The sequence below is a fragment of the Rhodococcus baikonurensis genome, from assembly GCF_040489275.1.
GTDB lineage: Bacteria > Actinomycetota > Actinomycetes > Mycobacteriales > Mycobacteriaceae > Rhodococcus_F > Rhodococcus_F baikonurensis.
Map to the genome: position 1 here is coordinate 458,724 of NZ_JBEUOQ010000004.1, position 57,671 is coordinate 516,394.

The following is a 57,671-nucleotide window of genomic DNA, read 5'->3' on the forward strand; positions in this document are numbered from 1 at the left end:
AATATGACACCTGGCCAAGAGTCAAGGCGCGAAGGAATTTGTCGATGACCACAACATCCCGATCCCGCTCCAACGCGGTTGCTTCTGCAACGCTCGGGGACGACGATCTCAGCTCCAACGCGCAACGTGAACGCCGCAAGCGGATTCTCGACGCAACACTCGCCTTGGCGTCCAAGGGCGGCTACGAGGCTGTCCAGATGCGCGCCGTGGCCGAGCGCGCCGACGTCGCAGTCGGAACGCTCTATCGCTACTTCCCGTCCAAGGTTCACCTTTTGGTGTCCGCTCTGGCACGCGAGTTCGAGAAGATCGACTCCAAGGGCAAGATCCCACCTGGAACCAGCCCGCTCGAGCGGATGCAGCTGATCCTCAGCCTCATCACCCGCGCGATGCAGCGCGATCCGCTCCTCACCGAAGCCATGACTCGCGCGTTCATGTTCGCCGACGCCTCCGCAGCGGCAGAGGTCGATCAGGTGGGCCAGCTGATGGACCGACTCTTCGCACGCGCGATGACCGAAGAGGAGCCGACCGAGGAGCAGTTGGCGATCGCGCGCGTGATCTCCGATGTGTGGCTGTCCAATTTGGTGGCATGGCTCACGCGACGTTCTTCGGCTACCGATGTCGCCAATCGCCTGGAATTGACGGTTGAACTGCTGCTCGGTGACGGAACGCGGAAACCCGAATAGACATCCTTTGTCGCATCTGTCATTTTTGCACTGATCTGGCAGAAACGTATCGAGCCAGGAGTCGCTGCATCACCTAGATTTGAAGAGGTGAGCGCACAAGATCTGTCCATCGAACTCCGCCGAGCGCTGTCGGGCGTGGCACGCACCCCGCGCCTGCTCGTAGCCTCCGACTACGACGGGACGATGGCCCCCATCGTCGCCAACCCGGACAAGGCCTATCCCCGCGCGGAAACGGTGCGTGCGCTCCGCTCCCTCGCCAGCCTGGCGTCGACGACGGCGGCCGTGATCTCGGGCCGCGCCCTCAAGGATCTGGCTGCACTGTCCCGGCTTCCTGCCGAAGTGCAGTTGGTCGGCAGCCACGGCTCCGAGTTCGACATCGGATTCGTTCACGCGATCGACGCCGACGCCAGGAAACTGCTCGACGAGATCGTCACCGAGTTGGGCCGAATCGCCGCCGACACCCCCGGCGCAACTGTGGAGAAGAAGCCCGCCAGCGTCGCCCTACACGTACGCAACACCAGCGCCGACGACGCCGAGAAGGCACTCATCGCCGTTCGCACCGAGTCAGCCCTCTGGCCGGGTGTTCAGGTCACCGAGGGTAAGTCGGTGGTCGAGTTGGCGGTCATCGCCACAGACAAGGGCCACGCACTCGACTTGATTCGCCATCAGGACGGCGCTACCGCTGCCGTCTTCATCGGGGACGACGTCACCGACGAAAAGGCGTTCAGCAGGCTTCAGGGGCCGGACATCGGAATCAAGGTCGGCAGCGGGGACACCGTCGCCGACTATCGCGTCGACAGCACAGAGGATGTCGCTGCCGCTCTGGCGTTCCTGCTCGACGAGCGCCGTACGTGGCTTTCCGGTGCCGACGCTCCGCCCATCGAGCGACTCTCGATGCTCGCGAGTCCGCGCACTGTCGCTCTGGTGACCCCGGATGCGACGCTGACCTGGTTGTGTCACCCGGAACCGGATTCAGCGGCGGTCTTCGCGCACCTTCTCGGCGGAACCGGGGCCGGCCACTTCTCGGTCGGGCCTCGCCGAACAGCCTTGCCGCTGAGCCAGAAGTACATCGACAGCACGATGACCGTTCAGACCCGCTGGGCGAGCCTGTCCGTCACCGACTACCTCCCGCACGACGTCCCACAAGGACGAACCGACCTGACCCGCATCATTTCCGGTCAGGCAGACGCGATCGTCTCGTTTGCACCCCGCCCCGAGTTCGGCCAGGGTCAGGTCACGCTCGAGGTCGTCGACGAGGGCATTCGTGTCCTCGGCACCAACGAGCCGTACGTGCTCCGCTCCCCCGGCGTGCTGTGGAACATCGCCACCGACGGAAATCAGCAGACCGCCCACGCCATCGTCGAACCGTCCAAGGGTGACGTCGTACTCGAATTGCGTTGCGGAACAGAAGAAATCGGCCCCTCGGAAGTTCCGGAGATCGAACGTCGAGGGACTTCTGAAGCCTACTGGTCCGATTGGGCCAAGACGCTCGAACTCCCGAAGCTGAAGCCGGACTTGATGAAACGCTCTGCGCTGACCTTGCGCGGGTTGGTTCATGCCGATTCCGGTTCCATCATGGCCGCCGCGACGACATCCCTGCCGGAAGAGATCGGCGGAGTCCGTAACTGGGACTACCGCTATTGCTGGTTGCGCGACGCAGCCCTCACCGCAACAGCTCTCGTGAGTGTCGGGTCCACCGACGAAGCCGAGAATTACCTCGACTGGGTCCACCGCGTACTCGAAACGCTGCCGGGACCCGAGCGCCTGCACCCCCTCTACACGCTCTACGGAACTTCGCTACCGCCCGAGGCCGTCATCGATTCGCTTCCCGGATACGCCGGCTCGAGGCCGGTCCGCGTCGGAAACGCCGCGAATCAGCAGGTTCAGCTGGACGTGTTCGGCCCGATCGTCGAGTTGATCGTCGAACTGGCGAATGCACGCGAAAAGGCCGGTGCCCCCGATCCTTTGAGCGACCGCGATTGGGAACTGGTGTGCGCCATGGTCGAGGCGGTGCAGCGACGCTGGTTCGAACCTGATCACGGCATCTGGGAGATTCGCGACAACCCGCGTCACCACGTCTATTCCAAGGTGATGGGTTGGGTCACCGTCGACCGCGCTGTCGATCTTGCAACCCGCTTTTCTCGCGAGGCTCTGCCCGAGTGGGCGGAACTGCGTGACCAGATCGCCGACGAAGTGCGCCACAAGGGCTGGAAGGACGACGTCCAGTCGTACACCGCGGCCTACGACGGTACCGATCTCGACGCAGCCACTCTCCACATCGGACTGTCGGGGCTGATCGATCCGACGGATCCACGCTTCGCAGCGACCGTCGTAGCCACCGAGGCTGAACTACGCAGCGGCTCAACGGTATACCGGTACCATCACGACGACGGTCTGCCCGGCATCGAAGGTGGATTCCACCTCTGCGCCGCCTGGCTCGTCGAGGCCTACCTGCTGATCGGGCAGCGATTGCAGGCAGAGGCACTGTTCGATCAGTTGGTCGCGGCGGCAGGTCCCACCGGACTTCTCGCGGAGGAGTACGACCCCATCGCGGAACGCTCGCTGGGCAACCACCCCCAGGCGTACAGCCATCTGGGATTGTTGCGCTGCGCCCAACTCCTGGCGTGAGCGCTACACCCTGACGGCTACACCCGGATCCGACCTGATGTTCGTCCTGTCAGTAGTTCGGTGTCGAGCATCTCGACGATCGGGACGCCGGATCCGGACGGCGACATCAGGAGCGCACCGGCGCGTCGGCCCTTCTCTTCCTGGGGCTGGCGCACCGTTGTCAGCGATTCGCGCAGCGCCTCGTCGACGCCGTCGAATCCGGTGATCGACAGTTGGCCAGGTACATCGATGCCCTGCCAGCGCGCCCAGTCCAAGGCGCCGAGAGCCAGCACGTCGGTGGTGCAGACCAGTGCGGTGATCTCAGGGTTGGTCGCGAGAGCTTCCGCCGCCGCCGAGTGCCCGGACTGCGATGTGTGGACGTACCGCTCGATCACCGTGAGTGAGAGTGGGTCCATGTCGGCCGCCACCATCGCGTCGCGCACGCCTTCGATCCGCTCACGCTGGACGTGGAAGTGCGGGGACTTGAGTCGTTCCTGGCTGACCACGCCGTCCATCCGGTCGCGCCCCAGCCTCATGCAGAGCACGCCGATGTCACGGTGTCCGAGACCGATGAGGTAATCGGCGACCTTGCGCATGGCAGCGCGGTCGTCGATGCCCACGAGAGACGCACCGGGGATCTCACGAGGCTGGTCGCACACGACGATCGGAATGTGACGCTCGAGCACGGCAGCGAGATACGGATCGTCGTCGGCCACGGAGTAGACGACAAAGCCGTCGACACCCGCCTGCTGGACCACGGCTGCAGCATCCACCTCGTCGCGGCCAGGCCCGGCCGGGATGAGCAGCAAGCCCTGGCCGGCGTCCTCACACGATTCCGAGAGACCGGCCAGGAAGCTCATGGCGGCCGGGTCACGGAACGAATAACTGAGTGCTTCGGTGAGCAGAAGACCGACGGCGCCGGCTTTGCGAGTTCGCAAGGAGCGGGCGACCGGATCGGGTCCGGGGTATCCGCGTCGCTTGGCCGCTTGGAGCACTCGATCCCGCAGCTCGACGGAGAGCTGATCGGGTCGGTTGTACGCGTTCGAGACTGTAGTTCTCGACACATTGAGCTCGGCGGCAAGCGACGCCAAAGTGGCTTGACGGCGTGGCTGACGGGACCGGGGCATAAACGGACGTTAGCCGTAGTGCCCGCAGACGGCGCGTTGGGGCTGAACCGAAGGTGAACTACCAGCGACTATGCGCTAATGTGTAACGGTAACGGTTTCCAATAGCATTTAGCCCAGCCTTTGTTCAGGAGAAAAGCACGTGCGTTCGTCGTCGAAATTCCGCACCGCCACCGCCCTCGCGGCCGTCTCGGTCGCCGCAGCATTCGCGCTCACCGCGTGCAGCTCCAACTCGTCGAAAGACGAGGGCATCACCGTCGTCGCATCGACGAACGTGTGGGGCGACGTCGCGCAGGCCGTCGCCGGCGACAAGCTGACCGTGACGTCGATCATCAACGAACCGTCCGCGGACCCGCACTCGTTCGAGGCGACGCCCGCCGATGCCGCCAAGATCACCGACGCATCGCTCGTCGTCTACAACGGTGGCGGCTACGACCAGTTCATCACCGACGTCCTCGACGCGGGCAAGGGCGAGCAGAAGACGGTCAACGCCTACAACCTGCTCGACGGCGGCATCCACGCCGGCGAAACCGCGGGCGAATCGCATGACGGTCACACCCACGGCGCAGTCAACGAACACGTCTGGTTCGACATTCCGACCGTCGACGCCGTCGCACATTCGGTTGCCGATCAGCTGAGCGCTCTCGATCCGGACAACGCGGCGACCTACGAGGACAACGCGAAGGCATACAGCCAGAAGCTCGCCGGCGTCACCGCGATCACCGATTCCATCGCCGCTGCCCACGCGGGCGCACCGGTGGCTCAGACCGAGCCGATCGCGCACTACCTCCTGGTCGCAGCTGAACTGAAGGACGCAACTCCCGAGGAGTTCACCAGCGCCATCGAAGACGGCAACGATCCGTCACCGGCTGCAATCGCCGCAACGCGCCAGCTCCTCTCGGAGAAGCAGGCCCGCGCACTGGTCTACAACATCCAGACGCAGGACAAAGTGACCCAGGACATGCGCACCACAGCCGAAACCGCCGGAGTGCCCGTCGTCGAGGTTACGGAGACTCTGCCCGAGGGCCTGGACTACATTCAGTGGCAGACGCAGACCGCGGAGTCGCTCGCAAACGCCCTCTCTGCCCAGTAATTATTTGCCCCACCATTTCCGAGAAGAACCGATCGGCTTGTGACAGAAACTTCCGCGAATACTCCTGTGCCTCCGGGTAACACCGTGCCTTCAGGAAACACCGTGCCTTCAGGTAACACCGTGCCCGCTGTGACGCTGAAGGGTGCTCGATTGTCTTTCGGCGCCCGCACCCTCTGGGACGGACTCGACCTCGAGGTACAGCCAGGTGAGTTCATCGCCGTACTCGGACCGAACGGGTCGGGCAAGACCTCGCTCCTGAAGATTCTGCTGGGCCAACTGCAACTCAGCGGCGGCAGCGCACAGATCGTCGGCACGCCGGCACGGGCCGGGAATTCACACGTCGGGTACATCCCGCAGCAGAAATCCATCGACGACGGCCTCCCGCTCCGCGGCCGCGACCTGGTCGGCCTCGGCGTCGACGGTCATCAGTGGGGTACGGGGTTACTGCGTCGGGGTCGTCGCCGCAAGATCGTCGACGACGCCATCGCACAGGTCAGTGCCCAGTCGTTTGCCGACGCTCCCATCGGTTCCATGTCCGGCGGCGAGCAGCAGCGACTGCGGATCGCGCAGGCTTTGGTCGGCGACCCGCGGATCCTGCTGTGCGACGAGCCGCTGCTCAGCCTCGACCTCGCCAACCAGCACCTGGTCTCGACGCTGATCGACAAGCGTCGGCGCAGCCATGACACCGCGGTGCTGTTCGTGACGCACGAGATCAATCCGATCCTGCCGTTGGTGGATCGAGTGCTCTATCTGGTGGACGGCAAATTCCGGATCGGGACGCCGGCCGAAGTGATGACGTCCGAGGTTCTCTCGGATCTGTACAACACCGACGTCGAAGTGTTGCAGGTTCGTGGCCGTCTCGTCGTGATCGGCACCGGAGACGCCATCGACGCACTCGGCAGCGCCGGCGGACTACGCCCGGGAGAAGGCGTTCACCATTCTGATGAGGATCACCACCAGTGAGTAACAAGTTCACCGACGCGATGTCGCGGATGTTCGACGTGTCCGCCACCGTCGATCTACTGCAGTACGACTTCGTCCAACAGGCCTTGATCGCCGGTGCCATCCTCGGATTGCTGGCAGGCATCATCGGTCCGCTCATCGTGAGCCGTCAGATGTCGTTCTCGGTGCACGGCACGAGCGAGTTGTCACTGACCGGCGCATCCGCCGCACTTCTCGTCGGTGTGGGCGTCGGCTTCGGTGCCATCGTCGGTTCGGTCGTCGCCGCGGTGCTGTTCGGACTGCTGGGAGCGAAAGCGCGGGACCGGGATTCGGTGATCGGCGTGATCATGGCTTTCGGCCTCGGCCTGTCGGTGTTGTTCCTCTGGGCATACGACGGTCGCACGGGAACCAGCTTCTCACTGCTGGTCGGACAGATCGTGGCGCCGGGAAACAGCGGTCTCGAACTTCTGCTGCTGTGCGCGGTCATCGTGATCGGCACACTCGGATTCATCTACCGCCCTTTGCTGTTCGCGAGCACCGACCCCGAAGTTGCTGCAGCTCGCGGTGTTCCGGTTCGGGCACTGTCGATCGTGTTCGCCGTGTTGGTCGGCATCACCGCAGCACTGGGCGTGCAGATCGTCGGCGCGCTGCTGGTGATGTCGCTGCTGATCACCCCCGCAGCGGCCGCCGCGTACGTCACGGCAAGCCCACTCAAGGCCACGATCCTCTCCGTCGTGTTCGCCGAACTGGCAGCCGTCGGCGGCATCCTTCTCTCGCTGGCACCCGGCGTTCCCGTCTCGAGTTTCGTCACCTCGGTCTCGTTCGTGATCTACCTGATATGCCGACTCTTCGGATCCGCACGTCGCAAGAATGCCGGACGGATTCCGGCCCACGCCTGAACACCGAGAGCCACGCATATCTCGAAGCTCATGTACCTAGAATCGAGGTATGGGCTACAGCGTTGATCTGAACAGCGACCTCGGCGAGGGCTTCGGAGCCTGGACCCTGGGCGACGACGACGCCATGCTCGAACTTGTCACCAGCGCGAACATCGCCTGCGGATTCCATGCCGGGGACCCGACAACGCTGTTGGCGACTTGCGAATCCGCAGCCACCCGCGGCGTGCGGATCGGCGCGCAGGTGGGTTACCGAGACCTCGCCGGTTTCGGGAGACGCTTCATCGACATGTCCCCGAAGGACCTCACCGCCGACGTCATTTATCAAATAGGGGCGCTCGACGGTTTGGCTCGTGTCTCCGGATCGCGGGTCACGTACGTCAAACCCCACGGCGCGCTTTACAACGCAATAGTCCATCACCGTCGGCAAGCACGGGCGGTCGTCGCCGCTGTCGTCGCCTACGACAGTTCGCTACCCGTTCTCGGACTACCGGGTTCGGTGTTTCTGGAAGAGGCTCGAGAGGCCGGCCTCGAGATCGTCGCCGAGGCTTTTGCCGATCGCGCGTACACGGCGGAAGGCACCCTGGTTCCCCGCACCGAGTCCGGCGCCGTTCTGCACGACCCGACGCTGGTTGCAGAACGGGTTCGGCGGATGGTCGTCGACGGCGAGTTGGACGCAGTCGACGGAAGCACGGTGAAAGTCGCCGCAGCATCGGTGTGCGTCCACGGTGACAGCCCGGCAGCTGTCGACATGGCCGCAGCGATCCGCGCTCTCCTCGAATCCTCCGACGTCGAGATTACGCCCTTCGCATGATCACGATCCTGCCAGCCGGTGAATCCGCAGTCCTCGTCGAATACGACGAACTGCCGAGCGTGCTGGGCAACTTCAGGGCTCTCGACGCCAGTCGGATCCCCGGAGTGATCGACCTGATTCCCGCGGCGCGAACCATATTGATCGAGTACGACAACGCGATCACCGGACACAAACTCGTGGAGAAATGGGTCCGTGGGGCAGTACCGATCGAACTCACAGCAGATGAGAGTGGGCCTGCTGTCGAGATTCCGGTCCGCTACGACGGCGCCGATCTCGTAGAGGTGGGCAAGCTGACCGGACTCGGGGTCGACGGTGTGATCGATGCTCACACGGCTGCGTCGTGGACCGTCGCGTTCATCGGTTTCGCCCCCCGGCTTCGCATATCTGACCAGCAACGAGAGAAAGCTCGAGGTTCCACGTCGATCGGACCCGCGCAGGCAGGTCCCGGCTGGTGCAGTCGGGTTGGCCGGACCGTTCTCGGGCGTCTACCCGCGCAGTTCCCCGGGCGGCTGGCAGTTGATCGGAACGACGGAACTGTCGGTGTGGGATGCCGAGCGTCGACCGCCGGCATTGCTTCTACCCGGCACCACAGTCACCTTTGTCCGTGCATGATTTTGGTGCAAGCATGATTTTGGTGTCTTCACCGCGTTGTTGCGGGAGAATGGATTCATGGCCTGGCTCGAGGTAGTGCGTACCGGCCCGCTCGCCACAGTTCAGGACCGCGGGCGGACGGGCTACGGCGCCCTCGGGGTCGGCAGATCCGGCGCCGTCGACATGGTCTCACACGACAGCGCTAACAGACTCGTAGGCAACACTTTTCGAGCAGCAACCATCGAAGTCACCACTGGGGGTTTCGCTATGCGGGCCGTCGGTTCGATGACGGTGGCCGCAACAGGCGCGCGGGTGCCGCTGACCGTCGACGGTCAGCCGGCACCTGACTACGCGAGCATCCACCTTGGCGGTGGCAGCATTCTCGAATTGGGTTACAGCACAACCGGGTTGAGAACCTACATCTCTGCACGCGGTGGCGTCGACGTCCTGCAGGTACTCGGCAGCAGATCCACCGACACACTCTCCGGACTCGGGCCTCCGCCGCTCGCCGCCGGCGATCTACTCCTCCTCGGGGCCGAAGAAGGGACGTGGCCCACCGAAGAATTGATTCCACCGCCGGCACCTGCGCTCGGCCCAGTTCCGATCGAGATCACGCTCGGCCCCCGAAATTCCTGGTTCACCGCCGCATCCGTTCACGCGCTCCTTCACACCACATGGAAAGTCACCGAACACACCAACCGAGTCGGCGTCCGGTTGCAGGGGCAGGGGCCTTTGCATCGCTCTCGCACCGAGGAACTGCCGAGCGAAGGCGTCGTGATGGGATCCATCCAGGTGCCGCCGGGCGGACAGCCCGTCGTGTTTCTGGCCGACCATCCCGTGACCGGCGGATACCCGGTCATCGCCGTGGTGTCCGACGCGGGGATTGCGTCGTTGGCACAGTTGCGGCCCGGCAGCACCATTACCTTGAAGGCCACTACTCGGCCGTCCTAGCGCTGATAGTCTCAGCCGCGCCAGCTATGCGGCCGGCGGCGCTCGGCCGTCGCCAGAACCTGAAGGACTGTCACACTATGAGCCCTAAGAGCAGCACACTTGCTCTCGGAATAGCGTCACTGATCACTGCTGCACTCGTCCTGTCCGGATGCAGCAGTTCGGAAAGCGGAGACGCAGTCTCCAGTGATACCAACACCAGTGAGACCACTGCTTCCGAAAGTTCTGCATCCTCATCGTCTGCCGCTGCCGCGACGCCAACCTTGCGGGACGGGACACCGTTCATCGGTGAACGGACGACGATCGAAACCGGCGACGACCCCGAAGCGCCGAGCATCAGCGTCAGCCTCCCGCCGAGCTGGACTCACGGCGAGAACATCCCTGCCGGCGTTACGGATGCGTTGTCCAGCAACAGCCAGGAACCCAGCGGTTTCATGCCCAACACCACGGTGACGGTCGAAAACCAAGGCACCGCAACAAAAGACGAGGTTCTTGCCGCTGCGCGTGAAACCATAGCCACCCTCGACGGATGGACCGAGGTGAAGTACACCGAGATCGACGTCGACGGACAGCAGGGGTTCCGCCTCTCCGGAACCTGGACAGCGCCAAACCTGGACGTTCCGCTCTACGCCGTCATGACAGTCGTTGCTTACCAAGCCGACGACAACTCGCCGGTCTACCTCGTCAGCTTCGCAAACCAGTTCACCGACACGACGAACATGCAGACCTCCAACCAGGTGGAGGAAATCAATACCTCCATCGAATTCGGCTGAGCGCCTAAAGATTTGAACACCTGATCACCGAACGACCGCGGCGGGCCGAGACTTCGACAGTCTCGGCCCGCCGTTTCACAATTCTCGGCTAACTCGAGCCGAACAGGCCGCTGAGGGAACCCAGGCCACCGCTCAGTGAGCCGAGCGATCCGGTTCCGCCACCGGTTCCGGGGCCAGTGGGATCAACCGGATCAACGGGATCGACCGGGTCAACCGGATCGACCACATCCGCGGCGCGGACAGTGATGGACGGTCCCACGTTGGCGAAATGCGCACTCGACTGGAATCCGTTGCCCATCACCGTGGCACCTACCGCCAATCCACTTCCGTACACGGTTCCCGGCGCACACGAAGCAGTGACCGTGTAACTGGTCTTCATGGTCACCGGCTTGCTGCCGTTGTTGATCCAGCCGGCACTGGTCACCTCGAGCGTCGTGGCCGTCAGTTCCGGCGTTTCAGTGGTTTCGGTCATCGTCCCACCGACGTGAAACTTCGTGACCTTCGCCGAGCCCGGGACAAAGGTCAAGCATGCGGCATGCGTCTCGGTGAACCTGCTGATATATCCGTCGATTCCGCTCTTCTTCGACACTGTCGTGTAGGTGATCGTGTCACCTATCTTCGGGGACGCATTGTCCACGGTGCGAGTAAATGTGTAGGCACCAGAAGTTGCGGTCTCGGCAGTCGCGACTCCCGCGCCCAACGCGCTTGCACCCACGGCCAGAGCGATCACCCCCAAACCAGCTCCGACGGTGGACAGACCACGATTCCTCGATCCAAGCTTTGCCACGAATAATCTCCACTCTTAGAGGTTCCAGGACAACCGAATTCGTTGATTACTGGAACTTGTTGCAACCCGACTCCCGAAGTACGATACAGTCGACCTGGACATTCGCCCAGCTTTTCGCCGAATTGATCGCCAATCAGTTAACAGCAGGCAATCAACATCGAAAAAGTCCTCTCAATTCGGACTTTTCCGCAAATTCTGCCGAACTGACACATAGGCAAGCGTCCGATAGGTTTAAATGGTTACCACGGCGCAACCTTTGAAGAGTCATCCCATCGCCGTCAGCGTGAACCCCTCGAACGGAGAATTTCATGTCACGTTTTTCAATGCGCAAAACACTCACCGGAATCGCAATCGCTGCACTTGCAACCAGCGGACTCGTGATGACCGCAGGCACCGCGAGCGCCGATGCCACCCACCCGTCCGCGGCAACGGTCAACTCCTCCAACGTCCGGATCACCAAGAGCATCGTCGGCGACGGCGAAGTTGCGCCCGGCGGCAAAGTCACCGTGCGCACAGTCATCTCCACCACAGGCCACCCCGAGCGTTACGTCGACCAGTTCGTCGATCGATACCCCGCCACGTTCAAATACATCCAGGGCACGGCGACGGTCAACGCGTGGCATTTGATCGGCGGTCAGAAGACCGAATCCGTCACGCCTTCGGTTGACACTGCCGCCCGAACCGTGAACGTGCCCAGCACCGGCTGGCTGATCTCACCCACCGGAAGCAAGACCGTGACGATCGAGGCGCAGTACCTCGTCGCCGACGATGCACCGATCGGTTCATACCAGGAAATGTCAAGCTCGATCGGTATCTCGACGTTCAATACCGAGCAGAACATCAGCGGCGTCTACGCCAAGATCCGTGCCAAGAACCCCGGCGAGGCGGCCGCATCGGGCTCTGCAGATCTGGGCTTCGGCTCTTCTGACGGCGAGGGCGGAACCGGTTCGGCCGGCTCCTCCATCCTCGACAACCCGGCCGGCTTCATCTCCGACATCATCAGCGGTGTCCTGGCCAACGGCAGCTGATTCACCTGCTCCACCTGTAAACACTCCGTCGGGGAATGTGATCGAGGGTGGCATCGAGTCTTCGGACTCGGTGCCACCCTCGAACTTTTGTCGCGATCACACTCCGTCGTGCCCTGCGTCGAACAACCAGATAGGAAAGCATTACCTAAGTCATTCGCGGTATGATCCATCGATGAGTTCCACAGGATTTCCGTACTGGGCTGTGCCGGCGGGCCGGTACGTACCGCTCCCCTTCGCCATGACCACGTCCACCATCGGGCGCGATCAGAAGCGGGCGTGGCGCGAGATCCGCCATCCCGAACATGAACTCCTGTGGGGCGCTTCCGGAGAGATGAGCGCGTATATCGACGACGTTCGTTGGCAGATCCCACCGACGGTCGGCATGTGGATTCCGGCTGGAACTCCACGTCGCATCACGCTCGGCGCATCCACCGAGGCACGCTTCACCTACTTCCGGCCCGAGTCGTTTCCCCACCCGTGGACCAAACCCGCGATCATCGGCATAGACGACGTGGTCAAGACGATGCTCATCCATCTGCACCAGCGAAACATGCCGACCGAAGCTCGCTTGCGGGCAGAATCAGTAGTCTTCGACACCCTCGCACCCATCGAGGCGGCCGATGTCGCGGTGCCGATGCCCGCCGATCCCCGGGCCCTCGCCGTTGCACGCCGCTTGATCGCCGACCCCGCCGATCAACGCGGGCTTGCCGATTGGGCCTATGTGGTCGGTGGAAGCCCCCGCACCCTGAGCCGCGTGTTCTCTCAGGGCACGGGGATGTCCTTCACCGAGTGGAGAATTCAAGTTCGCGTCCGCGCCGCGATGTCCTATCTCGCTGCGGGCGTTCCCGTTTCGACGGTGAGCCGTCGCGTCGGATACGAAACCCCCAGCGCCTTCACCAGCGTGTTCCGCAAGGTCACCGGACGGACACCGAAGAACTATTACTCGGACGCGTGCGAATTGTCAGCCTAACTGGTCAGAACCCGTTCATCTTCGAGACCAGTTCGGCGAAGGCATATTTGACGCTCAGCGACGTGGGTGAAGCCAAGGCCATGACTCGTGCCAGACCGAGCTGCTGAATCAGCCTGCCGTCCTTGACTGCCGGCAGGTCGGCAAACAACTTGTCCCCCATCAACCCGGGGAGCCCCTGACCACTCGCGTCGTTGAGCACGATCACGTCCGCGTCCAGTTCGTTGTACTGTTCGCGCGAGGCAGTCACCGATCCCTGGGTGTCGCCGCACAGCTCGGCGCTTCCGGTCGACTGCTTCAGTCCGAGCTGGGACATCAGGATGACTCTGCCGTCGTCAGCGCAGTAGTTGGTGAGGCCGTCGATGTTTCCCGACAGGAAGGTCAGGGTTTTCCCGTTCAGATTCGGGGAACCCGCAGCCAGGTCGGCGATGGAATCGTCAGTTTCCTCGATCAGCTCAGCCGCCCGCTTCGGTTGTCCGAGTACTGAACCGATGGTCGACAACTGCTCCTGCCACGTAGTCGCCCATGCGGTCTCCTTGAACGGAATCGTGGGTGCGATCTGAGAAAGACGTGCATAGTCGTCTTCGGTGATTCCCGAGACCACCGCGATGATCACGTCCGGCTCCAACGCCAGGATCTGCTCGAACGGCACACCGGAAGTGCTGTCGAGCAACGTGGGTTCGACATCGCCCAACAATTCTTCGTCCCAGGGCAGGATTCCGTTCTCCAAGCCTGCCCCACTGAACGACTCCATGGCGACGGGCGTCTTGCCCAGTGCGAGGACCGAATCCTGGCTGTTCCAACCGATGGTCACGATCCGCTGAGGTTCGGTCTCGATGGTGGTCGAGCCGTACGCATGATCAACGGTAACGGGCAGCGCGCCGGCCTCGGCCAACTGCGTCGCGTCCTCCGACGCTGTTGACTCGGTGCTGCTCTGGCATCCTGCGAGCAGGGCAATTGCGGCCACCGCAGCCACTATTCGGATAGTGCTTTTCATCTTCTGTCAGCTCTCTTCGCAAACGTACTTTGTTTCGACCAAGCAGGTATATCGAGACCTGATCCCGGTAATGGGGTCTCGATGCTCCATCTGTCCGCTGCCGCGTAGCCCTTGGCATCTGCGAGCACTTTCCGCACTCACACCGGCTCTACCGTAGAACTGCACAACGAGTGTTCAGATCTGGGCGAGGAGTTTCACGAGTGTCAGCGCTGCCCGAAACTCGTACCGGTCCGATCGAGATGATCAAAATCGGATCGTTCTCCTCCGGACGCGGACCGCGGTTGGTCGCAGCCGTCGCAGGGCAGGCGTCGTATCAGGTAGCTCAAGCCCTCATTCCGGTGCTGATCGGCACCGTTGTCGACCGGGCAATCGGAAAGTCCGACAGCACAGCACTTCTCGTGTGGCTTGCGGTGCTGTGTGCTCTGTTCGTCGGACTTGCTCTGTCGTGGCGCATCGCGGTTCGCCTGAACACACAGGTCTTCGTCTACGGCGAACACGACCTACGACTGAATGCAGCCAGACGGGTACTCGACGCCAGAGGCATGAAAGCTCAGCGTTCGACGGGTGAAGTTCTCACCATCTCCACCTCGGATGCCTCACACGTCTCGGGCTTTTCCTGGGTTGTCGCCGAGCAGGGCTCGGCTTTCGCAGGGCTCGCCGCGGCAGTGATTTCGCTTGCCTTCGTCTCCTGGCCGCTCGCGCTGATCGTCGTTCTCATCACGGCTGCGCAACTCGCTTTCATCCACAAGATCAGCGGTCCGCTGGACGAGCGCGTGTATGCAGAGCAGAAGAAGGCAGCCGAGGCAGGAACGCTGGCAACGGATTTCACGCTGGGCCTGCGGGTACTGAAAGGTTTCGGGGCCGAACCCACCGCACTGTCGCGCTACGTGCACGCAAGCCGCGAATCCATGAAGGCAGCGATCCGGACGGTCCGAGCGATGTCCAGCCTGACCGCGCTGAATTCCGGGGTCTCGGCGTTGGTACTGGCGTCGGTCGCCTTGGGGGCGGCGTGGATGGCGCATCAAGGCACGATCACCGTGGGCAACTTCGTCACCGTGGTCGGACTGAGCAGGGTGATTGCCGGGCCGATGGAAACGCTGGGATTCTTCGGTGCCGAACTCGCCGCAAAGCGAGGCTCCGCGCGCAGACTGTCCGAACTGCTGGCCGAGCCACACCTGATCGAATCGCTGCACTCCACGGCCGCGATCGACTCCGACAGAAGTGAAGACGCCCTGCTGATTTCGACCGACAACGGAACGGTCGTCTCGGCTCGCCGCGGAGAAGTGGTGGGCGTGCGCGCTGACGATTCCGCTCACCGACTGGCACTGCAACTCGCCTTTCAGACGCCGCTGGGCCGCAACCGATATTTCGTATTCGGCACCGATGCAACCGAACTCGGTCCGGACGCAGTTCGCGATCAGGTGTTCGTCTCCGCCCATGAAGGAACCGTGTTCACCGGTACCGTCTTCGACAATCTGGCAGCACCGAGCGTCGACTCGTCGGCAATGACGTCATCGGCGCTCGACGACGTGTTGACACATCTGCCCGACGGCCACCACTCCGAGGTCGGTGAGCAGGGAAAGAAGCTCTCCGGAGGTCAGCGTCAACGACTACTTCTCGCCCGCGCTCTCCATCAACCGCAGCCGATCCTGGTCCTTCACGAACCCACCACTTCCGTGGATTCTGTCACCGAGCATCGAATTGCACACTCGCTGAGAAACTTTCCCGACAAGGCCATACTGGTGATCACCTCGAGTCCGACCTTGCTCCATTCGTGTGACCGTGTCGTCACGATCGACGACGACGCTCGGGGAGGAGACTCACTGTGACCAATACCCTTCCGGATGCATCTGTTGTTCCGCCTGCATCTGCCCTGCCGATCGCGTCGACCAAGCAGACCGTCCGCGCATTGATGGCACTGCTTCGGCCACGTAAGCGAGCGCTCGCACTCACGACCGTCGTACTTCTCTCCGCCACAGCCTGCGGATTGTCCACCCCGGCGTTGCTCGGACTCATGGTCGATGCGGTCACAGAGGGCAAACCGTTTGCCGCGCTCCTGCGCATCACCGCGTTCATGCTCGGTGCAGCGGCGGCCGGAGTTGCGCTGACCTGGTGGAGCACACAGCTTCTCGCGAATGTCGCGCAGAACGTGCTGGCCGATCTTCGGGAAGACGTGTTCGCCGCTACGCTCGCGCAACCGTCGTCGCTGGTCGAGGATGCCGGAACCGGTGATCTGATTTCTCGGGTCTCGGGTGATGTCGAAGCGGTCAACACTGTCATCGCCCGGGTGCTGCCCGCAACGGTGTCTGCCCTGTTCATGATTTCATTGACGCTTGTCGGTGTGGGAGTGATCGATTGGCGCTTCACCGCGGCAATCGTTGCCGTTGCGCCGATTCATTACTTCGCTCTCCGACATTTCCTCCGACGCTCCGGACCCGTCTACCGACGCTCTCGCGCCGCGCAGGCCAGGCGAGGGCAGCAGCTCATCGAAACCCTCGGTGGCGCAGGCACTGTCACTGCCCTGCGGAGAACTGACGAGCACATCGGCAGAATCGCCGCGACCTCCGAGCATGCCATCAGCTTCGACATGCAGGCAGTTCGATTGCGTACCAACTTCTTCGCCCAACTCAACGGCGCCGAACTGCTCGGACTCGCCGCGGTCCTGAGCGTCGGCTACTGGCTCGTGACCACGGGATCGGTGTCCATCGGGGCCGCTACCGCCGCTGCCCTCTACTTCCACAGTCTGTTCAGCCCCATCGCGGTATTTCTCTCGAACATCGACGAATTGCAGGATGCGGGCGCCAGCCTGGCTCGCCTGATCGGCGTCACCGCGATGCCGGGGCGTCCCGCGAGCATTCCTGTCTCTGCTCGGTCCGAACCCATCGGCGTCGAGGTGGACCGGGTTTCGTACTCGTACGACAACTCCACCCCGGTGATCGATTCGATCTCGATCTCGATTGCGCCGGGGGAACGAATCGCCGTCGTCGGCAGCAGTGGTGCCGGAAAAACCACACTCGCCAAACTGATTGCCGGAATCATTCCCGTCGGGAACGGGCGAATCACCGTCGACGGCACACCGATTGACGACCTGAGTGACGCCGAACTTCGACACAAAGTCGTCCTGGTCAGCCAGGAAGTTCACGTATTCGTCGGGACGATCGCCGACGATCTCCGGTTGTGTGCACCAGATTCGGACGACGCGAAGATCGTCGAAGCCGTCGAAGGAATGAAAGCTCAATGGATTCACGAGCTTCCGGACGGGCTCGAGACCAGGGTCGGGGCCGGCGGGTACCAGTTGACGGCGGCGCAGGCACAGCACATAGCCCTCGTCCGACTGGCTCTGCTCGATCCGCCAGTCGTGATCCTCGACGAGGCGACCGCCGAAGCCGGAACCACCGCAGCAGGTCTTCTCGATCAGGCAGCCGAGCTTGCGGTCAGCGGCAGGACTGCCGTGGTGATAGCGCACCGCCTGAGCCAAGCAGTCCGCGCCGATCGGATACTCGTCATGAGCGGTGGCCGCGTAGTCGAGAGCGGGACACATGACGAACTGATCGGCGCGGACAGTTCCTACGCTGCGCTCTGGGAAGCCTGGTCGGTACGGAGCTAGATGCCCGCCAGGCTCACCTGAAAGCCGTTACAACTCAGCTGCTACGACGCCTGCGGGCGATGTCCGCCAGGACGACTCCGGCAGCAACCGAGGCGTTGAGCGACTCGACCGGACCTGCCATCGGAATGGACAGGATCGCGTCGCAGTTCTCGCGGACGAGGCGCGAAAGGCCCTTGCCCTCGGAACCGACAACGATCACCACGGGACCGCTGCCGTCGAAATCGTCGAGGGTCGTGTCACCTTCGGCGTCGAGACCGACGACCTGAACACCCTTCGACGCCCAGTCCTTGAGCGTACGAGTGAGGTTGGTGGCCCGAGCGATCGGCAGACGAGCGGCAGCACCGGCGCTGGTACGCCAAGCGACAGCACTCACGCTCGCGCTGCGACGCTCCGGAATCACGACGCCGTGTCCACCGAAAGCTGCGACCGAGCGCACAACGGCACCCAGGTTGCGGGGATCGGTGATGTTGTCCAGCGCGACGAGCAGCGGCGGCTCGGCATGCTTGCGTGCCTCGGACAGAAGATCGTCCGGGTGCGCGTAGCGGTACGGCGGAACCTGCAGGGCGATGCCCTGGTGAAGGCCGTTGGCGCTGAGGCGATCCAGATCGGTGCGGGGCACCTCGAGGATGGAGATTCCGGCGTCCGCAGCGAGCTGAACGGATTCCTTCAGTCGATCGTCGCTCTCGGTGCCGACGGCGACCCACAGTGCCGTCGCCGGAACGCCGGCGCGTAGGCACTCGACCACCGGGTTGCGTCCGAGCACTGTCTCGGGACCGTCGAGAACCTTGCGGCCCGGACCCGGACGGCCACCGCGGCCCTGCTTCTCGTCGGCACGTGCGGCGCGCGCGGCACGCTTTGCCGCGGGATGCTTGGTGCGTGCCTCGGCGGGCGGCGTAGCGCCACGCCCTTCGAGACCGCGACGGTGCTTACCGCCGGAACCGGCAACCTGGCCCTTCTTGGTGCCGCCCTTACGGACTGCGCCGCGCCTGCTCGAGTTTCCAGCCATTGTTACTGCCCTGCCTTAAGGGACCATTCGGGTCCGTCGGGAGTATCGGTTACTTCGATACCCGCCTTGATGAGGCGATCGCGGACCTCGTCCGCCACCGCCCAGTTCTTTTCCGTACGTGCCTGCTGCCGACGATCGAGATCGGCCCGCACCAACACGTCCAAAGCTTCCATTGCCGTCTCGGTGTCGCCACCGGACTGCGTCCAATGCTTGTCGAGTGGGTCGACGCCCAGGATCGCGAGCATGGCCCGCACCTGACCGGCAGCCACCCGAGCCGCGTCGAGATCACCGGCAGCGAGCGCGGAATTACCCTCGCTCGCCTTGCCGTGAATCTCGGCCAACGCGATCGGCACCGACAAGTCGTTGTCGAGAGCCGCCGCGAAACCTTCGGTCCACGTGCCGAGTTCGACGCCACCCGCACGCTTGTGTGTGCGCAGGACGAACGACTCCAGCCCCTGGTAGGACTTCGCGCTTTCGTCCAACGCCTCGTCCGAGTACTCGAGATTGGAACGGTAGTGCGCACTACCGAGGTAGTACCGAAGTTCTTGCGGACGAACCTTCTTGAGCACGTTCGGCACCGAGAGAACATTGCCCAACGACTTGGACATCTTCTCGCCACTCATCGTGACCCAGCCGTTGTGCAACCAGTACTGAGCGAAATCGTCGCCGGCACACTTGGCCTGCGCAATTTCGTTCTCGTGGTGCGGGAAGACGAGATCGCGTCCACCACAATGGATGTCGAATGCCGCCCCGAGGTAGAACTCCGCCATGGCCGAGCACTCGAGGTGCCAGCCCGGACGGCCGGGTCCCCACGGTGTCGGCCACGAGGGCTCACCGGGCTTCACGGCCTTCCAGAGTGTGAAGTCGCGAGGATCACGCTTTCCCTCGGCGGCACTCTCGCCCTGATGAACGTCGTCGAGTTTGTGGCCGGACAGTGCGCCGTACTCGGGATAGCTCTGCACGTCGAAGTAGACGTCGCCGCCCGCCGCGTACGCGTGACCGTTCTCGATCAGACGTTCCATCATCTCGACCATCTGCGTCACGTGACCGGTGGCCCGTGGCTCGATGGACGGCGGCAGCACACCCAGTTGGTCGTAGGCCCACGTGAACGAACGCTCGAACGTCGTCGCCCACTCCCACCAAGGTCGACCGGCGTCGGCGGCCTTGTTGAGAATCTTGTCGTCGATGTCCGTCACGTTGCGCACGAAGGCAACGTCGTTGCCGTGCGCCAACAGCCAGCGTCGCAGCACGTCGAAAGCGACGCCGCTGCGAACGTGTCCGATGTGAGGATCACCCTGAACTGTCGCCCCACACAGGTACACCGATGCATGTCCGGGGGCCAACGGAACAAAATCCCGAAGGGCCCGCGTACCGGTGTCGTATAGGCGCAGGGTCACGACCAGCGATCTTACCTGTCGTGTTCGGTTGTCATGACCAACGCGGTGGCCATGGCGGCGATCCCCTCGCCGCGACCGGTCAAGCCGAGGCCGTCCGTAGTGGTCGCGGACACCGAAACAGGTGCGCCGAGGATGTCCGAGAGCACCCTCTGTGCCTCGTCGCGTCGCGGCCCGATCTTCGGCCGGTTGCCGATGACCTGTACCGCTGCGTTGCCGACGGTGAACTGGTTCTCTTCGAGCAGTCTGCGAACCTCGGCAAGCATTCGAGCGCCGCTCACGCCGTCCCATTCGGGCCTGCCGGTGCCGAAAACCGAACCGAGGTCACCGAGGCCCGCCGCAGAGAGCAACGCGTCACACAGAGCGTGGACGGCTACGTCGCCGTCCGAATGGCCCGAGCACCCGTCAGCTTCCTCGAACAGCAACCCGGCCATCCAGCAAGGACGACCGACCTCGATGGGATGAACATCCGTGCCGAGACCGACGCGCATCTAATTTCCGTCCTGTGAATCCGCGCTCAACTCTGTCCCCGAGCTCAGGAGCGCCCGTGCCAGGACCAGGTCGAGCGGAGTGGTGATCTTGAAGGCGAGAGCGTCGCCGGGAATCGTCTGTACCGAGACACCGAGACGCTCGACCAGAGCAGCGTCGTCGGTCGCGGCGACATCACCGGCTTCGTACGCACTGCGCAGGACGTCGGTGGAGAAGCCCTGAGGAGTTTGCACCGCACGCAGCTCCGAACGCAGAGGCGTACCGGTGACTGCGCCGAGCACGTCGACCGACTTGATCGTGTCGGTAACCGGGAGTACCGGGATGACCGCGGAGCTGCCCGCTCGGAGGGTGTCGACGACGCGCGCGATCAACTCCGGCGGTGTCAATGCCCGCGCAGCGTCGTGCACGAGAACGAAATCTGCATCGCCTGCCGCACTGAGGCCGGCACGAACCGAATCGGTTCTTTCGTCACCACCGCCGACGACGTCGACGTCCGCTGCAAGACCGAGGTCGGCTACGACGGATTCGACCAGCTCAGGCGGCACAATGACAACAACGCGGTCGATCGCCCCGGATTTCCGGAGTCCATCGACCGCGCGTGCAAGCATGGTGCACCCACCGAGTTCGACAAATGCCTTGGGCACTTTCTCACCCAATCGCACTCCCCGACCTGCGGCAGGTACCAGGGCTACTACTGCCACTGTCAGCTTTGTTGTGTTGCAGTCAGGACGCGGCCGCGAGGACCTCGTCGAGAATGGTCTCTGCCTTCTCGGTGTCAGTGCCCTCGGCGAGCGCGAGCTCTCCGACGAGAATCTGACGAGCCTTGGCGAGCATGCGCTTCTCACCAGCGGAAAGTCCGCGGTCCTGCTCACGACGCCACAGGTCACGTACGACTTCTGCAACCTTGTTCACGTCACCTGAGGCAAGCTTCTCGAGATTTGCCTTGTATCGACGAGACCAGTTGGTGGGCTCTTCGGTGTGCGGTGCTCGCAGAACCTGGAAAACCTTGTCGAGGCCTTCTTGGCCGACCACGTCACGAACTCCGACGTACTCTGCGTTGTCTGCAGGAACCCGTACTGTGAGATCGCCTTGAGCGACCTTCAGAACCAGGTATTCCTTCTGCTCACCCTTGATGGTGCGGGTTTCGATAGCTTCGATCAGCGCCGCACCGTGATGGGGGTATACGACGGTGTCTCCGACCTTGAAAATCATGTGTCCCGTGCCCCTTTCGATTCCACTAGTTTAACACGTGAAAGAACCGACCACTCATCAACTGTGCAGGTCAGGGGCATCCTTGCTCGAGCGTAGGGGTTGACAGGGCTTGTTGTACGTGCATTCAACTGGTCTGGAGCACCCCTGCGTAACCGACTGAAAGCCCACGCAGACAACCGTTGTGGCGACCCGACGGCCAGCCCGCGGGACCTTATCTACTACTCTGCCTAGTGGAGTGCGAACCTGACGCCGTGGAGGACAAATCGTGACTGCTATCCGTAAGCCGACTCGTCGAGTCGCTACCGCCATTGCACTGGCTGCAGGCGCAGCCATCGCGCTGTCCGCTTGCGGTTCCGGACAGGTGAGCCAGACCGCCGTCCAGCAGGCCGCCGTGAACGGCAACAGCGCCGACCTCGGTGAGATCGCACTGCGCAACGTGCACATCGCTTACCCCTCGTCCGAGGAGTACAGCATCGAGCCGGGCGGCAACGCCGTGCTCGCCTTCAGCATCGTGAACGACAGCGCCGAGACCACGGACAAGCTCCTCAGCATCACCACCGACTACGCAGCACGCGTCGTCGCAGGTGAAGAGGTCGGCGGCCTGACGATCAAGCCGCAGACGTCGCTGCAGGCCGGCCAGTTGCCCGCAGGCGAAGGTGCCGCGACCGAGGCCGAGACCCAGATCAAGAACAACGAAGAGAACGACGACGCACCCGCTGCGCTCACTCTCGTCGTTCTCCAGGACATCAAGGCGGGCGTTCGCCCGGGCCTGACCGTCCCGATCACCTTCAAGTTCGAGAAGGCCGGTTCGGTCACCGTCGACGTGCCTGTCGACGCCGGCCCGCAGCTCGAGCGCAACGAGTCGGACAAGTCGCCTGACGTTGCAGAAGCCGGGCACTGAGCCCCGAATCACCAAGGCGCACATTGCGCTTCGCAGAACAACTTCAGTACTGAACTAGAGGCGGGGTCCATGTCGGACCCCGCCTCTAGTCTGTCCCGGTGGCCAAAGTGAAATCGAACTACCGCTGCTCCGAATGCCAGTCGGTAGTGCCCAAATGGGTCGGTAGATGTCCGGACTGCGATTCGTGGGGCTCGATGACCGAGGTCGCCGTAGTGGCACCCGTCGCCAGCCGCGCCGGCGCCTCACTCGCAAAAGCGGGATCAAGCGCCGTGCTACCGACGACGCCGGCCACACCGTTGACACAGATCGACAGCACCTCGACGCAGGCCAAGCCCACCGGGATCGGCGAGTTGGACCGTGTGCTCGGCGGTGGCGTCGTACCTGGTTCGGTGGTTCTGCTCGCCGGAGAACCCGGTGTCGGAAAATCCACGCTACTTCTCGAGGTCGTCTACCGCTGGGCGATGCGCAGCGCGGACGATCGAGCCTTGTACGTCACGGGCGAGGAGTCTGCCGGTCAGGTTCGACTTCGGGCAGATCGCACCAACTCTGTCCACGAACGGATGTATCTGGCGGCAGAATCCGATCTCGCGACCATTCTCGGCCACATCGAGCAGGTCAAGCCGACCCTGGTCATCGTCGACTCGGTACAGACCATGCTTGCTGCCGACGTCGACGGAGTCGTCGGCGGCGTGACTCAGGTCAAGGCCGTCACCAGCGCCCTGACCTCCCTGGCAAAGGCCAGCGGAATCCCGGTGCTTCTGATCGGCCACGTCACCAAGGACGGCGCCGTCGCCGGTCCGCGCTCGCTCGAGCATCTCGTGGACGTGGTTCTGCACTTCGAAGGTGACAAGCACTCCACCCTGCGCATGGTCCGCGGCGTCAAGAACAGATTCGGTGCGGCCGACGAAGTGGGATGCTTCGAACTCAGCGAGCAGGGCATCAACGAGATCAGCGATCCGTCCGGCCTGTTCCTCCATCACCGTGAAGAAGCCGTGGAAGGCACTGCCGTCACAGTGATGATGGACGGTAAGCGACCTCTACTCGGTGAAGTTCAGGCCCTCGTCGCCGCCACGCCTCTACCGACACCTCGCCGAGCCGTCAGCGGGCTCGACACCGCCCGTGTGGCCATGGTTCTGGCCGTGTTGGAGCGCCGCGTCGGAGTGTCGATCTCGAAGGCCGACGTCTACGCCGCGACCGTCGGCGGTATGCGAATGACCGAGCCGGGTGCCGATCTGGCTCTCGCCATAGCGGTCGCTTCCGCGGTGAAAGCCAAACCCGTCCCCAAAGGGCTCGTCATCCTCGGCGAGGTCGGACTCGCCGGAGAGGTTCGACGAGTTGCCGGCGTCAACCGGCGGCTGATCGAAGCTGCCCGATTGGGATTCACCAGCGCCATCGTGCCGGTCGATTCCGGCCCGAACATTCCCGGCATGCGCGTCAACGAAGTAGCGAACCTGGCCGAGGCACTCGCCTATGCCGGATTGATGGGCGGCAAACAAGCCCCGTCTCGCCCCAAGCTCACTCCGGTGAAATGACCGACTTGCGTCCGACTACCGCGTCAGACCGACGAGGTGCCGAACGGAGAAGTCGGTTCGCCGTCCACGAACTCCTTGGTCTTGGCGAAGTGTTCCGGGGTGATGGTCAGGAACAGTCCTCGGGAGGTTCCCACCACCGTGTCCGGATCCGCTGTCGGGCCTTCGACGATCACTGCTTCCGCGCTGGTGTAGACCTTGCGGCGCAAAACCCCGTCGATGCGAGCCCGGAATTCGAGCACCGATCCCAACGGGATCGGTCGGGCGAAGTCGATCTCGAGGTGCCCGGTCACCACCGGCGAGCCGAGAGCCATGCATGCCATGCCCTGAGCCTCGTCGAATGCCGTCGACAGAATGCCGCCGTGAATGACACCGGGACCGCCCTGATACTTCTTGGCGACCTCCAGACGACCGGTCACTTCCAGCCCGTTGCCGGCCCTGAAACTCATCGCCATTCCCGCAGGCTGGTCGTCGCCGCAGCCGAAGCATTTCGACCAGTGCTGAGGCAGCTTCTCGCCGGCGGCCGGAAAGAATTCGGTCGGCTCCGGGAGGGTCAGGTCGTCAGGCAGGGTCCAGGTACTACTCATGGATAGGTAATCTAAACGGGGATCAGTCCGGCGCAGGCATCGGACCCGACCGAAGTGACATCGACCTCAGCAGGGAGTTTCTCAATGATCAGTGCGATGGCGGACACACAGTCGTCGTCGGCATTGCGAGAGACCATCGCCAGGTTGGCGCCGGGTACCGCGCTGCGAGACGGGCTCGAACGCATACTTCGCGGTCGTACCGGCGCGCTGATCGTCCTCGGATACGACGAGGAGATGGAAGCGCTGTGTGACGGCGGATTCAATCTGGACGTGGAGTTCGCCCCGACTCGCTTGCGTGAACTCTCGAAGATGGACGGCGCGGTCGTCCTCTCGACCGACGGCACACGCATCGTGCGTGCCAACGTCCAGCTCGTTCCCGATCACAAGATTCCCACCGTCGAATCCGGTACCAGGCACCGCGCCGCCGAGCGCACGGCAATTCAAACCGGCTATCCCGTGGTCTCGGTCAGCCAATCGATGTCGATCGTCAGTGTGTACGTCGGCGGTATCCGGCATGTCATCGACGGATCGGCCACCATACTTTCGCGTGCCAACCAGGCCGTCGCCACGCTCGAACGATACAAAGCGCGACTCGACGAAGTGACACGGCAACTGTCGGTCGTCGAGATCGAGGATTTCGTGACCCTGCGCGACGCGTTGACAGTCGTGCAGCGGCTCGAAATGGTTCGCCGTGTGTCGATCGAGATCGAGCAGGACGTCCTCGAGCTCGGCACCGACGGTCGCCAGCTTGCATTGCAGCTCGAGGAACTGGTCGGCGACAACGACATTGCACGCCAACTGATCGTTCGGGACTACCTGGCCGGTCCCGAACCGATCGGCACCGCGGCGATGGACAACGTCCTCGTTGCACTCGATCGCGTCACCGACGCCGACCTCCTCGATCTCACGACACTTGCGCGGGTTCTCGGTTATCCGGGCACGATCGAAGCACTCGACACTCCGATGACCCCTCGCGGATACCGCGTGCTGATGAGGGTGCCTCGATTGCAGTTCCATCAGATCCACCGGTTGGTCGGATCCTTCGGCACTCTTCAGTCGCTGCTGGCCGCTACGGCCGCCGATCTGCAGTCGGTCGAGGGCATCGGCGGGCTGTGGGCCCGTCACATCCGTGAAGGACTTTCCCGGCTCGCGGAAACGTCGATCACCGGATCGTTCAACTAGCGGGCCCGGTCAGGCTCGCTCTCACGCGATGTTGAACGGCTCCGGAGAGCTTCGCAGTGCGCCGAGCTGACCGACAACCGTATACGCGCCTGCGCCCACCGGATTGCGCTCGGGGTTCTGCGCGGTCGCGCACTCGGGGGTCGACGTCGTTGCCGACCAGGCGACCTTGAACGCGGCTTGCTCACCCGGAGCGAGATTGCGCACGTCGGCTGCGGGCTGCGGGTAGCAGTCGACGTTGGACCACAGACGGGTCTTGCCGTCGATGCTGTAGACGAGCACCTGCTGAAGGCCGCCCGCCAGATCTCGATCGCAGGGTGCCGAACCGATGTTGGTGATGACGATCGTGAACGACGGCTCTTCGCCGGGAGCAAAGGTCGCCTTGTCTGCGGTTGCCTTGACTGCCAGCGACGAGTCGGCACACTGACCGGCCGGGACCGGAGCCCCGGTGGTCGACGAAGACGAAGACGACGAAGACGAAGATCCCGAAGCCTGCGTGCCCGAGCCGCCCGAACCACCGGCAGCACCGCCACCCGAGCCACCGCCACCGTCCGGTGCGTTGGATCCGGAAGGGTTGGGGGTGAAGGAGACGTCTGTTGTCAGCGAGGAACTCGCAGCGGCCGAATCGGCCTCCGGGGTATCACTTCCACCGCCGAAGAGGGCGGACGCCGCCCAGATGATCAACGCCAGCGCAATAACGGCGGCACCAATGGCCAGCGCCCGGCGACGCCAGTAGATCTCAGGGGGCAGTGGTCCATTCGGTTCCAACACGGACTCAACGGTAGTTGGCTCAGGGTCGACTAACCGTCAGCTGAGACGGCGTGTCGGTACCCATTGTCCGGTGCCAGGGATCACTGCCCCGGAAGATCTAACCCTCGACGCTCTCGCCGATGTCGCCGACAGCGCCCTGAACACGCATGTGACCGTCGGACAATGTGTACGTGACGCCGACGATCGCGCACGCACCCTTGTCCACCTTGTCGGCGATGATCCGCGACCTCTGCATGATCAACGAGCCGGTCTCCACGACGTGACGACCTTCGAGTTCGTCGACGGTGGACAAGCCTTCGTTGCGGCCCATCAGGATGGACGGAGCAACGCGCTCGACCACGCTGCGGATGAAGCCGTCGGGGACCGCGCCCTTGTCCAGGGCGTCGAGCGTTGCCTTCACGGCACCGCAACCGTCGTGCCCGAGGACGACGATGAGCGGCACGTTGAGCACGTGAACGGCGTACTCGATCGAACCGAGCACCGAATCGTCGAGCACATGACCTGCCGTGCGTACGACGAACATGTCGCCGAGGCCCTGGTCGAAGATGATCTCGGCGGCTACGCGCGAATCACCGCAACCGAACAACACCGCAGTGGGGTGCTGTGCGTTGACCAGCTTCGCGCGATCGGCGATTCCCTGGCTGGGGTGAATGGACGCGTCGTTGACAAATCGCTCGTTGCCTTCGCGAAGGGACTTCCAAGCGGAAATGGGGCTTGATCGTGGCATTCCCTCATTGTGCACCCGTCGCATTTCGGGCTCTCGCCGGGAAGGTTGCGTAGACGCAAACGGAAGCTCCGCGTCCACATTCACGCCTTGTGATGGCATGCCCGAATTGGAACTTACTTCAGAGTCAGTTTCCTGATACCGTCTCCGAACGTGACCTGGAGCACTTCGAGCTTCCGAATGTGACCGAAGAAACCCGACCAGAACGATGCGGCCGGAAAGGGGGATGGCGTGAGCACCGAACTTGGAACAACCGGGGACGCAACACCCGCCTCCCCCGCCAGGACGAACATGTTCTCGAACCTGCTGTCCGAAGTCGGACTGCTGTTCACCTTCACCGTTCGCGTGTGCGTTGCTGTGATCACGACCCTGCGACGCAAGCGTCTCGCCTGGCGTGAGGCGCTCGACCAGATGTGGTTTCTCGCCCACGTCACCTCGGTCGCCTCGGCGCTGGTGATGATTCCCCTCGGCGTGGGAGTGGCGCTGCAGATCGGTGCGCTCGCAGATCAAATCGGTGCAGGTGCGTACAGCGGTGCCGTGGTCGCGTTCCTCATCATCGGACAGGCCGGGCCTCTGGTGTGCGCCCTGATCATCGCCGGCGTCGGCGGTTCCGCAATCTGCGCAGACTTGGGCGCGCGAACGATCCGTGAGGAAATCGATGCGCTCGAAGTGCTGGGACTGCCGGTACTCGAACGCCTGGTCGTCCCGCGGATGATCGCCATCGCGGTCGTCTGCCTTCTCCTGAACTCGATAGTTCTCGTAATCGGTTTGGGCGCAAGCCTCTTCGTGCACGTCCTGATCCTCGACGGCAACGCCCAGAGCTTCCTGCGCAATCTCGTTCAATTCAGTCAGCCCAGCGATTTCGTCGTCTCCGGCATCAAAGCCGTTGCCTTTGCGCTCATCTCGGGAATCGTGGCCTGCTACAAAGGCCTGACCGTCAAGCGTGGAGCCCAAGGCGTCGGCGATGCCGTCAACGAGACCGTCGTGCTCTCGTTCGTTCTCGTGTTTGTCGCCAACCTCGCAATTACTCAGTTCTACCCGCTGTTCGTCTCGTTGAAAGGTGCCTATTGATGCACCTGCCCATCGCAATTCGTGCCAAGCGGGTCAGTTCGCGCACCGTCGACGGCCTGAGTCGCCTCGGCGATCAGTTCACGTTCCACGCGCGTGTCATCACCTCGATTCCGGCAACCCTCAAGCGATATTGGCGTGAAGTCGCCCGTCTCGTCGCCCAGGTGGCCTTCGGTTCTGGCACCCTGCTCGCCGGCGGCGGCAGCGTCGTCGTGATCTTCGCGATCTCGTTCTTCGCAGGTTCCCAGATCGGACTCGAGGGCTACCGCGGACTGAACCTCGTCGGCCTCGCACCGCTGTCCGGCGTGATGTCCGCCATCGCGAATACTCGTGAGGTCGCACCACTCGTTGCCGCAATCACCTTGGCTGCCAAGGTCGGAACTGGATTCACCGCGCAACTCGGAGCCATGCGGATCTCCGAGGAAATCGACGCACTCGAAGTCATGGCGATTCCCTCGCTGCGGTACCTGGTCACCACCCGAATGATCGCGGCGCTCATCGCGGTGGTCCCGCTGTACCTCGTCGGCCTGTTCGCTTCGTACATGGCAACGGCGCTTGCGGTGATCCGGGTCAAAGGCCAGTCGGAAGGAACATACGGCTACTACTTCAGTCTTTTCCTCTCTCCCAACGACATCTGGTTGTCCTTGATAAAAGTCATGGTGTTCGCGGTCGTCGTGACCCTCGTGCACTGCTACTACGGTTATACCGCGACGGGTGGACCTGAAGGCGTCGGCCGAGCAGCCGGACGAGCGCTGCGCACCAGCATCGTCTTCCTTGCCTTCACCGACGTCGCCATGACCATCGCGCTCTGGGGACTCAAACCTCAGGTTCCCGGGTTGACCGGATGATCGTCACGGACACCAGTCGAATTGCACTGGCACTGCGTGGTTTACTTGCGGTAGTCCTGCTGATCGTCGCCTACGTCTTCTTGTTCAGCAGGGGCACGGACACGTTCAGTTCCACACCGCAGGTCAGTGCTGTCGTTCCCGCCGGCGCCGGTGCGTTGAGAGTCGGATCATCGGTTCAGTACCGCGGGGTCGTCGTCGGTTCGGTCGCCGACATCGAGCCTGGCACCACCGCTTCCACCATCTCGCTCGCAATCGACGAGGGTGCGTTCGAGGACATACCGTCGACAAGTCAGGTGCGGCTGATGCCCCGCAACATCTTCGGCGACTTCTTCGTAGACCTCATTCAACCTGACGAACTCTCGCGTGGTCCTGCTCTCGCACCGGGCACCGAGTTGGTATCCGATCAGTCCGAAGTCGCGGTCCAGCTCTACCAATCGATCTCACGGATCTACTCGCTCGTTTCTTCCCTCGACCCCGCCGACATCAACGTGGCGATCACGGCAGTCTCTGATGCGATGAGCGGCAAGGGAAACCAGATCGGCGAGTCTCTCGATTCAGTCCGTCAAGCGTTGGTCGGTGCGCAGCCGGTCATCGACGGACTCGGCGACGACCTCGACGACATAGCGACGCTCGCCGACAGTCTCTCGACGAGTGCGCCGGACATGCTCGCCGCATTCGAGAACTCCATCACCACATCCAAGACCGTCATCGAGAAATCCGACGGATTGGCGGGGCTTCTGCGGGCGGGCACCAGCACGGGATCTGCCGCCACAAGTCTGATCGGTGACAATCGTGACCGCATGATCACCTTGATCGACGACGCCGATTCCCTCACCGGTGCAATCACTTCGCGGCCAGACCACATCACCACCTTCTACAACGGCCTGCGCAATCTCACGATCAATCTTCCGCCCGCGTTGGCCCACGGTCCGTGGCTCAGCACCGACCTACGGTTGTCTGTCACAGATCTGTATCCGTACGGAAAGACCGACTGCCCGCAATACGACGGGACTCGCGGCCCCAACTGTCCTGCCTCCGCGACCGCGTTCGGCGGAACCGTCGGCCCGGTTGGCAGCCCTGCCGAACGATCCCTGATCTCAGCTATCACCCAGGGCGGTACAGCTTTGGATACTCTCGTGGCGGGGCCGGTATTTCGCGGCACGACGGTGGTGGGCAGATGAGCGTGAAGAAATCTCTGATCAGGTTCGGATTGTTTGCCGCACTGTCTATTCTCGCCACCGTCGTCGTGGTGAGCACCCTGATCAACCCCGTCTCCGGGTCGAGCTCGCAGTACCAGGCTGTCTTCGTCAATGCGTCCGGTCTGGTCACCGGCAGTGATGTCCAGATCGCCGGAGTCCGAGTCGGGCGCGTCGACAGCGTCGAGTTGGTGAACAACCAAGCCGTCGTCGGCTTCGAACTCGAATCCACACAACGTATTCCGACCGGCGGTCGGGCGGTGGTGAGGTACGCGGATCTGTTGGGGGCACGGACGATCTCGATCGAACCAGGGCAAGACGGGGGCGCAACCGGCAATTACCTCTCCCCCGGGGCCACCATTCCCGTCGAACAGACTCAGCCCGCGATCGACCTCACCGACATCCTCGGCGGCTTCCGTCCTCTGTTCGACGCGCTCGACCCCACCGAAGTCAACGAGCTTGCCGCACACGTCGTCCAGGTATTCCAAGGACAAGGTTCCACCATCGAAAGCCTGCTGGAGCGCACTGTTGCCGTCACCGAGAACTTGACGTCCCGAGACGCGATATTGGACCAACTACTGACCAACCTCGACCGGGTACTCACCGTCACCACGACGAATCGACCCAACTTCGTCGAGATGATCAACACGCTCGACACACTGGTCGGCGGTTTGGCACAGGACCGCCAACAGATTTCGGCCGCAGTTGATTCCGCGGGTTCCCTGACTTCTTCCCTTCAGGACCTGGTGACGCGCGTGGAACCCGAGTTGGCTGGCGCGCTGACTTCCGTCGATCAATCGGCTCGGGTCGTCGTCGACAATCGTGAGTCGCTGGCGACCGGTATCACCGCGTTCGATCAATTGTTCACCCAGTTGGGGATCGCGATGAGCTACGGAAGCTGGGCGAACATCTACATCTGCAACTTCCGACTCAGCGCGCTGGACCAGTCGGTGACTCTCGGCGGCCCCGAGCGTTCGGCGGTGTGCCGATGAACTGGCTCACCGTCAAGAACCCGGTCCGCAACGGAATCATCTGCATTCTCGTCGGAGTCTGTGTAGTTCTGGCCGCACTCGTTGTCCCTCAACTGATCTTGAAAGTCAAGACCAACGAGTATCACGCCGTCTTTGCCAACGCCACCGGATTGACGCAGGACGATCCGGTCAACGTCGCAGGAGTCCCGAGCGGGGTGGTCACCTCGTTGGCGGTCAGCGGCAACTCCGTTGAAGTCACCTTCCGACTCGACGACGGCGTCACACTCGGCGAAGACTCCCGTGCGGACATCAAGATCTCGACTCTGCTCGGCCGACGCTCGCTCGACATCACTCCGAACGGATCGCGCTCGCTCCCCGGAGGTTCGACCATTCCCATCGAGAACACGAGTGTTCCGTTCACTCTCGACGATCTCGGACGAGGAGCACAAACCACTTCGGAAAACCTTGATCTGCAACAACTGCGAAATATCCTGACCGTGGTGTCCGACAACTCACCGGACGATCCCGAACTCATTCGCCGCTCACTCGAGGGAATCGACGCACTCTCCGGAGTAGTCAACGACAACGACGATGCACTCCGTTCCCTTCTCACCGGCGCGCAGCAGACGACCACAACGTTGATCGAGCAGAGGGACACGCTGGAAACCCTTCTGGGAAATGCGGATCTGGTGATGTCAACGATCGCCGACCGGCGAGATGTGCTGACTGCGCTCGTACAAGACCTGAATCAGTTGAGCACCACCATTGCCCAGTTCCTCGGTGACAATCAGGCATTGGTCGACTCGGTCTTGGGAGACATCCACGAGGTGACGGGAGTTCTGTCCGAGAACGAACAATCACTGACCACGCTGCTCGACAACTTCGCACCCAGCGTTCGGTACGTCACGAACGCGACCGGCAACGGCAACTGGCTCGATCTCAACTCACCCTCCACACTCATCCCGGACAACTGGTTGTGCGTCGTCGGGCTTGTTCAGGGGTGTCGATGACTACGACCGTCAAGAAACTCGCCGTGCTGGCAGCGATAGTGATCTGCGCGATCGGTGCCGTCCTGTTCGTCACGCGTGACGAACACCGACTCACTCTCACCGCCGAATTCACCTCGACCGACGCAATCTTCACCGGTAACACGGTGACGATTCTGGGAGTTCCCAGCGGAAGGGTCGAGAGCGTCACGCCGGAAGGGTCCCGGGTTCGAGTGGCGCTGAGCCTGCCATCCGGAACACGTATACCGGCCGACGCGCAGGCCTGGGTCCTTTCTCCCTCGGTCATCAGTGACCGCACAATCGAACTCGGCCCCGGCTACGAGGGCGGTGAATTCCTCGCGGACGGCGCAGTGATCCCTCTCGAACGAACTCACTCCCCGCTGACATGGGACCAGCTCACCGCATCGGTGAACGAACTGACGGTCGCGCTCGGCCCTGGCACCGACGGCGGTGGGATCGGTGACCTCATCGGAGAAGGCGCTCACGCGTTGGACGGCAACGGGCAAGCATTCAACGATGCCGTGCAGTCCATCTCACAGGCCAGTTCGGTACTGGCCGGCGCGAGTCCTGACATCTCCGAACTGGTGAAGAACCTGAACACCCTCGTGCAGTTGATCGCGGACAACCAGACCCAGGTCGACTCGCTGTCGAACTCGGTGACCGTCACGGCACGCGCGTTCGGTACCCAGCGAGAAGACATCAGCGGGGCGCTCGATTCCCTGACCACGTTGCTCGGACAGGTCTCAGCGCTACTCGCCGAACACGGCGAGGCGGTCACCGCCGATCTGGGTACGCTTGCACAGTTGGCCGGCGCAGTCGCGACCAAACAGGACCAATTGCGCGAGATCATTGAAACGGCACCAACGGGATTCGAGAACGTTTCCAACCTCGTCACCGAAGAAGGCCGAGCCAGAGCACGGTTGAACGTCGCCACCGATCTCTCACAGTTCGACACGACACGAGAACTGTGCGAGAAGATGCCGATTCCGCTGTGCACAGGGCCCGGAATCGTCAATCCCATCGAATTTCCCTCGGTAGGCAGCTCCGACCTGGCACGCATCCTCGGTGGGGGCAACTGATGGCGTCGAACAAGTCCGTAGTGAGCGTTGTCGTGGCACTCGCCATCGCGGCGCCTTTGACCGGCTGCAGTCTCAACTTCCAGCACCTCCCTCTCGGGCGCTCTCTGCCGGGAGAGTCGTACCCGCTGAACATGGAATTCGTCGATGCGTCATTGCTTCCCGTCGGCGGCGAGGTGCGTATCGGTCAGGCAGTGGTCGGCAGAGTCACGTCGATGAGCGCGGAAACCTTTGCAGCCGTGGTACATACCGAGATCGAATCCGATATCGAACTACCCACCGGCACCCGCGCTCGGATCGAGTTGTCCACCCCGATCGGCGATGCGTTCGTCAACCTCGAAGTTCCGGTCGATTCAACCGGCCCCATGCTCGTACCAGGTTCCACCATCGAGCGTTCGGAGACCGTCCGCGGACCCGACGTCGCACAACTACTCGGCGCCGTCGGAACTTTGTTGAACGGCAGTGGGTTGGCACAGGTCAAGACCATCGTGAGCGAGGCTGATCAGATTCTCGACGGCAGGGAAGAGACGATCCGCGATCTACTTGGGCGCCTGGACACTTTTCTCGGGACACTCGAAGACCGAAAGGAATCGATCAACTCGGCGCTGGACTCGCTGAATCGGCTGAGCGCTCTCATCGGCGACGAGAGCGCCACCATCGACGAAGGCTTGCGCACACTCACACCCGCATTGGGCGTGATCGCCGACCAACGACAACCGCTCCTCGATCTACTCGACGAAACCGACAGACTCAGTACCGCAACCAATTCCGTACTCGACCAGTCGGCCGACCAGATATCAGAGATAACCGGACGTCTGTCACCTATCCTCGACCAGTTCTCGGCAATGGGCCCGACACTGGGTGAGACGATGGCCAACCTGGACAACGCGAGAGTGCTCCTCGAGCGCGCCAGCCCGGGTGATTACGTGAACATCGACCTCGACGTCGATGTCGAGGGCACCGTGACCGGAGTGCTCAACGAGATAATTCCGGGCGCCGCACCGCCACTGCCACCTCTGCCCGACTCCGATCGGGAACTGCCGATGACGACACCCCTGCAAGGAGGAACGCGATGAAGAACCGAACCGTCTATTTCGAGATCGTCGCCTTTCTCCTCATCGCGGTGGTCAGCACGACGTATGTGCTCCGACAAGTAGGTGCTGGCGATCCCTTCACCGGAACATTCTCGGTCACCGTCGAATTGGAGAACGCGGCTGGAATCGCTCCGGGTTCGGAAGTGGCCTATCGCGGAGTCACCGTCGGCGACGTCGAGTCGGTGGAGGTTGACTCTGCCCGGGACCTCGTCGTGATGACGCTGAGCATCGCCGCCGACCAACAGATCCCCGACGATTCGCATGCGGCCATCAGCCAGGACACCGCAGTCCCGGTACTGAAAGTTCAGTTGTCTTCGCAGACCGACGGCGGCCCGTATCTGCATGAAGGCTCAGTTGTTCCGACTGAGCGCACATCGATCCCGGTCGCGTTGGGAACCGTGATAGCGAACTTCAACGCTGCTGCCGACACTGTCGATCCGGCAGACCTACGGACACTCTCGCACGAACTCGGCGAGGGATTGAACGGATTGGGTCCGGATCTGCAGGCGCTCGTCGACAACTTCGACGTGCTTGCGCGCACCGTTCAAGCCGATCAGCCCCGTATCAACACGCTCGTCGAGAACTCGCGCTCATTGTTTGCTGCGAACGAGGAGAATGTCGACGCTCTTCCCGAAGTTGCACTCACACTTCGCCAATTGACAGATCAGGTACGAAACTCCGATCCGCAACTGCGCACTCTCCTCGATCGAAGCCCGAGTGTTCTCGACAATCAGATACTGCCTCTCATCGAACAGAGTCGTGAGCCGTTCAGTCTGCTGTTGGCCAATTCTCTCGTCTCCACTCAGATCGTCACCGCACGGATGCCCGCGGTCGATGCCTTGTTGGTGGTGGTACCCAAAGGTTTCGAGAAGTTCGGAAGTATCGTCAAAGACGGACGGGCACAGCTTGATCTGATCACAGCACTCGGACCGGTCTGTATCTACGACACGCCCCGGCGATCGGTACAGGACACCTCACCGACCACGCTCGACAAGAACCAACACTGCGCGGACCAGTCGGGCCGGATCCAGAATCGCGGCTCACAGAACGTCCCCACCGGAACTGGAACGATCGACGGGGTTGCCGAATACGATCCTGCCCTCGGAACGGTTGCGGCCGGTGACGGAACGTCGATTCGTCTGGGCCTCAACGGTGGTCAGAACACCGTTCTCGGTGACAACTCGTTTGCCGCACTACTAGTACAAGGAACGCAATGACCGAGACACCCCAGTCCGAGACACCCGAGCCCGAGATCTCCGAGAGTCCAACACCCACAGTCGTCGAGAAGCCCACGCGCCTTCGCAAGCAGACCCTGCTGATCGTTGCCGGCGCCTTGGTCGTCGTAGCGGCGCTCGGCTGGGGCGCCTTCGCGACCTGGCAGAGATCGATCGACGAAGACGCCCGCACCAGCGCACTGGACAGCGGACGGCAATTCGCCACTGATCTTGCGACGTACAACTTCCAGAACCTCGATCAGAACCTCTCCGTGGTGCGCGACAACTCCGTCGGCGAGTTTGCCGGCCAGTACGCCCAGGTGGCCGCCAATCTGCAGAACATGATCGTGCAGTATCAGGCGACCTCGTCCGCTCAGATCATTTCTGCCGGGCTGGCGAGCAGCGACCGGGACAATGCCGAGGTGCTCGTTTTCCTCGATCAGACGATTACGAACACCAACTCCCCGGATCCGAGGATCGACCGCAACCGCATGCAACTGTCGCTGGTCCGCGAGGACGGCGAGTGGAAACTGAGCAACGTGCAGTTGTTGTGACCTCGTCACGGCGTAGTATCTCCCCGAGCATTATCGAGCGATAGCTAGGGGACCCGTATGGCCACGAAAGATTCGGCGAAGGACGCCACAGCCAGTTGGCGACGGATCGAGCCGCTCGAGCTGACTCCTATCCTGGAAGCCGCCCTCGAAGGATTCTACGACAACGGATTCCACGGAACGTCGGTACGCGAGATCGCGCGTCGTGTCGGTGTCACTATTCCCGCTCTCTACTACCACCACCAGAGCAAGGAAGGGATTCTTCTTGCTCTCCTGGAAGTTTCGACCAGCGACGTGCTCGCACGAGCACACACCGCCTACGCCGACGGTGGAGACGACCCCCGGCAACAGCTCACCAATGTCGTCGAAGCGATCGTCCTTCGCATGACCACCCGGTCACGCCTTGCGGCTCTCGAGGGCGAGGTGCGGTACCTCAGCCCCGAAAACCGCCAGCGATACCGCGTCGTACGAAAGGGTGTCGAGGAACTGGTACTGGGCATCGTGACGGAAGGCGCGGAACGAGGCGTCTTCTCGGTGGCGGACATACCCGAGACCACGCGCGCGCTGCTCGCGATGTGCCAGTCGATTCCGCGTTGGTATCACGCGGAGGGAGAACTCACCCCGGCAGAGGTGGCTCAGAAGTACGCCGTGATCGCACTGAACACGGTTGGATGCAAACCCAGCCGCAAGCGTGCACGTTGATTCTCACACCGTCGTGTATCGCGCCCGAAGTTCACGCTTGAGGATCTTGCCCGTAGCGCCCAACGGGAGTTCGGTGACTATCTCGATGGACTTGGGGCACTTGTAACCGGCAAGTCGGCTTCGGACGAAACCCGAAATCACGTCGGTATCGAGTTGATGTCCTGCAGCAGCAACTACGACGGCTTTGACCGCCTCGCCCCACAATGGATCCTCCACTCCGATGACGGCGACTTGGGATACTCCCGGATAATCGGCGATGACCGATTCGACTTCGATGGGATAGACGTTCTCTCCACCCGTGATGATCATGTCCTTCATCCGATCGGTGATGTAGACGTAGCCCTCGCTGTCGACCCGTCCCACGTCGCCGGTATGGAACCACCCGTCGGCATCTATCGCAGCGGCAGTCTCTTCCGGACGTCGGTAGTAGCCTTCGGTCGTTTGAGGAGACCTGACATAGATCTCGCCGGCCTCGCCGATCGCAACTTCCTCGCCTTCCGGTGACATCACCTTCAGTTCCACCCAGGGGTACGGTTTTCCCACCGAGCGCAGCAGTCCGACGTTTTCGCCGTCCACTGCATGGTCACAAGAATCGAGTTGCGTTACTGCTCCATGCGTTTCGGTCAGCCCATAGACCTGGAACAGGGGCGTGCGGAACGTCTCGAGAGCTCGCTTCAAGACCGACGGTGTGATCGGGGAAGAACCGTAGGCGATGGATCGGAGAGTTGCGAAATTGCGCTCTCGCGCACCTGGCACGTCGACCAGCATCCCGATGACGGAAGGCACGAGGAAGGTATTGGTGATACTCATCCCTTCCATTACTTCCAACAGACCGTCAGGTGTGAATTCCGGGAGAACGACGTTGTGGGCTCCATTCGCGAGTCCCACGAGTACCCAACCCAATCCGCCGATGTGGAACAGTGGCATCGCACACAAGCTGACCGAGGATTCGTCGAATCCCCATGGCCCACCGGTTCGCGTGCATGCTTCCAGGTTCCTGTTGGACGTGAGAACGCCTTTGGGTTTTGCCGTGGTTCCGGATGTATACAGTTGCAGTACAACGTCGTCCAGGCTTCCGCGCCATCCCGGATCGACCGAACTTGCGCCTGCCGATCGAGCTTCGTAGTCGAACTCCTCGGAACCGTCGATCTTCACAACGCGCAGCTTCGTGACTCCCGATGCCTGCACCGCCGACACCACGCCCTCGAATTCACTGTGGAAGAACAACACCCGAGCGTCCGCGTCGGCGAGCACCTCGGCAACCTCGGCGCCGGACAACCGCCAATTGATCGGGATTGCCACTGCCCCGATCTTTGCTGCCGCAAGTACGATCTCGACGACTTGAGTCGAGCTTCTGTCCACCACGGCCACCCTGGTTCCCGAGCTACAACCCAGGTCGAGAAGAACGTTGGCCAGCCGACTGGTACGGAGGTCGAGCTCGGCAAACGTCATCGACCCGTCTCGACCTGTCAACGCGAGGGCGTCCGGTCGCGCAGCAGCGTGGCGTCGAGACTCATCGGCAAGGCGATATTGTGAGCACATCGTGAAAATCCCCTTCTGGATTGGACGTAACTTCCGGCCCAGGCGTGTGCACGACGCCCGAGCGCTGTCTAACCGACGAACTCTCGACGAGCTATTGCATCGCCTCGATGTGTTTCATCACGTCCGGGTACCGACGCAAGTGAGCACCGCCGTTGACATCGAGAACCTCACCCGTGATCCACGAAGAAGCATCGGAGGCGAGGAAGAACACCGCTTCGGCAACGTCGCGAGGCAACCCGTTACGGCCGAGCGGAGTGTTCTCCGTGAAGTCCGCCTGAATAGCCGGAACACCGGTGAGACCCTCGACAAGAGGCGTTTCGACAAGACCTGGCGAAACCGCGTTGACGCGTATCCCCCGGTCTCCGAGTTCGAGTGCCGCCACCTCGGTGAGCATGGCGAGGCCCGCTTTCGCGGAGCAGTATCCCGCAAAACCTGCTGCTGCCTGTCGTGCGTTCAGCGAGGTGATCGACACGATCGATCCACCGGCAGTCATGGCACGCGCAGCATGCTTGATCACGAAGAAACCTCCGGTGAGACAGATGTCAACGGTTCGCTGCCAAGTTTGCGCCTCCAAATCCGTGATGAAGCCCGGCAGATTCACCCCTGCACAATTGACCGCGATATCCAACCGACCGTGCTGCGCCTTCGCCCCCTCGAATATCGCCTTGACCGATTCTTCGTCGACGACGTCGACCCGGACTGCTTCAGCTCGCCCACCGAGTTCTACGGCGCGTTTCCGCCCGCCTTCGACGTCGATGTCACCGATCACGACGATCACCCCTCCAGCGGCCAGCAATTGCGCTGTTGCCCAACCGATACCGGAGGCGCCGCCGATGACGACGGCTACCGCACCTTCCATTCGCCCGGGCATCAGCGAGGAATGTTCTCGTAGTACGGGACAACGATTTCGTCCGTACTCGTGACGTCGCCCAGCATCATCGTCGTGATGGGGTGGACCACGTGCGGGTCCACCTCGACGTTGATACATGCAGGAACCCCCGCGTCGAACGCACGTTTCATAGCGTCGGCAATGGAGGCGACGTCCTTCACACGCTCACCATATCCACCAAAGGCCTCGGCAACTTTCTCGTATGCACTGTCTGCGAGTTCGGACACGACAATTCCTTCGTCCCCGTACACCGCTTCCTGGCCGTGGATCGACATCCCCCACACTGCATTGTTGAATATCACTGTCACAACCGGTATTCCGTGACGGGCCATCGTGTCGAATTCCTGGATGTGGAATCCTGCGGCGCCGTCACCCGTAATGAGTACGACCGGTGATTCCGGTCGTGCTCGATGTGCGCCGATTGCGAAACCCGGCCCGACACCCAGACACCCGAGGTAGCCGAGCCTCAAGACACCACCAACTACTTCGGTGGTCGTGAAGAATTCACCCCACGACGGGGCCTCGGCACCGTCCATCACGAAAGTCGTACCAGGCGGGCAGGCTTCGACGATCGCGCGCGCTGCGAAGTACGGATGCGCCTTACCGCTTTCCGTCGCTTGGTCCTCGAAACCATGCCGGTGCGCGTGTTTCGCACTGGTGGCGGCATCGACCCAAGCACTCCAATCGGGCCATTGACGTTGCTCAGCAGCAGTTTTCAACGCGATTAGCGCTTCTCGACAGTCGGCAAGTATCGGAACGTCCACATCCTGCATACGTCCGATTTCGGACGCGTCGACGTCGATCTGAACCAACCGCGCCCCGGGGAACAAACTGGTGCGTCCGCCGGTGAACATTCCGGCGCGGGCCCCGACAACGAACACCACGTCGGGCGTCGGCTGCCCGAGGGCAGGCAATGAACCGATTGCCAGCAACCCGCCGCCGGCGAGGCGATGGCTTGCGGGTACTGCTCCATCGGACTTCCCGGGGTAGAACACCGGCACATCCACCGTTTCCGCGAACGCCACAAGTGCCTCGCTCGCGTGGGAGAAAGTGACGCCGCCGCCGATCACAATAGCGGGGTTCGTCGCTTCACCGAGCAGATCGAGAGCGGCCTCGACCGCCGCGGCAGTCGGACCCGACCTCGCACTCAGGGTGTAGTTCACCGGAAACCTCACGGTGTCCTCGTCGGCTTCACCGAACATCACGTCGATCGGCACTTCCAGCAACACGGGCCCCGGAATTCCGGTCGTCGCCTTACGAATTGCCAGAGCAACTATCTCGGGAACGCGCGCCGGATCGGTGATGCGATATGCCCACTTGGTCACTGGAACGGCCGCGGCAATCTGATCGAAACCACCCTGAAGCGGATTCGTCTCGGTCTCGCGCATCGGCGGAGCACCGACGACGAAGACAGTCGGAGTGCGATCGAGGAGTGCATTGGTCAGCGCGGTGTAGACATTGGTGAAGCCTGGGCCGGAGGTGACCACACAAACGCCGTAATTGCCCGTCACCCGCGCGTATGCATCCGCAGCGTGTCCCGCAGTGGCTTCGTGTCGGGTGTCGGTGAGCCGAATGCCATATCGCCGACAAGCTACGAGGAAAGCATCCAAATGCCCTCCATGGAGGGTGAAGACCTCGGTAGTGCCCGCTTCGGCTAGTGCCCTGGCCAGTAGTTCGCCACCGTTGACAATCATGTATTTCCTTCCGAATCTCGTTGCTTGATTAACGATCGCTAAGTCATTTCACTGTATCGTGGGTCACAGTGCGACGCCAGAGTGGCATTATGCGAACACATGGCACGAAATTCCCCCCAAACCGATCGAATCGTCATGTTGACCGAACTGCTGGCATCCGACCCCACGACGGGGCGGAGCCTCGCCGACATCGCACGACACCTCGGCGTCGCAAAGGCGACCTGCTACCCCATGGTCGTCGCTCTCACCGAGGCCGGCTGGCTCGTACGTCACCCGATCCGCAAGACCTACCAACTCGGCCCGGCACTAGTTCCCATCGGCCAAGCCGCCTCCCGCGCAATCGATGTCGTCGATCTTTCCCGTACCGTCATGCAAGAGCTGGCCGACACATCCGAACTGGCCTGTCTCGGATTCATCCGATCCGGCGCCGACCTCGTTGTCGCCGAGGCAATTCAACCGATCTCCAAACGCAGCGGAACTCTCGGCTTGCGCATCGGCGACAATGTACTGATGGCACCTCCACTGGGGGCAGGCCTTGCCGCATGGTTCGACGAGGACGACCTTCACGAATGGTTTCTCCTCGGCAAGGAAGCATTGGACACGGAGGCCACACTTCTACGGTCGGAGTACGAGCCGATCCTCATGGCCATTCGAGAGCGCGGTTTCGCCGTGGAATGCCTTCGCCAACAAGAACGTTCAATTTCCGACGCCGTCACCGAGATGCGCGGGCCGGGAGTCGGCGGCCAGAGGGCCGCACTCGCACTGAGAGAAGCACGACGTCTTCTGTCTGCGGATGTAGCGGTCGGAACACTCGACCTCGACGCCAATTATCAACTGCTGTCCGTCAATGCCGTCGCCTTCGCCCAGGACTCGACACCGGCACTGATCCTCTGCCTGGTCGATGCCCCGTCACCACTGACCGGGGAGCGGATCGCCGAACTGGGCAAACTCGTGCGGGAAGCCGCCGATCGGGTCACCACTCTCATGCACGGCCGAACACCTCGACCATTGACATCCGCAGACGGAGCAACATAGCTTGTAAATCCTATCGCTTATATAACGATCGCTAAGTCTATGAGCGTGGCGGTCCGCCTACGTCCCGTGACCACCCCGATCCCCGCCCACCCTTCGGCCGCAAGGAGCCTCCATGACTCTGACTCACTCCGCCCTTTACATCGACGGAACCTGGCAATCACCGACGACGCCGGACGCCATCTCGGTGCACTCGGCCAGCACAGAGGAGAAGATCGGCAGTGTGCCGGACAGCGCACCCAACGACGTCGATACTGCCGTCGCGGCGGCGGGCCGAGCCTTCCGGACGTGGTCGCGACTCGCGCCTGCCGACCGAGCCGACGCCTTGGATCGATTTGCCGCAGCCCTGGGGCGTCGCGCGGATCTCACAGCTCGATTGGTCAGCCAGCAGAACGGAATGCCGATCTCGATCTCCACTGTTGCCGAAGGACAAGGACCTTCGGGGCTTTTGAGCTATTACGCCGCGCTTGCCCGCACGACCGAGCTCGAAGAACACCGTAACGCGCTGGCCGGAACGGGAACCACCATTGTTCGGAAAGAGCCGATCGGTGTTGTCGCCGCGATTGCACCGTGGAACTTCCCTTCGCTTCTCGCAATGATGAAAATCGCCCCCGCGCTCGCATCAGGATGCACCGTTGTACTGAAGCCGTCGCCCGAGACCGTGCTCGACGCGTTCGTCCTGGCCGAGGCCGCAATGGAGGCCGACCTTCCTGCCGGTGTTCTCAACATCGTCACCGGAGGACCCGACATCGGCAAGTACCTCGTCGCTCATCCGGGCGTGCACAAGGTCGCCTTCACCGGCTCCACACCTGCAGGGCGACACATCGGAGCAACCTGCGGACAACTACTGCGACCGGTCTCGCTCGAGCTCGGCGGCAAGTCCGCCGCAGTCATTCTCGACGATGCGGACCTCGACGCGACGATGGCAGGTTTGGCGACGGCATCGTTGATCAACACCGGCCAGACCTGCTACGCCTCGACAAGAATTCTCGCACCCGAAGGACGCTACGAGGAGGTGCTCGATGCCGTCACCGCAATGGTCGAGTCGCTACCGGTGGGCGACTCGTTGGACCCCACCACCTTCATCGGCCCTCTCGTGAGCGCCGGGCAGCGCGAACGTGTCGAGTCCTTCATCGCCACGGGCACTGCGGAAGGCGCACGGATCACGACCGGCGGATCACGACCGCGCGCACTCGAGCGCGGATGGTTCCTGGAGCCAACCGTTTTCGGTAACGTCTCCGCGAACCACACGATTGCAACCGAAGAGATCTTCGGCCCCGTCCTCTCTGTCATTCCATACACCGACGAGGCACAGGCCATCGCAATCGCCAACGATTCCGAGTACGGCCTCGGTGGAACCGTGTGGACTGCCGACTTCGATCGCGGGTTGGAAATAGCCCGCTCAGTCGATACCGGTTCGTTCGGGATCAACGGCTACACACTCGATTTCGGAGCACCGTTCGGAGGCACCAAGGCGAGCGGGATCGGTCGCGAGCTCGGACCGGAAGGCCTGGCCGCATACTTCCAGACCAAATCGATCTTCACCACGGCCTGATTCGCCACCTGCGCCATGAGTGCCCGGAAATCGTCGAGCACACGACGATTGCACACTTACTTAACGATCGTTAAGCTAGGTTCAATGCAGTAACCGCGACAGAAGATCAAGGAAGTATCCAGTGGCCGTGCGATCCAGTGACCAGTATCGAAAAGGGCTCAGCGACGATCGTCGAGTCTTCTACCGAGGCAAGAAGATTTCCGATGTCTACGCCGAACCCGAACTGACTCTCGCAGTCGATCATTCGGCATTGTGCTACGACATCGCCGACGATCGACCCGACCTCGCGGTCACCGATGTCGACGGTGACCCAGTCAGCGCGTTCTACGTGGCGCCGACATCTGCGGACGATCTGATTCGACGCGGCGCCCTGATCGAGGAAGTATCGCGGCGCGGCGGCGGAACCATCGTCCTCAAAGAGGTGGGTAGCGATGCGTTGTTCGCCCTTCTGCGTGCAACCACGGGTGAAGGTCTCGAGAATGCGCGCGCTTTCTACGAGCGGGTCTGCGACGGCGATCTCGCACTCGCCGTCGCGCAAACCGACGTCAAGGGTGACCGGTCACTTGGACCGCGCCAACAGGCAGACCCAGACCTCTACCTGCACATCGTCGACGAGGACGCCGACTCCATCACCGTGCGCGGCGCGAAGTGCCACACTTCGTTCTCCGCCAACGCCGACGAGTTGATCGTGCTGCCCACCCGCGCGATGGGCCCCGAAGACGCCGATTACGCAGTGTCCTTCGCCATCCCGATCGACACACCAGGTCTCGAACTGTACGTCTCTCCCTACGCTGCCGGAGAACGCAACTCCTTCGAATTTCCGATCTCCACGAAACACAAACTCCTCGAATCGCTCACCGTCTTCAACGATGTCCGAGTACCGAAGAATCGAGTCTTCCTCAACCGTCAACCCGAACTTGCCGGGCCACTCGCGCTGGCGTTTGTCGATTACCACCGCTTCACCGCCATCAACTACAAGTTGCCCCTACTCGACATCATGGTCGGAGCAGCTTCACTGATCGCCGAGGCCAACGGCATCAGCAAGGCAGGCCATGTAAAGGGCAAGATCACCGAACTGATCACCTGGAGCGAGACCGTCCGTGGACTGGCTCAACTCGCCGCCGTTCGATCGAAGCCAGGAGCACACGGTGTCCGGCAACCAGATCCGCTTGCCGTCAACATGGCCAAATACCACTTCGCACATGGATTCCACAACGCGGTCGCCATCCTCACCGATCTCTCAGGTGGCCTCCTCGCCACCGGCCCCGGCGGTGAAGACTGGGACAATCCCGAAATTCGTGCAGTTCTCGAAAAATACTACGCTGCAGCAGTTCCTGCCGAAAAGCGTCTCCGTCTGTTGAACTTCATTGCGGATTTGACCGCCCGCGACTACGGCGGATACCAGTCAGTCCTGGCTACGCACGCAGAAGGATCGCTCGAGGCCGAGAAACTGCAGATCTCACGCTCCTTCGATCCGACGAGGGCACGCGAATACGTCAGCGACCTCGCCGGAATCGCCCACCTCTGACCATTCGTCCCGAGAGAACAACAAGGATTTTCATGATCTCGACAGCATTCACGGAAACGTTCGGCGTTCGCCACCCCATCGTCCAAGGTGGAATGCAGTGGGTCGGCAGAGCAGAACTCGTCGCAGCCGTTGCCAATGCCGGCGCCTTGGGATTCATCACCGCACTCACGCAGCCGACGCCGGCCGACCTGGCGAACGAAATCGCCCGATGCCGCGACCTGACCGACCAACCGTTCGGCGTCAACCTCACAATTCTGCCGTCGATCACGCCACCGCCGTACGACGAGTACCGCCAGGTGATCGTCGACTCAGGCGTGAAGATCGTCGAGACCGCAGGTTCCAATCCCGCACCTCACCTGCCGATCTTCCATGACGCCGGCATCAAAGTGCTCCACAAGTGCACAACAGTCAGGCATGCGGTGAAGGCACAGGATCTCGGTGTCGACGGAATCAGTATCGACGGATTCGAGTGCGCCGGCCATCCAGGGGAGGACGATGTCGCAGGCTTGGTCTTGATTCCAGCTGCCGCAGAGAAGATTTCGATACCCATGATCGCTTCCGGCGGCTTCGCCGATGCACGCGGTCTGGTCGCCGCGCTGGCACTCGGAGCAGACGGCATCAACATGGGTACACGATTCATGTGCACCACCGAGTCTCCGATCCACCAGAACATCAAAGAAGCGATAGTCGCCGCAGACGAAACACAGACCGAACTGATCTTCCGACCACTCCGCAACACTGCACGCGTGGCAAGCAACACCGTCAGCCGAGAGGTAGTCGACATACTCTCCCGCGGCGGACAATTCGAGGATGTGCGCGACCTGGTAGCAGGAGCGCGTGGGCGAACCGTCTACGAAACCGGTGATCCCGACGCCGGCATCTGGACGGTCGGCACATCACAGGGACTGATCCACGACATCCCCACCGTAGACGAGTTGGTCCAGCGCATGGTGTCCGAAGCAGAGGACATCATCGGGGCACGCTTGCGTTCGATGACCGAACGCGTTTCCGTCTAGGACAGGAGACCACCCCATGCGTCGAACACTGTTCACAGCCGACCACGATGCCTACCGAGAGACCGTGCGCGAGTTCATTGCCCGCGAGATCACGCCTCACTACGACAGCTGGGAGGAAGCCAGGCTCGTCGACCGATCGGCGTGGCTCGCCGCCGGCAAGATGGGTATCGTCGGTCTGGCCGTCCCCGAACAATACGGAGGCTCGGGTGAACTCGACTACCGGTACCGGTATGTGGTCGCCGAAGAGATCGCCCGTACCGGTACCACCTCGTTCGGCGCCGGACTCGGACTTCAGGACGACATCGTCATTCCGTACATCGCCGACCTCGGCACAGACGAGCAGAAGGCACGTTGGCTACCGGGTATGGCTGCCGGCGAACTCATCTGCGCCATCGCGATGACCGAGCCGGGTACCGGCAGCGATCTGCAAGGCATCAAGACCTCGGCTGTTCGAGATGGCGACGACTGGATCTTGAACGGACAGAAGACCTTCATCACCAGCGGTATTCACGCCGACATCGTCATCGTTGCAGCGCGCACCGATCCCGAAGCCGGGTCGCGGGGATTCAGCCTCCTCGTGGTCGAACGTGGGATGGACGGATTCACCCGCGGTCGCAAACTCCACAAGGTGGGGCTCGCGGGTCAGGACACAGCCGAGTTGTCGTTCGACAATGTGAGAGTCCCGGCAGGCAACCTCCTGGGCGAGGAGGGTGGAGGCCTCATTCATCTCATGGAGCGCCTTCCCCGTGAGCGCCTGTCGATCGCAGTGAGCGCAATCAGTTGCGCGCGTGCGGCCTACGAATGGACCAAAGGCTACGCGTTCGACCGCACCGCCTTCGGAAAGCCGATCGGCGACTTCCAGAACACTCGATTCGCCCTCGCCGAGATGCTGACCGAGATCGACGTGACACAGGCATACGTCGACAACGCAGTCCTGGCCATCAACGACGACCAGCTGTCAGCAGTCGAAGCGGCACAGGCGAAGTGGTGGGCCAGCGAACTTCAGAAGCGCGTCGTGGATCGTTGCGTACAACTACACGGCGGATACGGCTACATGATGGAGTATCCGATCGCCCGGGCCTACGTAGACAGCCGAATCCAGACCATCTACGGCGGAACCACCGAAATCATGAAGGAGATAATCGGCCGCGACATCGCGAAGAGTTGATCAGCACCGAGAACGACCGTGGTCCCGAACATCCTGTGTTCGGGACCACGGTCATTGTAAGCACCGTTCTCGCTTCGTCTATCCGAAGACTGCTGCGCGCTTTTCCTGAAACGCCGCAACACCTTCGGCGAAATCACCACTGCCCAACAGGTCGATCTGGCCTGAGCGCTCGCGTGTGAACGCATCACCGAGTTCGGTGAGCGTAGCGTCGTTGATCGCCTTCTTGGTAAACCGAAATGCAGGGGACGACCCGGCGACCAATCGGTGCGTCAGGTCTGCCAACTCCACCGCGAAAGCGTCGTCCTCGCACACGTGTGAGACCAGGCCGCAGTCGAAAGCATCTCGAGCGGATAATCTTTCGGCCAGCAGTGCCATGCGCATGGCGCGCGCGCGACCGATCGACGCTGCCACCAGTGCGGTGGCTCCACCGTCCGGCATCAATCCCACCTTTGTGAACGCGAGCAGAAAGTAACTCGACTCCGCTGCGAGCACGAGGTCGCACGCCAAAGCCAGCGAAACACCCACACCTGCCGCAGGGCCTCGTACCGCAGCGACCACCGGAAACGGAAACTCTCGAATGGTCTGCACCAAGGCATTGGCGGCATCGATCGTGTCCGCCGACGGCGGACCGGACAACGTCACGTCCGCGAGGTCCGCGCCCGTGCAAAAGGCCTTGCCCTCTCCTTCGAGAACCGCCACCCGCACATCCGAGGATTGTGCGTGCTCGACGAAGATCGTGGCAAGACTCTCCAGGGTTTCGGTAGTCAACGCGTTCATTCGCGCTGGCCTGTTGACGACTATGCGGAGCACTCCGCCGTGTCGGCTCGCGTAGACATCCGGTCGCGTTTCGGTCATTGAAATTCCTTGTCAGTCAGACTCGATCGAGTTGTGCTACAAAAGTTGATCTGCCACTCAGTCGCCCAGCCACTCCTTCGTCACGGCGGTGGTATCGACCCCGGGTGGCCGGGCACCTGACGGCTGCACAGTCCTGGAACGGGAGAACCGCGGCGCGGGTGCCGCCTGCACTATTCCGTCGGCTTCGACAAGAGTTCCCCGCTGGGCAAGATGCGGGTGCAGCGCGGCTTCGGCGGGGCTCAGGACAGGAGCAACACAAGCGTCCGTCGATTCGAACAGCGCTGCCCAGGCGTCTCGCGTGCGCGACGAGAACGCCTCTGTGAACCGTTCTCGGATTGTGGGCCAGCCACTTCGATCCATCTGATCGGGCAACGATTCCGGCGCGATATCCATGCCTTGGAGGAGCGCCGCGTAGAACTGCGGTTCGAGGGCACCGACTGCTACGAACTTGCCGTCCGAACATTCGTATGTGTCGTAGAACGGCGTAGAACCGTCCAGGAGGTTGGTTGCACGTGAGTCACTCCACTGTCCGCTCCCTCGCAACGACCACATCATCTGCGCCAACACCGAAGTTCCGTCGACAATTGCGGCATCGACCACTTGTCCTGTGCCCGAACGCTCTCGCTCGTACAACGCAGAGACGATTCCGAGGATCAAGAACATGGAGCCACCGCCGAAGTCTCCGACGAGGTTCAGCGGAACCGTGGGTTTCTCGGCCGGACCGATAGCGTGCAGGACTCCGGTCAGCGCCAGGTAAGTGATGTCGTGTCCCGCCCGCTGCGCGAGTGGGCCGTCTTGACCCCATCCCGTCATACGTGCGTAGATCAGCCGGCTGTTGAGTTCGGTGCACACGTCGGGGCCGAAACCCAACCGCTCGGTCACGCCGGGCCGAAAACCTTCCAGGAACACATCGGCTTTCGAGACGAGGGCCCTCACCAACTCTCGGCCTGACTCGGTCTTGAGGTCGGCTTCCACCGACCGTCTCCCACGCAAAAGTTGGTCCTGCTCTCGTGGCGAGATCTCGAGTCCACCGGACGGACGCTCGACTCGAACAACGTCCGCTCCGAGATCTGCAAGCATCATCGCAGCGTGCGGCCCCGGACCCAACCCCGCGAGTTCCAGCACTCGAACACCGTGCAACGGGCCGCTCATCCGATGGAAACCTTGCCTGAATAGCGATCGCGCAGTTTTCCTTTGACCAATTTCCCGGTCGGAGTTCGAGGTAGATCCGTACTGAACACGAGTCGCCTCGGCAGCTTGTACTTGGCGATCTGCGCGCGCAAATGAGAAAGCAGTTCGTCGCGAAGCGCATCGCCGGCTTCGGCTTCGGGGACTGGCTGGACGACAGCCATCACTATCTCCCCCATCTCGTCGTCGGGCAACCCGATCACCGCCGCGTCCAATACCGAGGAATGCTCGATCAGCACGTTCTCGATCTCCTGCGGATAAATGTTCACACCGCCCGAGATGATCATGAAGGACTTACGGTCGGTCAGAAATAGGTAACCCTCCTCGTCCACGAAGCCGACATCACCCGTAGTCGTCCAGGTCGGGTGGGCGGGATGCTGTGCCTCCTGGGTCTTTTCGGGCGCATTGTGGTAATTGAATGGCAACTCGTCACGTTCGAAGTACAGCGTACCCACCTCGCCGGGGGGCAGATCTTCGCCGTTCTCCCCGCATATGTGGAGCACTCCCAGGGCGGCCCGCCCCACCGTGCCCGGCTTTCGCAGCCACTCGTCCGAGTGAACGATGGTCATGCCGTTGAGTTCCGTCGAGGAGTAGTACTCGTCCAGAATCGGCCCCCACCAATCGATCATCTTTCGCTTCACATCGACGGGACACGGTGCGGCCGCGTGGACGGCGAGTCGCAGAGACGACATGTCGTAACGGTCGCGCGTTTCTTGTGGCAGTTTGAGCAGGCGCACGAACATTGTCGGCACCCACTGGCTGTACGTGATGCGATAACGCTCGATGTATTCCAGAGCCTTCTCCGGATCGAACCGATTCATCACCACAACGGTTCCGCCCAGCGCCTGGACCGACGCGCACGTCCGGAGCGGAGCGGCGTGATAGAGGGGCGCCGGGGACAGATAGATGTCGTCTTCGGTGACACCCCAAACACTTTGGTTCATCGCCGTCATCTGATCGCCGGGATCCTGTATCTGACGATTCGGTAGAGCCGGCTTGATGCCCTTGGGACGGCCGGTGGTTCCTGACGAGTACAACATGTCGGCGCCGCGCGGCTGATCCGGGAGCGGGACGTCCGACTCCATGTCAGCCGCCCGGTCGAGGGAGTCGTATCCGTCGAGTTGGCCGCCGAAGGAAAGCCTGGTCACCTGCCGGGGAACGAGTTCGGACAATGTCGCGGCCAGTTCGCTCAGAGCAGCATCGACGATGACTACCTTTGCCTCACAGTCCTCGACGACATATGCACCTTCCGGAGCGGTCAGGTGCCAGTTCACCATCGTCAGGTAGACACCGGAGCGCATAGCCGCCCAGTAGATGTCGAAGACCTGAACGTTATTGGTGGCGAGTACGGCCAGGTTGTCGCCCCGCCGCAACCCGAGTCCGTGGAGAACTCGCGCAATCCGAATCGAATTCGATTCCAGTTGCGCGAACGTCACCGCTTCACCGGTCTCGGCAACGATCACTGCGGCCTTGTCCGGGTTTGTCGCAACATACGCTCCGGGATACATGGTTTACTCCAAGGTTCGTTCGCTGAGGTCTTGTTCACAAAGTTGTTCGTGCGGAGATCATTCGAGAGAAAGCGCGACTTTTCCTACCGCCGTGCGCTCGCTCAACGACGTCAGTGCATCGGCAGCACGCGCCAAGGGGTAGAGGGTGGGCTCGGGCACCCTCAGAGCTCCCGACCCGAGCAGGGGATAGAGCTCCTGCCATTGACGCTGTAGATACCGGGGATCGGTTTTCAGATATTCACCCCATCCTGCACCCGTCACCGAAATATTCTTCAGGAGAAGTCGATTCACCTTGACCGTGGGAATATCACCGCCGGTGAATCCCAAAACGACCAGGCGACCGTTCGGCGCAAGGCTGCGCAAGCTGTCCGTGAAGCGGTCACCACCGACCGGATCGAGAATGATGTCGACACCGCGCCCATTCGTAATCCGTTGGACGCGTTCCTTCCACCCGTCGACCGACACGACGTGCGTTGCCCCGGACTCCGCGGCGATCTTCTCCTTCTCGCCCGTACTCACGACAGCGACCGTCTCCAGACCGAGCGCAGACGCGACATGCAACGCGGCAGTACCCAACCCACCGGCCGCGCCGTGAATCAGGACGGTCTCGCCGGCACGGTATCGCGCACGTTCGTCGAGGGCGAAGTGCGCGGTCAGATAGTTCAGGAGAAATCCCGAACCGGCCGAGAGCGAGACCACATCAGGCAGAGCGAAGACATTGGACGGCTCGACCGCAACGGTCTGCTGCCACGAGCCTTCCCCGGTCGTCAGCACGGCCACGCGCCGCCCGGGCACGAAGCCTGACCCTGGCGGCGCGCTCCGAACGGTACCGGCACCTTCAATCCCTGGTACGCACGGTAGTTCGCGCACCATTTGGTAGCCGCCCGTGGTCTGGAGAAGATCAGGGAAACTCACGCCGGCGGTGTGCAAATCAACTACCACCCGTGCGGGATCGACAGGTTCGTCGACATCGACCAACGACAAACCTTCGGGCCCCGTCGCCTCCACCAAGTGGACTGCTCTCATTCAAACTCCTCGGACTGATTCCGGCGACTTCCTCGGCAAACGGAGCCCTCCACAGCAACAGCTTAACGATCGTTAAGTAAGACTCTACGACGGCAGGCAATGCCATGGCAATGGCGCTCGACCACGGAACGTCCCGGACTGCAGTCTTCTGCGAGGTTTGCGCAGCCACACCGGCAGAGCGCGGCTTTCGATCAGGTAGTCAGTACAGGTAATCCTCGCCGCTGGCGCGGACGGTTATGTCACTGATGCTGATACCCCACGGTTGATCGATGATGTGAACGACAGCGTCGGCCAGGTCGTCGGGCTTGATCAGCCAGTATTCGATGGAGTCGACATTCTTCTGCCCGGGGCTGAGGGTGCCGTCGGCCAGGTGCCCGACGTTCTCCATGTAGGTACCCGCACGTTGACCGGTGAGACCGAGGATCGCGTTCTCGTTGACGATCCAGCTCGCCAAGTTCGTTCCTGTCACACCCGTGGGCTTGACAGTCGTCACCTTGATCTTGCCCTTGGCTTCGATTCGCAGTGAATCCGAGATCGTGGTGACTGCAGCCTTGGTTGCGCTGTAGACGCCGGAACCGTCGACGCCGGCGTTTCCGAAGATCGACGAGATGTTGACGACTTGACCGCGACCCTGCTCGATCATCTGGTCGTATACCGCAGAGATTCCGTTGACGACGCCCTTGATATTGATGTCGATTGCCTTGTGCCACTTCTGCCACGCTCGTTCGTGATCGGCGAAATATGCGAGAGGCATGACGCCCGCATTGTTGACGAGTACGTCGAGCGCTCCGTACTCCGAAATGCCGTGCTGCGCCGCGGCGATGACCTGATCCATGTCGGTGACGTCGGCAACCTTGTAGGTGCCGGTGAATCCCGCGGCCGCGATACCGCCGAACACAGTCTTCAGGCCCGCCTCGTTGATGTCCACGCCGACGACTTTCGCGCCCTGCGCAGCCACCTTCTCGGCGATGAGTTGACCGAACCCACCCCCTGCACCGGTGATGAGAATGACCTTGTCCTGCAAGTACTGAGACATAACTGTTTCCTCTTGTTCTGGATTTCGGGTTCGTGGGTCAGACGATGTCGATGGCATCGAGGACTGCGGCGACGGTCTTGCGGTCGCCGGAAACCTCGACGGCAGACCGCCATGCAGATCGGGTGGTCCCCCACCGCAGAAATTCGGCGGCTTGGGTGGTCGCGACGTTCTCCGGCACGTCGTCAGATTCGGTGACGGTCACTCCCCCATCGCCATGGGAGATGACGAAAGTGCGCTCGGTGGCGCCGTTGAGGCGCAGTGCCACAGGCGATGTCAACGCGGTGGCGACAGCTTCGCCGCACATCTGCGGGAGCCCAGCAACCATCCAGTCGATCGCCGGATCGACTGCGGCCGCCACGTCGATCTCACCGTGAGGAATCGGTCCGAACGGCGCCAGAAGATCCGACGTCAAATGGACGAGATGGTCGAACGACACCGCGTCACTGAGCTGATGCAGGCGATAAGTCCCGAGGTCGAGCATCTCGAGTGTGTTGTTGCGAAGCTCCTCTGTCTGCAGCGCGGCCAACGTCGCGAGCCCCGCTTCGGATTGCTCCCGGTAGTAGTCCAGGATCTGCTCGTGCGGTAGATCGGCACGCTCGCGGACGGCAGCGTCGTTGAGCCGCTCGGACTTTCCACTGGGGTTCGACGGGAACACCAGATCCGGGTCGGCGATGAAGTTGAAGAAGAACGCCATGTGACCGATGAGGTCGTGGACGCGCCAACCGTGGCACGCAGTGTCCGCTTCCCACTCGGTAGTCCCGAATTGCTCGGCTATCTTCACGGTATTTTCTGCCAGCGCACGAGCGCCGGCGAGTCCTGCGTCGGACATGGTGGCTCGATTCTTACGAGGATGCGAGGAAAATGGATTTGAGTTGCTGGTACGCCGCAAGCCCTTCGGGACCGAGTTCACGACCCAAGCCGCTGGCTTTGACGCCACCGAACGGTGAACCCCAGTCGAGGTTGAAGGTGTTGACACCGAACGAGCCTGTCTCGACGCGTCGAGCAATTGCGATACCGCGTTCCTCGTCGGAGGTCCATACAGTCCCACCGAGGCCGTACTCGGAGTTGTTGGCAAGCGCGACAGCCTCATCGACGTCGTCGTATGAAATGACTGACAGCACCGGCCCGAATACTTCCTGCCGTGCGATGGTGCTGCCGTTGTCGACATCGGCGAACACCGTGGGCTGCACGAAGAATCCGGTGTCGAGGTCGGCGGGGCGTCCGCCACCCGTGGTGACAGTTCCGCCTTCCGAGCGTCCCTGGTCGATCAAGGACAGCACACGGTCCTGTTGCCTCGCGCTCACCAACGGGCCGACGAACGTCGACGGTTCCATCGGATCGCCGACCTGCAGACCCTCCGCCATCGCGGTGATGGCGTCGACGTACGTCCGACTACGGCTGCGGGGAACCAAGATTCGAGTCGACATATAGCACGTCTGTCCACTGTTGAGCAGGGATGCAGTTGCCAGACCGGTTACCGTCTCCTCGACATCCGCGTCGTCGAGGACCAGGGCCGCCGACTTGCCACCCAATTCCAAGGTAACGGGGCGAAGCATTCCGCCGCACACCGTGCCGATGTGTCGACCGGCCGCAGTGGATCCCGTGAACGCGACCTTGTCGATCCCGGGATGCGACACGAGATACTGACCGATCTCCGGTCCGCCAGTCACGATGTTGATGACACCCTCGGGGAGTTCTGCCGCAATGGCGGCCTCGGCCAATATGTAGGAGTCCAAGGTGGTTTCGGGAGAGGGTTTCAGAACGACGGCGCATCCCGCAGCAAGAGCCGGGGCGATCTTGAACATCGAAAGCACAGCCGGGAAGTTCCAGGGCGCGATGGCAGCAACGACACCGATCGGCTCGCGTCGCACGATTGTCGTGCCTGGCATCGGTTGGCTGGCCCGTCGTTCTTCGGTAGGCATCGACTCGGCGAGGCCTGCGTAATAGCGCAAAAGCTGGACGGGCGCTGCCCCCTCGGCGAAACGGGCGAGCTCGATGGGCATGCCGTTCTGGTGAGTGACCGTCGCCGCGCGGTCCTCGGATCGTTTCTCGAGTTCGTCGGCGAACCTGCGGATGACACGCGCACGTTCGACAGGGGAAAGATCGGACCAGTCGTTCCGTCGCAATGCTTTTCGAGCCGCTGATACAGCTGCGTCGACGTCCGTCGATACGGATGCGGGGAACGAGCCTATCTGTTGCTCCGTGAAAGGTGATACGACTCGGATGATTTCGGAAGTGTCCGGCGCTCTCCACAGTCCGTCGATGAACAGTGCAGTGCGGTCGGTGAGTGTTGTCATTGTGGCTCCTCCAGGGATGGCGCTCGACGTTGAACCAGCCAACCTGTGTTGATCATCACTGCCCAACCGACGAGAAAATTGACATGATGCGCCAATTTATTTACATTTCGACACATGGCCGATCTGATCAGCGCCTCGTCGCTGACACGACTGCCCGAGTTGATCTCCGAACTCGGCGGAGATCCGTACGAATTCCTCGACCGTGTGGGCGTCGATCCGACCGTCATCGGCGCGTACGACCACTTCTTGCCGTTCAGTGCCTTGTCCACACTGCTCGGACTCTGTGCGGATGAGTTGGAGGCGCCGGACTTCGCACTCAGACTCGCCGGTAAACAGGACCCGGACATTCTCGGTCCGGTCGCCATCGCGGCCCGCAGTGCCGAGACAATCGGAGATGCATTGCACGACGTCGCCCGATACGCGCACGTGTACAGCCCGGCGTTGGCGGTAGATCTGACAGTCGGCGACACCGAGGTGTCCTACGGGATCGATACCGTGCTGCATCGACTTCCGTATCGGTCCCACGTCGTGGAACTGGCGATGGGCGTGACACTTCAGACGTTCCGGATGATGGCGGGCCCGGACTTCCATCCGACGCACATCTCGTTTCAACATCCACGCATCTCCGAGCTGCGCAGGTACGTAGAGTTTTTCGGTTGTTCTGTCGAGTTCAGCTCGGATCGGAACCTGTTGACCTTTCCGCGCGGAGTCATGCATCGCCACCTGCCCCGGGTGGATCCGATGGCCTACGACTTAGCCGTGCGTTTCATGGCAGGTCGAGATCCGGATGTGGCGTTCCACGACGCGGTGTCCGCTGTAATCGTGCGTTCCCTGCCTGCGGGTGCAGCCACGCTGAAGCAAGTCGCGACATTGATGATGCTGCACCCACGAACACTGCAGAGACGATTGGCGTTGGAAGGCAAGGCGTTCGAATCGCTCGTCGACGATTCACGACGCGAACTCGCTCGCAGTCTTCTCTCGAACAAAGACGTGTCCCTCTCCGAAGTGTCACGCCAACTCGGCTATTCCGAACCGAGCACCCTCACTCGAAGCTGTAGGCGTTGGTTCTCCACAACGCCCCTGAAGAAGCGGAGGGAACTTACCCGCCGCGGCGGTTGACCGCATGAGCCACGACGCCGACGGTTCGAAGGTCGTAGCGGCTCACCACCGGGGGCGTGGGAGATGGGACGAGAACAGATCCGGCATTGCGTCACTGCAACGGTCGGGGAATACCGCCTCTCGCTTTTCCAGAAACGCCGCGATACCTTCACGAACGTCAGCCTGAGCACCGCGAGCATTGATTCCGATGCTCTCGACGCGATGCGCGACCATGGGGTGTTCGACTCCCAGCATGCGCCAGACCATCTGACGCGACAGGGCAACCGATACCGGCGCGGTGTCACGGGTCAGGCTGTGAGCGAGCGCCGTCGCCTCCCCGAGAAGATCTTCGCGCGAATGCAGTCGGTAGACCAACCCGGCCGAAAATGCTTCCGCGGCAGTGAAGATCCGTCCGGAGTAGATCCAGTCGAGGGCTCGCTGGAGCGGAACCAGTTTCGGCAGCAACCACGACGAACACGACTCGGGCACGAGTCCTCGCCGATTGAAGACGAAACCCATCCTGGCGTCGTCGGCGGCCAAGCGAAAGTCGGCCGCAAGAGTCATGGTGATGCCCACGCCGACGGCCGGTCCGTTGATGGCCGCAATGATCGGCTTCAATGAATCGAACATTCGCAAGACAACGCGTCCGCCACCGTCCCGACGTAGATCGACACCGTCCCGACGTAGATCGTCACCGTTCGCGTCATTTCCGTTCGTCTCGGCGCTCCATTCGGAGAACGTCTCTGCTCCCGAGGACAGATCTGCCCCCGCGCAGAACGCACGGCCCGCTCCCGTCAGGATCACCGCACGCACAGCGTCGTTCGCGTCGGTGGCGTCGAACGCTTCGATGAGCTCGTTTTCCA

At 62.2% G+C, this 57,671-nt stretch carries 53 protein-coding genes and 1 pseudogene (1 of these 54 only partly in view); 32 read left to right on the forward strand and 22 right to left on the reverse strand.

Features of this window, described 5'->3' with window-relative positions; translation table 11 throughout:
- Positions 1 to 44: 44 nt before the first annotated feature.
- Both kstR and otsB read left to right on the forward strand, forming a co-directional pair.
- Entirely contained in the window at positions 45 to 683 is a 639-nt protein-coding gene (gene kstR, locus ABWI03_RS12925) for a cholesterol catabolism transcriptional regulator KstR (protein WP_003945752.1), read from the forward strand.
- Between the two features lie 87 nt (positions 684 to 770).
- Positions 771 to 3,311 (forward strand): trehalose-phosphatase, encoded by a 2,541-nt coding sequence (otsB, locus tag ABWI03_RS12930; RefSeq protein ID WP_095970902.1) that lies wholly within the window; start codon positions 771 to 773, stop codon positions 3,309 to 3,311.
- Between the two features lie 17 nt (positions 3,312 to 3,328).
- Here the strand turns inward: otsB and ABWI03_RS12935 are convergent, their stop codons facing one another.
- Positions 3,329 to 4,417: a LacI family DNA-binding transcriptional regulator gene (locus ABWI03_RS12935; protein ID WP_095970901.1), complete on the reverse strand. Its 1,089-nt coding sequence runs from the start codon at positions 4,415 to 4,417 to the stop codon at positions 3,329 to 3,331.
- 139 nt (positions 4,418 to 4,556) lie between these two features.
- On the opposite strand from ABWI03_RS12935, the gene ABWI03_RS12940 reads away from it, so the two are divergent.
- The 7 genes and pseudogenes from ABWI03_RS12940 (at position 4,557) to ABWI03_RS12970 (ending at position 10,471) form a co-directional block, all read left to right on the forward strand.
- On the forward strand, positions 4,557 to 5,507 hold the full coding sequence (locus ABWI03_RS12940; RefSeq protein ID WP_095970900.1) for a metal ABC transporter solute-binding protein, Zn/Mn family: 951 nt from the start codon (positions 4,557 to 4,559) through the stop codon (positions 5,505 to 5,507).
- 102 nt (positions 5,508 to 5,609) lie between these two features.
- The gene (locus ABWI03_RS12945) at positions 5,610 to 6,470 is read left to right on the forward strand and encodes a metal ABC transporter ATP-binding protein (RefSeq protein ID WP_095971018.1); all 861 of its coding nucleotides are present in this window, start codon (positions 5,610 to 5,612) and stop codon (positions 6,468 to 6,470) included.
- The gene (locus ABWI03_RS12950; RefSeq protein WP_003945811.1) at positions 6,467 to 7,348 is read left to right on the forward strand and encodes a metal ABC transporter permease; all 882 of its coding nucleotides are present in this window, start codon (positions 6,467 to 6,469) and stop codon (positions 7,346 to 7,348) included. The genes ABWI03_RS12945 and ABWI03_RS12950 overlap by 4 nt, the downstream gene beginning before the upstream one ends.
- Before the next feature lie 49 nt (positions 7,349 to 7,397).
- Positions 7,398 to 8,159, forward strand: a complete 762-nt coding sequence (locus ABWI03_RS12955) for a LamB/YcsF family protein (protein WP_298778892.1) — start codon at positions 7,398 to 7,400, stop codon at positions 8,157 to 8,159.
- Positions 8,156 to 8,771, forward strand: a pseudogene (gene pxpB / locus ABWI03_RS12960) (5-oxoprolinase subunit PxpB). Before ABWI03_RS12955 ends, pxpB begins: the two are co-directional and overlap by 4 nt.
- A gap of 57 nt (positions 8,772 to 8,828) precedes the next feature.
- The gene (locus tag ABWI03_RS12965; protein WP_298778888.1) at positions 8,829 to 9,701 is read left to right on the forward strand and encodes a 5-oxoprolinase subunit C family protein; all 873 of its coding nucleotides are present in this window, start codon (positions 8,829 to 8,831) and stop codon (positions 9,699 to 9,701) included.
- Between the two features lie 77 nt (positions 9,702 to 9,778).
- A complete protein-coding gene (locus ABWI03_RS12970) occupies positions 9,779 to 10,471 on the forward strand; it encodes an LpqN/LpqT family lipoprotein (protein ID WP_058039314.1) in 693 nt (230 codons plus the stop codon).
- Positions 10,472 to 10,559: 88 nt separating this feature from the next.
- Here the strand turns inward: ABWI03_RS12970 and ABWI03_RS12975 are convergent, their stop codons facing one another.
- Complete coding sequence (locus ABWI03_RS12975) at positions 10,560 to 11,258, reverse strand: hypothetical protein (protein ID WP_298778884.1); 699 nt, start codon at positions 11,256 to 11,258, stop codon at positions 10,560 to 10,562.
- Positions 11,259 to 11,566: 308 nt separating this feature from the next.
- Here ABWI03_RS12975 and ABWI03_RS12980 point away from each other — a divergent pair, with 308 nt between their 5' ends.
- Entirely contained in the window at positions 11,567 to 12,286 is a 720-nt protein-coding gene (locus ABWI03_RS12980; RefSeq protein ID WP_003945935.1) for a hypothetical protein, read from the forward strand.
- Between the two features lie 172 nt (positions 12,287 to 12,458).
- Positions 12,459 to 13,256, forward strand: a complete 798-nt coding sequence (locus ABWI03_RS12985; RefSeq protein WP_019746842.1) for a helix-turn-helix domain-containing protein — start codon at positions 12,459 to 12,461, stop codon at positions 13,254 to 13,256.
- 4 nt (positions 13,257 to 13,260) lie between these two features.
- On the opposite strand, the gene ABWI03_RS12990 is transcribed toward ABWI03_RS12985, so the two are convergent.
- Positions 13,261 to 14,250, reverse strand: a complete 990-nt coding sequence (locus ABWI03_RS12990; protein ID WP_235171260.1) for an iron-siderophore ABC transporter substrate-binding protein — start codon at positions 14,248 to 14,250, stop codon at positions 13,261 to 13,263.
- A gap of 200 nt (positions 14,251 to 14,450) precedes the next feature.
- Here ABWI03_RS12990 and ABWI03_RS12995 point away from each other — a divergent pair, with 200 nt between their 5' ends.
- Both ABWI03_RS12995 and ABWI03_RS13000 read left to right on the forward strand, forming a co-directional pair.
- Positions 14,451 to 16,079: an ABC transporter transmembrane domain-containing protein gene (locus ABWI03_RS12995; RefSeq protein ID WP_296553711.1), complete on the forward strand. Its 1,629-nt coding sequence runs from the start codon at positions 14,451 to 14,453 to the stop codon at positions 16,077 to 16,079.
- Entirely contained in the window at positions 16,076 to 17,857 is a 1,782-nt protein-coding gene (locus ABWI03_RS13000; RefSeq protein WP_298778877.1) for an ABC transporter ATP-binding protein, read from the forward strand. Before ABWI03_RS12995 ends, ABWI03_RS13000 begins: the two co-directional genes overlap by 4 nt.
- A 34-nt stretch (positions 17,858 to 17,891) precedes the next feature.
- On the opposite strand, the gene rlmB is transcribed toward ABWI03_RS13000, so the two are convergent.
- The 5 genes from rlmB to carD are packed head-to-tail and all read right to left on the reverse strand — an operon-like array spanning position 17,892 to position 21,958.
- Positions 17,892 to 18,863, reverse strand: a complete 972-nt coding sequence (rlmB, locus tag ABWI03_RS13005; RefSeq protein WP_003945749.1) for a 23S rRNA (guanosine(2251)-2'-O)-methyltransferase RlmB — start codon at positions 18,861 to 18,863, stop codon at positions 17,892 to 17,894.
- A 2-nt stretch (positions 18,864 to 18,865) separates the two neighbouring features.
- Positions 18,866 to 20,260, reverse strand: coding sequence for a cysteine--tRNA ligase (gene cysS / locus ABWI03_RS13010; RefSeq protein WP_298778873.1), 1,395 nt, complete (start codon positions 20,258 to 20,260; stop codon positions 18,866 to 18,868).
- Positions 20,261 to 20,271: 11 nt separating this feature from the next.
- Positions 20,272 to 20,748, reverse strand: a complete 477-nt coding sequence (gene ispF / locus ABWI03_RS13015; RefSeq protein WP_095970889.1) for a 2-C-methyl-D-erythritol 2,4-cyclodiphosphate synthase — start codon at positions 20,746 to 20,748, stop codon at positions 20,272 to 20,274.
- Complete coding sequence (gene ispD, locus ABWI03_RS13020) at positions 20,749 to 21,447, reverse strand: 2-C-methyl-D-erythritol 4-phosphate cytidylyltransferase (RefSeq protein ID WP_298778869.1); 699 nt, start codon at positions 21,445 to 21,447, stop codon at positions 20,749 to 20,751.
- Between the two features lie 22 nt (positions 21,448 to 21,469).
- Positions 21,470 to 21,958, reverse strand: a complete 489-nt coding sequence (carD, locus tag ABWI03_RS13025) for an RNA polymerase-binding transcription factor CarD (protein ID WP_003945666.1) — start codon at positions 21,956 to 21,958, stop codon at positions 21,470 to 21,472.
- 265 nt (positions 21,959 to 22,223) lie between these two features.
- Here carD and ABWI03_RS13030 point away from each other — a divergent pair, with 265 nt between their 5' ends.
- Together ABWI03_RS13030 and radA are read left to right on the forward strand one after the other, a co-directional pair.
- A complete protein-coding gene (locus tag ABWI03_RS13030; RefSeq protein ID WP_298778865.1) occupies positions 22,224 to 22,859 on the forward strand; it encodes a copper chaperone PCu(A)C domain-containing protein in 636 nt (211 codons plus the stop codon).
- Between the two features lie 98 nt (positions 22,860 to 22,957).
- Entirely contained in the window at positions 22,958 to 24,391 is a 1,434-nt protein-coding gene (gene radA, locus ABWI03_RS13035; RefSeq protein ID WP_003945739.1) for a DNA repair protein RadA, read from the forward strand.
- Between the two features lie 23 nt (positions 24,392 to 24,414).
- Here radA and ABWI03_RS13040 read toward each other — a convergent pair whose 3' ends face one another.
- A complete protein-coding gene (locus ABWI03_RS13040; protein WP_095970886.1) occupies positions 24,415 to 24,975 on the reverse strand; it encodes a PaaI family thioesterase in 561 nt (186 codons plus the stop codon).
- Between the two features lie 96 nt (positions 24,976 to 25,071).
- Here ABWI03_RS13040 and disA point away from each other — a divergent pair, with 96 nt between their 5' ends.
- A complete protein-coding gene (gene disA / locus ABWI03_RS13045; RefSeq protein ID WP_024487741.1) occupies positions 25,072 to 26,157 on the forward strand; it encodes a DNA integrity scanning diadenylate cyclase DisA in 1,086 nt (361 codons plus the stop codon).
- A gap of 21 nt (positions 26,158 to 26,178) precedes the next feature.
- Here the strand turns inward: disA and ABWI03_RS13050 are convergent, their stop codons facing one another.
- Together ABWI03_RS13050 and ABWI03_RS13055 are read right to left on the reverse strand one after the other, a co-directional pair.
- On the reverse strand, positions 26,179 to 26,925 hold the full coding sequence (locus tag ABWI03_RS13050) for a DUF4232 domain-containing protein (protein WP_124568918.1): 747 nt from the start codon (positions 26,923 to 26,925) through the stop codon (positions 26,179 to 26,181).
- A 97-nt stretch (positions 26,926 to 27,022) separates the two neighbouring features.
- Positions 27,023 to 27,652 (reverse strand): carbonic anhydrase, encoded by a 630-nt coding sequence (locus ABWI03_RS13055; RefSeq protein ID WP_095970884.1) that lies wholly within the window; start codon positions 27,650 to 27,652, stop codon positions 27,023 to 27,025.
- 228 nt (positions 27,653 to 27,880) lie between these two features.
- Here ABWI03_RS13055 and ABWI03_RS13060 point away from each other — a divergent pair, with 228 nt between their 5' ends.
- From ABWI03_RS13060 to ABWI03_RS13105, 10 genes are read left to right on the forward strand one after another with little or no spacing between them, the layout of a single operon-like run.
- Entirely contained in the window at positions 27,881 to 28,720 is an 840-nt protein-coding gene (locus ABWI03_RS13060; RefSeq protein WP_298778854.1) for an MlaE family ABC transporter permease, read from the forward strand.
- Positions 28,720 to 29,565, forward strand: a complete 846-nt coding sequence (locus ABWI03_RS13065; protein WP_095970882.1) for an MlaE family ABC transporter permease — start codon at positions 28,720 to 28,722, stop codon at positions 29,563 to 29,565. The genes ABWI03_RS13060 and ABWI03_RS13065 overlap by 1 nt, the downstream gene beginning before the upstream one ends.
- Positions 29,562 to 30,746 carry an MCE family protein gene (locus ABWI03_RS13070; RefSeq protein ID WP_298778850.1) on the forward strand — a complete coding sequence of 395 codons (1,185 nt, stop codon included), beginning with the start codon at positions 29,562 to 29,564 and terminating at the stop codon, positions 30,744 to 30,746. Before ABWI03_RS13065 ends, ABWI03_RS13070 begins: the two co-directional genes overlap by 4 nt.
- Positions 30,743 to 31,753 (forward strand): MCE family protein, encoded by a 1,011-nt coding sequence (locus ABWI03_RS13075; protein ID WP_124568922.1) that lies wholly within the window; start codon positions 30,743 to 30,745, stop codon positions 31,751 to 31,753. Before ABWI03_RS13070 ends, ABWI03_RS13075 begins: the two co-directional genes overlap by 4 nt.
- Positions 31,750 to 32,742, forward strand: a complete 993-nt coding sequence (locus ABWI03_RS13080; protein WP_298778848.1) for an MCE family protein — start codon at positions 31,750 to 31,752, stop codon at positions 32,740 to 32,742. The genes ABWI03_RS13075 and ABWI03_RS13080 overlap by 4 nt, the downstream gene beginning before the upstream one ends.
- Entirely contained in the window at positions 32,739 to 33,818 is a 1,080-nt protein-coding gene (locus ABWI03_RS13085) for an MCE family protein (RefSeq protein ID WP_166810823.1), read from the forward strand. The genes ABWI03_RS13080 and ABWI03_RS13085 overlap by 4 nt, the downstream gene beginning before the upstream one ends.
- A complete protein-coding gene (locus ABWI03_RS13090; protein ID WP_298778845.1) occupies positions 33,818 to 34,891 on the forward strand; it encodes an MCE family protein in 1,074 nt (357 codons plus the stop codon). Before ABWI03_RS13085 ends, ABWI03_RS13090 begins: the two co-directional genes overlap by 1 nt.
- Positions 34,888 to 36,126: an MlaD family protein gene (locus tag ABWI03_RS13095; protein WP_298778840.1), complete on the forward strand. Its 1,239-nt coding sequence runs from the start codon at positions 34,888 to 34,890 to the stop codon at positions 36,124 to 36,126. Before ABWI03_RS13090 ends, ABWI03_RS13095 begins: the two co-directional genes overlap by 4 nt.
- The gene (locus ABWI03_RS13100) at positions 36,123 to 36,677 is read left to right on the forward strand and encodes an Rv1363c family protein (RefSeq protein ID WP_200314594.1); all 555 of its coding nucleotides are present in this window, start codon (positions 36,123 to 36,125) and stop codon (positions 36,675 to 36,677) included. Before ABWI03_RS13095 ends, ABWI03_RS13100 begins: the two co-directional genes overlap by 4 nt.
- 57 nt (positions 36,678 to 36,734) lie before the next feature.
- Entirely contained in the window at positions 36,735 to 37,376 is a 642-nt protein-coding gene (locus ABWI03_RS13105; RefSeq protein ID WP_200314592.1) for a TetR/AcrR family transcriptional regulator, read from the forward strand.
- Positions 37,377 to 37,379: 3 nt separating this feature from the next.
- On the opposite strand, the gene ABWI03_RS13110 is transcribed toward ABWI03_RS13105, so the two are convergent.
- The 3 genes from ABWI03_RS13110 to ABWI03_RS13120 all read right to left on the reverse strand — a co-directional run bounded on the left by ABWI03_RS13110 (position 37,380) and on the right by ABWI03_RS13120 (position 41,501).
- Complete coding sequence (locus ABWI03_RS13110) at positions 37,380 to 38,918, reverse strand: long-chain-fatty-acid--CoA ligase (protein WP_124568929.1); 1,539 nt, start codon at positions 38,916 to 38,918, stop codon at positions 37,380 to 37,382.
- Between the two features lie 91 nt (positions 38,919 to 39,009).
- Positions 39,010 to 39,789: an SDR family NAD(P)-dependent oxidoreductase gene (locus tag ABWI03_RS13115; protein WP_234036729.1), complete on the reverse strand. Its 780-nt coding sequence runs from the start codon at positions 39,787 to 39,789 to the stop codon at positions 39,010 to 39,012.
- The gene (locus ABWI03_RS13120; protein WP_166810829.1) at positions 39,789 to 41,501 is read right to left on the reverse strand and encodes a thiamine pyrophosphate-binding protein; all 1,713 of its coding nucleotides are present in this window, start codon (positions 41,499 to 41,501) and stop codon (positions 39,789 to 39,791) included. The genes ABWI03_RS13115 and ABWI03_RS13120 overlap by 1 nt, the downstream gene beginning before the upstream one ends.
- A gap of 99 nt (positions 41,502 to 41,600) precedes the next feature.
- Here ABWI03_RS13120 and ABWI03_RS13125 point away from each other — a divergent pair, with 99 nt between their 5' ends.
- The 5 genes from ABWI03_RS13125 to ABWI03_RS13145 all read left to right on the forward strand — a co-directional run bounded on the left by ABWI03_RS13125 (position 41,601) and on the right by ABWI03_RS13145 (position 47,800).
- On the forward strand, positions 41,601 to 42,536 hold the full coding sequence (locus ABWI03_RS13125) for a helix-turn-helix domain-containing protein (protein ID WP_200314586.1): 936 nt from the start codon (positions 41,601 to 41,603) through the stop codon (positions 42,534 to 42,536).
- A 112-nt stretch (positions 42,537 to 42,648) separates the two neighbouring features.
- Positions 42,649 to 44,088 carry an aldehyde dehydrogenase gene (locus ABWI03_RS13130; protein WP_166810831.1) on the forward strand — a complete coding sequence of 480 codons (1,440 nt, stop codon included), beginning with the start codon at positions 42,649 to 42,651 and terminating at the stop codon, positions 44,086 to 44,088.
- A gap of 121 nt (positions 44,089 to 44,209) precedes the next feature.
- The gene (locus tag ABWI03_RS13135; RefSeq protein ID WP_298778825.1) at positions 44,210 to 45,616 is read left to right on the forward strand and encodes a 4-hydroxyphenylacetate 3-hydroxylase N-terminal domain-containing protein; all 1,407 of its coding nucleotides are present in this window, start codon (positions 44,210 to 44,212) and stop codon (positions 45,614 to 45,616) included.
- Positions 45,617 to 45,648: 32 nt separating this feature from the next.
- Entirely contained in the window at positions 45,649 to 46,632 is a 984-nt protein-coding gene (locus ABWI03_RS13140) for an NAD(P)H-dependent flavin oxidoreductase (RefSeq protein ID WP_095970872.1), read from the forward strand.
- A 16-nt stretch (positions 46,633 to 46,648) separates the two neighbouring features.
- Positions 46,649 to 47,800, forward strand: a complete 1,152-nt coding sequence (locus ABWI03_RS13145) for an acyl-CoA dehydrogenase family protein (RefSeq protein ID WP_298778819.1) — start codon at positions 46,649 to 46,651, stop codon at positions 47,798 to 47,800.
- 78 nt (positions 47,801 to 47,878) lie between these two features.
- Here ABWI03_RS13145 and ABWI03_RS13150 read toward each other — a convergent pair whose 3' ends face one another.
- The 7 genes from ABWI03_RS13150 to ABWI03_RS13180 all read right to left on the reverse strand — a co-directional run bounded on the left by ABWI03_RS13150 (position 47,879) and on the right by ABWI03_RS13180 (position 55,710).
- Positions 47,879 to 48,655: an enoyl-CoA hydratase gene (locus ABWI03_RS13150; RefSeq protein ID WP_298778816.1), complete on the reverse strand. Its 777-nt coding sequence runs from the start codon at positions 48,653 to 48,655 to the stop codon at positions 47,879 to 47,881.
- A 57-nt stretch (positions 48,656 to 48,712) separates the two neighbouring features.
- Positions 48,713 to 49,807 carry a CaiB/BaiF CoA transferase family protein gene (locus ABWI03_RS13155; RefSeq protein ID WP_298778813.1) on the reverse strand — a complete coding sequence of 365 codons (1,095 nt, stop codon included), beginning with the start codon at positions 49,805 to 49,807 and terminating at the stop codon, positions 48,713 to 48,715.
- The gene (locus ABWI03_RS13160; RefSeq protein ID WP_298778810.1) at positions 49,804 to 51,351 is read right to left on the reverse strand and encodes an acyl-CoA synthetase; all 1,548 of its coding nucleotides are present in this window, start codon (positions 51,349 to 51,351) and stop codon (positions 49,804 to 49,806) included. Before ABWI03_RS13160 ends, ABWI03_RS13155 begins: the two co-directional genes overlap by 4 nt.
- 57 nt (positions 51,352 to 51,408) lie before the next feature.
- Positions 51,409 to 52,377: an NADPH:quinone oxidoreductase family protein gene (locus ABWI03_RS13165; RefSeq protein ID WP_298778807.1), complete on the reverse strand. Its 969-nt coding sequence runs from the start codon at positions 52,375 to 52,377 to the stop codon at positions 51,409 to 51,411.
- A gap of 199 nt (positions 52,378 to 52,576) precedes the next feature.
- Entirely contained in the window at positions 52,577 to 53,413 is an 837-nt protein-coding gene (locus tag ABWI03_RS13170; protein WP_298778804.1) for an SDR family oxidoreductase, read from the reverse strand.
- A 37-nt stretch (positions 53,414 to 53,450) separates the two neighbouring features.
- The gene (locus ABWI03_RS13175) at positions 53,451 to 54,242 is read right to left on the reverse strand and encodes a maleylpyruvate isomerase N-terminal domain-containing protein (protein ID WP_298778801.1); all 792 of its coding nucleotides are present in this window, start codon (positions 54,240 to 54,242) and stop codon (positions 53,451 to 53,453) included.
- A gap of 13 nt (positions 54,243 to 54,255) precedes the next feature.
- Positions 54,256 to 55,710, reverse strand: coding sequence for an aldehyde dehydrogenase (locus ABWI03_RS13180; protein WP_298773641.1), 1,455 nt, complete (start codon positions 55,708 to 55,710; stop codon positions 54,256 to 54,258).
- 114 nt (positions 55,711 to 55,824) lie between these two features.
- Between ABWI03_RS13180 and ABWI03_RS13185 the strand changes: the two genes are divergently transcribed.
- A complete protein-coding gene (locus tag ABWI03_RS13185; protein WP_298773640.1) occupies positions 55,825 to 56,829 on the forward strand; it encodes an AraC family transcriptional regulator in 1,005 nt (334 codons plus the stop codon).
- A gap of 42 nt (positions 56,830 to 56,871) precedes the next feature.
- Here ABWI03_RS13185 and ABWI03_RS13190 read toward each other — a convergent pair whose 3' ends face one another.
- A protein-coding gene (locus ABWI03_RS13190; protein ID WP_435054154.1) for a crotonase/enoyl-CoA hydratase family protein crosses the window boundary here: on the reverse strand, positions 56,872 to 57,671 show its 3' portion. The gene runs 73 nt beyond the window's last position; only the last 800 of its 873 coding nucleotides appear in the window; the start codon falls outside the window, past its right edge — the gene reads right to left on this strand; it ends in the stop codon at positions 56,872 to 56,874.

Bases quoted from the DNA above. Each gene is read 5' to 3' on its own strand.
- kstR (WP_003945752.1), top strand. From the start codon at position 45: ATGACCACAACATCCCGATCCCGCTCCAACGCGGTTGCTTCTGCAACG.
- ABWI03_RS12935 (WP_095970901.1), bottom strand. From the start codon at position 4,417: ATGCCCCGGTCCCGTCAGCCACGCCGTCAAGCCACTTTGGCGTCGCTT.
- ABWI03_RS12955 (WP_298778892.1), top strand. From the start codon at position 7,398: ATGGGCTACAGCGTTGATCTGAACAGCGACCTCGGCGAGGGCTTCGGA.
- ABWI03_RS12965 (WP_298778888.1), top strand. From the start codon at position 8,829: ATGGCCTGGCTCGAGGTAGTGCGTACCGGCCCGCTCGCCACAGTTCAG.
- ABWI03_RS12970 (WP_058039314.1), top strand. From the start codon at position 9,779: ATGAGCCCTAAGAGCAGCACACTTGCTCTCGGAATAGCGTCACTGATC.
- ABWI03_RS12980 (WP_003945935.1), top strand. From the start codon at position 11,567: ATGTCACGTTTTTCAATGCGCAAAACACTCACCGGAATCGCAATCGCT.
- ABWI03_RS12985 (WP_019746842.1), top strand. From the start codon at position 12,459: ATGAGTTCCACAGGATTTCCGTACTGGGCTGTGCCGGCGGGCCGGTAC.
- ABWI03_RS12990 (WP_235171260.1), bottom strand. From the start codon at position 14,250: ATGAAAAGCACTATCCGAATAGTGGCTGCGGTGGCCGCAATTGCCCTG.
- rlmB (WP_003945749.1), bottom strand. From the start codon at position 18,863: ATGGCTGGAAACTCGAGCAGGCGCGGCGCAGTCCGTAAGGGCGGCACC.
- ispF (WP_095970889.1), bottom strand. From the start codon at position 20,748: ATGCGCGTCGGTCTCGGCACGGATGTTCATCCCATCGAGGTCGGTCGT.
- carD (WP_003945666.1), bottom strand. From the start codon at position 21,958: ATGATTTTCAAGGTCGGAGACACCGTCGTATACCCCCATCACGGTGCG.
- ABWI03_RS13040 (WP_095970886.1), bottom strand. From the start codon at position 24,975: ATGAGTAGTACCTGGACCCTGCCTGACGACCTGACCCTCCCGGAGCCG.
- disA (WP_024487741.1), top strand. From the start codon at position 25,072: ATGGCGGACACACAGTCGTCGTCGGCATTGCGAGAGACCATCGCCAGG.
- ABWI03_RS13055 (WP_095970884.1), bottom strand. From the start codon at position 27,652: ATGCCACGATCAAGCCCCATTTCCGCTTGGAAGTCCCTTCGCGAAGGC.
- ABWI03_RS13065 (WP_095970882.1), top strand. From the start codon at position 28,720: ATGCACCTGCCCATCGCAATTCGTGCCAAGCGGGTCAGTTCGCGCACC.
- ABWI03_RS13070 (WP_298778850.1), top strand. From the start codon at position 29,562: ATGATCGTCACGGACACCAGTCGAATTGCACTGGCACTGCGTGGTTTA.
- ABWI03_RS13075 (WP_124568922.1), top strand. From the start codon at position 30,743: ATGAGCGTGAAGAAATCTCTGATCAGGTTCGGATTGTTTGCCGCACTG.
- ABWI03_RS13080 (WP_298778848.1), top strand. From the start codon at position 31,750: ATGAACTGGCTCACCGTCAAGAACCCGGTCCGCAACGGAATCATCTGC.
- ABWI03_RS13085 (WP_166810823.1), top strand. From the start codon at position 32,739: ATGACTACGACCGTCAAGAAACTCGCCGTGCTGGCAGCGATAGTGATC.
- ABWI03_RS13090 (WP_298778845.1), top strand. From the start codon at position 33,818: ATGGCGTCGAACAAGTCCGTAGTGAGCGTTGTCGTGGCACTCGCCATC.
- ABWI03_RS13095 (WP_298778840.1), top strand. From the start codon at position 34,888: ATGAAGAACCGAACCGTCTATTTCGAGATCGTCGCCTTTCTCCTCATC.
- ABWI03_RS13100 (WP_200314594.1), top strand. From the start codon at position 36,123: ATGACCGAGACACCCCAGTCCGAGACACCCGAGCCCGAGATCTCCGAG.
- ABWI03_RS13105 (WP_200314592.1), top strand. From the start codon at position 36,735: ATGGCCACGAAAGATTCGGCGAAGGACGCCACAGCCAGTTGGCGACGG.
- ABWI03_RS13110 (WP_124568929.1), bottom strand. From the start codon at position 38,918: ATGTGCTCACAATATCGCCTTGCCGATGAGTCTCGACGCCACGCTGCT.
- ABWI03_RS13115 (WP_234036729.1), bottom strand. From the start codon at position 39,789: ATGCCCGGGCGAATGGAAGGTGCGGTAGCCGTCGTCATCGGCGGCGCC.
- ABWI03_RS13120 (WP_166810829.1), bottom strand. From the start codon at position 41,501: ATGATTGTCAACGGTGGCGAACTACTGGCCAGGGCACTAGCCGAAGCG.
- ABWI03_RS13125 (WP_200314586.1), top strand. From the start codon at position 41,601: ATGGCACGAAATTCCCCCCAAACCGATCGAATCGTCATGTTGACCGAA.
- ABWI03_RS13130 (WP_166810831.1), top strand. From the start codon at position 42,649: ATGACTCTGACTCACTCCGCCCTTTACATCGACGGAACCTGGCAATCA.
- ABWI03_RS13140 (WP_095970872.1), top strand. From the start codon at position 45,649: ATGATCTCGACAGCATTCACGGAAACGTTCGGCGTTCGCCACCCCATC.
- ABWI03_RS13145 (WP_298778819.1), top strand. From the start codon at position 46,649: ATGCGTCGAACACTGTTCACAGCCGACCACGATGCCTACCGAGAGACC.
- ABWI03_RS13150 (WP_298778816.1), bottom strand. From the start codon at position 48,655: ATGACCGAAACGCGACCGGATGTCTACGCGAGCCGACACGGCGGAGTG.
- ABWI03_RS13155 (WP_298778813.1), bottom strand. From the start codon at position 49,807: ATGAGCGGCCCGTTGCACGGTGTTCGAGTGCTGGAACTCGCGGGGTTG.
- ABWI03_RS13160 (WP_298778810.1), bottom strand. From the start codon at position 51,351: ATGTATCCCGGAGCGTATGTTGCGACAAACCCGGACAAGGCCGCAGTG.
- ABWI03_RS13165 (WP_298778807.1), bottom strand. From the start codon at position 52,377: ATGAGAGCAGTCCACTTGGTGGAGGCGACGGGGCCCGAAGGTTTGTCG.
- ABWI03_RS13170 (WP_298778804.1), bottom strand. From the start codon at position 53,413: ATGTCTCAGTACTTGCAGGACAAGGTCATTCTCATCACCGGTGCAGGG.
- ABWI03_RS13175 (WP_298778801.1), bottom strand. From the start codon at position 54,242: ATGTCCGACGCAGGACTCGCCGGCGCTCGTGCGCTGGCAGAAAATACC.
- ABWI03_RS13180 (WP_298773641.1), bottom strand. From the start codon at position 55,710: ATGACAACACTCACCGACCGCACTGCACTGTTCATCGACGGACTGTGG.
- ABWI03_RS13185 (WP_298773640.1), top strand. From the start codon at position 55,825: ATGGCCGATCTGATCAGCGCCTCGTCGCTGACACGACTGCCCGAGTTG.